At 50.4% G+C, this 56,914-nt stretch carries 65 protein-coding genes and 1 riboswitch (2 of these 66 cut by a window edge); of the genes, 61 read left to right on the top strand and 4 right to left on the bottom strand.

Translation table 11 applies throughout. The annotated features are described in order from the left end of the window. Both spoIIM and fur read left to right on the top strand, forming a co-directional pair. Positions 1-328, top strand: partial view of a stage II sporulation protein M gene (gene spoIIM / locus AC0YN4_RS07250; RefSeq protein WP_475779337.1) — the 3' portion only. Its footprint begins 317 nt before the window's first position; 328 of the gene's 645 nt are visible here — the last part of the coding sequence; the start codon falls outside the window, past its left edge; the stop codon is at positions 326-328. A 99-nt stretch (positions 329-427) separates the two neighbouring features. Then, positions 428-892, top strand: coding sequence for a ferric iron uptake transcriptional regulator (fur, locus tag AC0YN4_RS07245; RefSeq protein ID WP_090976842.1), 465 nt, complete (start codon positions 428-430; stop codon positions 890-892). A 98-nt stretch (positions 893-990) separates the two neighbouring features. Here the strand turns inward: fur and AC0YN4_RS07240 are convergent, their stop codons facing one another. Further along, positions 991-2,289: a S8 family peptidase gene (locus tag AC0YN4_RS07240; RefSeq protein WP_475835452.1), complete on the bottom strand. Its 1,299-nt coding sequence runs from the start codon at positions 2,287-2,289 to the stop codon at positions 991-993. 208 nt (positions 2,290-2,497) lie between these two features. Between AC0YN4_RS07240 and ald the strand changes: the two genes are divergently transcribed. The 34 genes from ald (at position 2,498) to AC0YN4_RS07070 (ending at position 35,031) form a co-directional block, all read left to right on the top strand. Then, the gene (gene ald, locus AC0YN4_RS07235; protein ID WP_475780078.1) at positions 2,498-3,640 is read left to right on the top strand and encodes an alanine dehydrogenase; all 1,143 of its coding nucleotides are present in this window, start codon (positions 2,498-2,500) and stop codon (positions 3,638-3,640) included. Positions 3,641-3,759: 119 nt separating this feature from the next. Continuing rightward, positions 3,760-3,993 (top strand): DUF4227 family protein, encoded by a 234-nt coding sequence (locus AC0YN4_RS07230; protein WP_090976838.1) that lies wholly within the window; start codon positions 3,760-3,762, stop codon positions 3,991-3,993. Between the two features lie 100 nt (positions 3,994-4,093). Beyond that, positions 4,094-5,002: a site-specific tyrosine recombinase XerD gene (xerD, locus tag AC0YN4_RS07225; RefSeq protein ID WP_475835584.1), complete on the top strand. Its 909-nt coding sequence runs from the start codon at positions 4,094-4,096 to the stop codon at positions 5,000-5,002. Positions 5,003-5,009: 7 nt separating this feature from the next. Beyond that, entirely contained in the window at positions 5,010-6,185 is a 1,176-nt protein-coding gene (locus tag AC0YN4_RS07220; protein WP_475835451.1) for a phosphopentomutase, read from the top strand. Between the two features lie 48 nt (positions 6,186-6,233). After that, positions 6,234-7,058, top strand: coding sequence for a purine-nucleoside phosphorylase (locus tag AC0YN4_RS07215; protein ID WP_475779341.1), 825 nt, complete (start codon positions 6,234-6,236; stop codon positions 7,056-7,058). A gap of 112 nt (positions 7,059-7,170) precedes the next feature. Beyond that, entirely contained in the window at positions 7,171-7,344 is a 174-nt protein-coding gene (locus tag AC0YN4_RS07210) for an aspartyl-phosphate phosphatase Spo0E family protein (RefSeq protein ID WP_090976832.1), read from the top strand. A gap of 48 nt (positions 7,345-7,392) precedes the next feature. After that, positions 7,393-8,721 carry a pyrimidine-nucleoside phosphorylase gene (locus tag AC0YN4_RS07205; RefSeq protein WP_475835450.1) on the top strand — a complete coding sequence of 443 codons (1,329 nt, stop codon included), beginning with the start codon at positions 7,393-7,395 and terminating at the stop codon, positions 8,719-8,721. A gap of 196 nt (positions 8,722-8,917) precedes the next feature. After that, positions 8,918-10,108, top strand: a complete 1,191-nt coding sequence (locus AC0YN4_RS07200; protein ID WP_475835449.1) for a D-alanyl-D-alanine carboxypeptidase family protein — start codon at positions 8,918-8,920, stop codon at positions 10,106-10,108. A gap of 209 nt (positions 10,109-10,317) precedes the next feature. Beyond that, on the top strand, positions 10,318-10,671 hold the full coding sequence (spoIIAA, locus tag AC0YN4_RS07195; protein ID WP_090976827.1) for an anti-sigma F factor antagonist: 354 nt from the start codon (positions 10,318-10,320) through the stop codon (positions 10,669-10,671). After that, positions 10,668-11,114 (top strand): anti-sigma F factor, encoded by a 447-nt coding sequence (spoIIAB, locus tag AC0YN4_RS07190; protein ID WP_475779344.1) that lies wholly within the window; start codon positions 10,668-10,670, stop codon positions 11,112-11,114. The genes spoIIAA and spoIIAB overlap by 4 nt, the downstream gene beginning before the upstream one ends. Before the next feature lie 20 nt (positions 11,115-11,134). Continuing rightward, complete coding sequence (gene sigF / locus AC0YN4_RS07185) at positions 11,135-11,890, top strand: RNA polymerase sporulation sigma factor SigF (RefSeq protein ID WP_475779345.1); 756 nt, start codon at positions 11,135-11,137, stop codon at positions 11,888-11,890. A 128-nt stretch (positions 11,891-12,018) separates the two neighbouring features. Further along, positions 12,019-12,693: a stage V sporulation protein AA gene (locus AC0YN4_RS07180; protein ID WP_475779346.1), complete on the top strand. Its 675-nt coding sequence runs from the start codon at positions 12,019-12,021 to the stop codon at positions 12,691-12,693. Beyond that, entirely contained in the window at positions 12,686-13,129 is a 444-nt protein-coding gene (locus AC0YN4_RS07175; RefSeq protein WP_475779347.1) for a stage V sporulation protein AB, read from the top strand. Before AC0YN4_RS07180 ends, AC0YN4_RS07175 begins: the two co-directional genes overlap by 8 nt. Positions 13,130-13,159: 30 nt before the next feature. After that, positions 13,160-14,884 (top strand): spore germination protein, encoded by a 1,725-nt coding sequence (locus AC0YN4_RS07170; RefSeq protein WP_475779348.1) that lies wholly within the window; start codon positions 13,160-13,162, stop codon positions 14,882-14,884. Between the two features lie 132 nt (positions 14,885-15,016). Continuing rightward, positions 15,017-16,348: a diaminopimelate decarboxylase gene (gene lysA, locus AC0YN4_RS07165; protein WP_090976816.1), complete on the top strand. Its 1,332-nt coding sequence runs from the start codon at positions 15,017-15,019 to the stop codon at positions 16,346-16,348. 26 nt (positions 16,349-16,374) lie between these two features. Beyond that, positions 16,375-16,806: a peptidylprolyl isomerase gene (locus AC0YN4_RS07160; RefSeq protein ID WP_475779349.1), complete on the top strand. Its 432-nt coding sequence runs from the start codon at positions 16,375-16,377 to the stop codon at positions 16,804-16,806. A 307-nt stretch (positions 16,807-17,113) separates the two neighbouring features. Then, positions 17,114-17,316, top strand: a riboswitch (FMN riboswitch). Between the two features lie 151 nt (positions 17,317-17,467). After that, on the top strand, positions 17,468-18,577 hold the full coding sequence (gene ribD, locus AC0YN4_RS07155) for a bifunctional diaminohydroxyphosphoribosylaminopyrimidine deaminase/5-amino-6-(5-phosphoribosylamino)uracil reductase RibD (RefSeq protein ID WP_475835448.1): 1,110 nt from the start codon (positions 17,468-17,470) through the stop codon (positions 18,575-18,577). 28 nt (positions 18,578-18,605) lie between these two features. Beyond that, entirely contained in the window at positions 18,606-19,292 is a 687-nt protein-coding gene (gene ribE / locus AC0YN4_RS07150) for a riboflavin synthase (protein WP_475779351.1), read from the top strand. A gap of 38 nt (positions 19,293-19,330) precedes the next feature. After that, on the top strand, positions 19,331-20,554 hold the full coding sequence (locus tag AC0YN4_RS07145; RefSeq protein WP_475779352.1) for a bifunctional 3,4-dihydroxy-2-butanone-4-phosphate synthase/GTP cyclohydrolase II: 1,224 nt from the start codon (positions 19,331-19,333) through the stop codon (positions 20,552-20,554). 57 nt (positions 20,555-20,611) lie between these two features. Further along, positions 20,612-21,082 (top strand): 6,7-dimethyl-8-ribityllumazine synthase, encoded by a 471-nt coding sequence (gene ribH, locus AC0YN4_RS07140; protein ID WP_090976805.1) that lies wholly within the window; start codon positions 20,612-20,614, stop codon positions 21,080-21,082. 41 nt (positions 21,083-21,123) lie between these two features. Beyond that, positions 21,124-21,909, top strand: a complete 786-nt coding sequence (locus tag AC0YN4_RS07135; RefSeq protein WP_475779353.1) for a segregation and condensation protein A — start codon at positions 21,124-21,126, stop codon at positions 21,907-21,909. Then, positions 21,878-22,492: an SMC-Scp complex subunit ScpB gene (gene scpB, locus AC0YN4_RS07130; RefSeq protein ID WP_475779354.1), complete on the top strand. Its 615-nt coding sequence runs from the start codon at positions 21,878-21,880 to the stop codon at positions 22,490-22,492. Before AC0YN4_RS07135 ends, scpB begins: the two co-directional genes overlap by 32 nt. Positions 22,493-22,561: 69 nt before the next feature. Next, entirely contained in the window at positions 22,562-23,257 is a 696-nt protein-coding gene (locus tag AC0YN4_RS07125; RefSeq protein ID WP_475779355.1) for a DUF2953 domain-containing protein, read from the top strand. A gap of 82 nt (positions 23,258-23,339) precedes the next feature. Beyond that, complete coding sequence (ytfJ, locus tag AC0YN4_RS07120; RefSeq protein WP_475779356.1) at positions 23,340-23,792, top strand: GerW family sporulation protein; 453 nt, start codon at positions 23,340-23,342, stop codon at positions 23,790-23,792. A gap of 131 nt (positions 23,793-23,923) precedes the next feature. After that, complete coding sequence (locus AC0YN4_RS07115; RefSeq protein ID WP_475835447.1) at positions 23,924-25,132, top strand: D-alanyl-D-alanine carboxypeptidase family protein; 1,209 nt, start codon at positions 23,924-23,926, stop codon at positions 25,130-25,132. Continuing rightward, the gene (locus AC0YN4_RS07110; RefSeq protein WP_090976795.1) at positions 25,126-25,803 is read left to right on the top strand and encodes a nucleoside recognition domain-containing protein; all 678 of its coding nucleotides are present in this window, start codon (positions 25,126-25,128) and stop codon (positions 25,801-25,803) included. Before AC0YN4_RS07115 ends, AC0YN4_RS07110 begins: the two co-directional genes overlap by 7 nt. A 37-nt stretch (positions 25,804-25,840) precedes the next feature. Next, positions 25,841-26,329 carry a spore maturation protein gene (locus AC0YN4_RS07105; protein WP_177186497.1) on the top strand — a complete coding sequence of 163 codons (489 nt, stop codon included), beginning with the start codon at positions 25,841-25,843 and terminating at the stop codon, positions 26,327-26,329. Positions 26,330-26,450: 121 nt separating this feature from the next. Continuing rightward, the gene (locus tag AC0YN4_RS07100; RefSeq protein ID WP_090976791.1) at positions 26,451-27,191 is read left to right on the top strand and encodes a pseudouridine synthase; all 741 of its coding nucleotides are present in this window, start codon (positions 26,451-26,453) and stop codon (positions 27,189-27,191) included. An 85-nt stretch (positions 27,192-27,276) separates the two neighbouring features. Further along, on the top strand, positions 27,277-27,819 hold the full coding sequence (locus AC0YN4_RS07095; protein ID WP_475835446.1) for a redoxin domain-containing protein: 543 nt from the start codon (positions 27,277-27,279) through the stop codon (positions 27,817-27,819). Between the two features lie 19 nt (positions 27,820-27,838). Continuing rightward, complete coding sequence (gene resB, locus AC0YN4_RS07090) at positions 27,839-29,503, top strand: cytochrome c biogenesis protein ResB (protein ID WP_475835445.1); 1,665 nt, start codon at positions 27,839-27,841, stop codon at positions 29,501-29,503. Further along, positions 29,500-30,759: a cytochrome c biogenesis protein CcsA gene (gene ccsA / locus AC0YN4_RS07085; protein ID WP_475835444.1), complete on the top strand. Its 1,260-nt coding sequence runs from the start codon at positions 29,500-29,502 to the stop codon at positions 30,757-30,759. Before resB ends, ccsA begins: the two co-directional genes overlap by 4 nt. 35 nt (positions 30,760-30,794) lie before the next feature. Further along, positions 30,795-31,511, top strand: a complete 717-nt coding sequence (locus AC0YN4_RS07080) for a response regulator transcription factor (RefSeq protein ID WP_090976783.1) — start codon at positions 30,795-30,797, stop codon at positions 31,509-31,511. After that, positions 31,512-32,924, top strand: coding sequence for an ATP-binding protein (locus tag AC0YN4_RS07075; RefSeq protein WP_475779360.1), 1,413 nt, complete (start codon positions 31,512-31,514; stop codon positions 32,922-32,924). 181 nt (positions 32,925-33,105) lie between these two features. Next, entirely contained in the window at positions 33,106-35,031 is a 1,926-nt protein-coding gene (locus tag AC0YN4_RS07070; RefSeq protein ID WP_475835443.1) for a glycoside hydrolase family protein, read from the top strand. A 122-nt stretch (positions 35,032-35,153) separates the two neighbouring features. Here the strand turns inward: AC0YN4_RS07070 and serA are convergent, their stop codons facing one another. Beyond that, positions 35,154-36,746 (bottom strand): phosphoglycerate dehydrogenase, encoded by a 1,593-nt coding sequence (gene serA / locus AC0YN4_RS07065; protein ID WP_475779362.1) that lies wholly within the window; start codon positions 36,744-36,746, stop codon positions 35,154-35,156. Positions 36,747-37,007: 261 nt separating this feature from the next. Here serA and AC0YN4_RS07060 point away from each other — a divergent pair, with 261 nt between their 5' ends. Then, a complete protein-coding gene (locus AC0YN4_RS07060; RefSeq protein WP_475779363.1) occupies positions 37,008-37,334 on the top strand; it encodes a rhodanese-like domain-containing protein in 327 nt (108 codons plus the stop codon). A 5-nt stretch (positions 37,335-37,339) separates the two neighbouring features. Here the strand turns inward: AC0YN4_RS07060 and AC0YN4_RS07055 are convergent, their stop codons facing one another. Further along, positions 37,340-38,296 (bottom strand): hypothetical protein, encoded by a 957-nt coding sequence (locus tag AC0YN4_RS07055; RefSeq protein WP_475835442.1) that lies wholly within the window; start codon positions 38,294-38,296, stop codon positions 37,340-37,342. Positions 38,297-38,429: 133 nt separating this feature from the next. Between AC0YN4_RS07055 and AC0YN4_RS07050 the strand changes: the two genes are divergently transcribed. The 3 genes from AC0YN4_RS07050 to AC0YN4_RS07040 are packed head-to-tail and all read left to right on the top strand — an operon-like array spanning position 38,430 to position 40,185. Further along, positions 38,430-39,023, top strand: a complete 594-nt coding sequence (locus AC0YN4_RS07050) for a lysostaphin resistance A-like protein (RefSeq protein ID WP_475779365.1) — start codon at positions 38,430-38,432, stop codon at positions 39,021-39,023. Continuing rightward, the gene (locus AC0YN4_RS07045; RefSeq protein ID WP_475779366.1) at positions 39,020-39,256 is read left to right on the top strand and encodes a hypothetical protein; all 237 of its coding nucleotides are present in this window, start codon (positions 39,020-39,022) and stop codon (positions 39,254-39,256) included. The genes AC0YN4_RS07050 and AC0YN4_RS07045 overlap by 4 nt, the downstream gene beginning before the upstream one ends. 44 nt (positions 39,257-39,300) lie before the next feature. Further along, the gene (locus tag AC0YN4_RS07040; RefSeq protein ID WP_475779367.1) at positions 39,301-40,185 is read left to right on the top strand and encodes a metallophosphoesterase; all 885 of its coding nucleotides are present in this window, start codon (positions 39,301-39,303) and stop codon (positions 40,183-40,185) included. On the opposite strand, the gene AC0YN4_RS07035 is transcribed toward AC0YN4_RS07040, so the two are convergent. Continuing rightward, positions 40,127-41,125 carry a polysaccharide deacetylase family protein gene (locus AC0YN4_RS07035; RefSeq protein WP_475779368.1) on the bottom strand — a complete coding sequence of 333 codons (999 nt, stop codon included), beginning with the start codon at positions 41,123-41,125 and terminating at the stop codon, positions 40,127-40,129. The genes AC0YN4_RS07040 and AC0YN4_RS07035 overlap by 59 nt on opposite strands. A gap of 179 nt (positions 41,126-41,304) precedes the next feature. On the opposite strand from AC0YN4_RS07035, the gene AC0YN4_RS07030 reads away from it, so the two are divergent. From AC0YN4_RS07030 to AC0YN4_RS06930, 21 genes are all read left to right on the top strand, one after another. After that, positions 41,305-41,625 (top strand): hypothetical protein, encoded by a 321-nt coding sequence (locus tag AC0YN4_RS07030; protein ID WP_475779369.1) that lies wholly within the window; start codon positions 41,305-41,307, stop codon positions 41,623-41,625. 359 nt (positions 41,626-41,984) lie between these two features. Further along, positions 41,985-42,590 carry a genetic competence negative regulator gene (locus AC0YN4_RS07025; RefSeq protein ID WP_475779370.1) on the top strand — a complete coding sequence of 202 codons (606 nt, stop codon included), beginning with the start codon at positions 41,985-41,987 and terminating at the stop codon, positions 42,588-42,590. Positions 42,591-42,749: 159 nt separating this feature from the next. Continuing rightward, positions 42,750-43,991 carry a Glu/Leu/Phe/Val family dehydrogenase gene (locus AC0YN4_RS07020; protein ID WP_090977162.1) on the top strand — a complete coding sequence of 414 codons (1,242 nt, stop codon included), beginning with the start codon at positions 42,750-42,752 and terminating at the stop codon, positions 43,989-43,991. 71 nt (positions 43,992-44,062) lie between these two features. Then, positions 44,063-44,761 carry a glutamic-type intramembrane protease PrsW gene (gene prsW / locus AC0YN4_RS07015; RefSeq protein ID WP_475779371.1) on the top strand — a complete coding sequence of 233 codons (699 nt, stop codon included), beginning with the start codon at positions 44,063-44,065 and terminating at the stop codon, positions 44,759-44,761. 50 nt (positions 44,762-44,811) lie between these two features. Beyond that, positions 44,812-44,970, top strand: a complete 159-nt coding sequence (locus tag AC0YN4_RS07010) for a hypothetical protein (RefSeq protein WP_475779372.1) — start codon at positions 44,812-44,814, stop codon at positions 44,968-44,970. Between the two features lie 101 nt (positions 44,971-45,071). Next, on the top strand, positions 45,072-46,406 hold the full coding sequence (gene ypeB / locus AC0YN4_RS07005; RefSeq protein WP_475835441.1) for a germination protein YpeB: 1,335 nt from the start codon (positions 45,072-45,074) through the stop codon (positions 46,404-46,406). 107 nt (positions 46,407-46,513) lie between these two features. Then, on the top strand, positions 46,514-47,167 hold the full coding sequence (locus AC0YN4_RS07000; protein WP_475779374.1) for a flagellar brake protein: 654 nt from the start codon (positions 46,514-46,516) through the stop codon (positions 47,165-47,167). Positions 47,168-47,207: 40 nt separating this feature from the next. Further along, positions 47,208-47,441, top strand: coding sequence for a hypothetical protein (locus AC0YN4_RS06995; RefSeq protein WP_475835440.1), 234 nt, complete (start codon positions 47,208-47,210; stop codon positions 47,439-47,441). Positions 47,442-47,580: 139 nt separating this feature from the next. Next, on the top strand, positions 47,581-48,276 hold the full coding sequence (cmk, locus tag AC0YN4_RS06990; protein ID WP_475780080.1) for a (d)CMP kinase: 696 nt from the start codon (positions 47,581-47,583) through the stop codon (positions 48,274-48,276). 3 nt (positions 48,277-48,279) lie between these two features. Continuing rightward, positions 48,280-48,858, top strand: a complete 579-nt coding sequence (locus AC0YN4_RS06985; RefSeq protein WP_475779376.1) for a lysophospholipid acyltransferase family protein — start codon at positions 48,280-48,282, stop codon at positions 48,856-48,858. 105 nt (positions 48,859-48,963) lie between these two features. Further along, the gene (gene rpsA / locus AC0YN4_RS06980; RefSeq protein WP_475779377.1) at positions 48,964-50,211 is read left to right on the top strand and encodes a 30S ribosomal protein S1; all 1,248 of its coding nucleotides are present in this window, start codon (positions 48,964-48,966) and stop codon (positions 50,209-50,211) included. A 243-nt stretch (positions 50,212-50,454) separates the two neighbouring features. Further along, positions 50,455-51,084 carry a YphA family membrane protein gene (locus AC0YN4_RS06975; protein ID WP_475779378.1) on the top strand — a complete coding sequence of 210 codons (630 nt, stop codon included), beginning with the start codon at positions 50,455-50,457 and terminating at the stop codon, positions 51,082-51,084. Positions 51,085-51,086: 2 nt separating this feature from the next. After that, positions 51,087-52,025 carry a YIEGIA family protein gene (locus tag AC0YN4_RS06970; RefSeq protein WP_475835439.1) on the top strand — a complete coding sequence of 313 codons (939 nt, stop codon included), beginning with the start codon at positions 51,087-51,089 and terminating at the stop codon, positions 52,023-52,025. After that, positions 52,018-52,203, top strand: a complete 186-nt coding sequence (locus AC0YN4_RS06965; RefSeq protein ID WP_475779380.1) for a capping complex subunit for YIEGIA — start codon at positions 52,018-52,020, stop codon at positions 52,201-52,203. The genes AC0YN4_RS06970 and AC0YN4_RS06965 overlap by 8 nt, the downstream gene beginning before the upstream one ends. 139 nt (positions 52,204-52,342) lie before the next feature. Then, positions 52,343-53,665, top strand: a complete 1,323-nt coding sequence (der, locus tag AC0YN4_RS06960) for a ribosome biogenesis GTPase Der (protein ID WP_475779381.1) — start codon at positions 52,343-52,345, stop codon at positions 53,663-53,665. A gap of 79 nt (positions 53,666-53,744) precedes the next feature. Further along, positions 53,745-54,344, top strand: a complete 600-nt coding sequence (gene plsY, locus AC0YN4_RS06955; protein WP_475780081.1) for a glycerol-3-phosphate 1-O-acyltransferase PlsY — start codon at positions 53,745-53,747, stop codon at positions 54,342-54,344. Between the two features lie 12 nt (positions 54,345-54,356). Further along, a complete protein-coding gene (locus AC0YN4_RS06950; protein ID WP_475779382.1) occupies positions 54,357-55,379 on the top strand; it encodes an NAD(P)H-dependent glycerol-3-phosphate dehydrogenase in 1,023 nt (340 codons plus the stop codon). 118 nt (positions 55,380-55,497) lie between these two features. Then, complete coding sequence (locus AC0YN4_RS06945) at positions 55,498-55,779, top strand: stage VI sporulation protein F (RefSeq protein ID WP_090976747.1); 282 nt, start codon at positions 55,498-55,500, stop codon at positions 55,777-55,779. A gap of 178 nt (positions 55,780-55,957) precedes the next feature. Further along, positions 55,958-56,137 (top strand): DUF2768 family protein, encoded by a 180-nt coding sequence (locus tag AC0YN4_RS06940; protein ID WP_091219030.1) that lies wholly within the window; start codon positions 55,958-55,960, stop codon positions 56,135-56,137. A 52-nt stretch (positions 56,138-56,189) separates the two neighbouring features. Continuing rightward, positions 56,190-56,486: a 2Fe-2S iron-sulfur cluster-binding protein gene (locus tag AC0YN4_RS06935; RefSeq protein WP_475779383.1), complete on the top strand. Its 297-nt coding sequence runs from the start codon at positions 56,190-56,192 to the stop codon at positions 56,484-56,486. Further along, positions 56,486-56,914 carry the 5' portion of a hypothetical protein gene (locus AC0YN4_RS06930; protein WP_475779384.1) on the top strand. It continues 168 nt past the right edge of the window, so 429 of the gene's 597 nt are visible here — the first part of the coding sequence; its start codon is at positions 56,486-56,488; the stop codon falls past the right edge of the window. The genes AC0YN4_RS06935 and AC0YN4_RS06930 overlap by 1 nt, the downstream gene beginning before the upstream one ends.

Below are 56,914 nucleotides of genomic sequence, written 5' to 3'. Positions count from 1 at the left end.
GGTTGGTTTTGCGATAGGAACGCTGGTGAGGCAGTTTGCGTGGAAAGGTCTGATCTTCTCGCTGGCATCCGTTGCACCGCCAAACTTACTGGCAGTTCCCGCGTTTCTCATCCTTAGTGTGTCAGCAATTTCCTTCGGACTCTATGTGGTTAAGAACCGCCTCTTAGGTCGTTTCGGAACGTTAAGCCAACCCTTGGTTACTTTTACTTCGAGCGCTGCCATGATGCTGCTAATCATTCTTGGAGCGGCGGCGGTAGAGTGTTACGTCACTCCGATGCTGCTGAAATGGGCCGCTCCGCTAATCGTCGGCGTTAGCGGTGGATTGTAATGATTCTAAAAAAAATTGACTTTGTTCGTTATGTGCACCTATAATAAAAGCAAACCGATTCCGTGATGATGGCACAAGTCAGGTATGAGGGGGGAAGCCATGGAATCCCGGATTGATAAGATTAAGCAACAGCTGCAGTCGCAGGGGTACAAGCTGACCCCACAGCGAGAAGCTACAGTTCGTGTGCTTCTGGAGAACGAAGAGGATCATCTTAGCGCGGAAGACGTGTTTATGCTCGTTAAGGACATCGCGCCTGAGATAGGATTAGCAACCGTATATCGGACATTGGAGCTGCTGAGCGAGCTGCATGTTGTGGAGAAGATGAATTTTGGGGATGGCGTTGCTCGTTACGATTTGCGGGCAGACAACAACAAACATCATCATCATCACCTTATCTGCGTGCAATGCGGCACCATGAGTGAAATATTGGAAGATTGGCTGGGGCCGCTCGAAGAGCGACTTGAGCGGGAATATGGGTTTACGGTTCTGGACCATCGCCTTGATTTTCAAGGAATATGCGTCAATTGCAAAGCGAAGAACGATGCACTAAAGGTCGAAAACTAAACACTCCCTTCTGCAGTGTTCTCAGCACTCATGCTGAGCAACACTGTCAAAGGGAGTTTTTTGTGCGCGTTTCTATGATTACTTGGTATCCGGACCTATCAGGACCTCTTCCTTCTGGATTTATGACCGGAACTGGATTTGCGCGATGCCGCTTCAGTCGATTGATCGGTGGAGGAATAAGCAGATGCCCCTCCGAGCTGCATAATCCCGTACCCTTGCGCTTTATAGGAGTAGTTGGAGATACGTTTAGCTGAAGCGCGCAGCCGCTTCGTAATCGTCGAAGGTCCTATAGAAGGATCAAGTGATTTCAGGAGCGCAACGCCGCCTGCCACGTGAGGACTGGACATGCTCGTGCCGGATAACACTTGATAGCCGCCGCCCAGCGATGTTGATTTAATATAGCTGCCCGGTGCGGTGACATCGATGCCGTAACCGCGGCTGCTATAATTTGCGACCTTCCCATTGCGGGTAGAAGCGGCAACCGCGAGTGCCGTTGAATACCGGGCAGGCTGATCAATTCGGCCTGTGCTTGTTCCGCTGTTTCCCGCCGAGGCAACGACAATAATGCCGTTTTGTCTCGCCCGCTGTACGGCTTCCTTCAGCGCGCTGCTCGTTTCGCCTTCCAGTCCGAGGCTCATATTGATGATGGGAATCTTCTTGGAGATGCACCAGTCGATCCCTTTGATAATGTCGGACACATAGCCGGCGCCGCTCGCATCCAGTGCTTTGACGGCGTACAGCCTAGCACGTGGTGCTACGCCCTGAATGATGCCATTCGCACCGACTGCCGCCGCGATGCCTGCTACATGCGTACCATGGCCGTTGTCGTCTTTGTAGGATGACCCGCCCATCGTATTGACGCCGCCGTAAATGCGGAGATCGGAATGTTTGGCAATGCCTGTATCGATAATGGCGATTCCTGCGCCTTTGCCTTTCGTGGATGTCCAGACCTTATTCGCTTCAATTTGCGAGAGATTCCAGCCTACATTGCTTGAGGATGTATCCGAGTGCAGCTTTCCTTTGCCTGCGCCGTGCGTTCGCGAGTTTTTTCTCGTTCTCTTGGAGAGAGAAGCTATTGCGCTGATGCGGACCTTCGAGTTCTTCAATCTGGGCTTCGACTCGAAACCATGTGCATGGAGCTTGAAATCGGGCTCGACGTAGCTGACATTCGGATGCTCGGCAAGCGATTGCAGCTGCTGGGTACGGCGGCTGTCGACGTGACAGCAGATGACGCGGTTGCGACGAATGCTCTTAACCGGTCGTATGCCGTATTTGGCAAGTTCCTTGAGACATTGCGTGTACTGCGATTGTGATTTAAATCCGATTAACTTACGCGTAGTATGGCCTGATGATCTGCCTTTTGAGCAGCTGAGCAGCAGCCGTTCAACATTTGGCAAAAGATGCTCCTCCTTTAACGATAGACTCAACTTCCAATCGGTGCAGGAACCAATACTCCAGTGTATGGAGACATTCGTACAAGGGCATGGGTAGATGCTGATACGATGGTACATATTTTCCGTTCCGCGAGAGAAAGTATCAGGGAGGACTGTCAACCCGTCCTCTGCCTGCATATGAAGAATCAAGGAGACGGAGAGGGAGATGCATATGATTATCGGCGTGCCGAAAGAAATCAAAGCAAGCGAGTATCGAGTTGCGCTTACCCCTGCAGGAGCGGGAATGCTGAAGGCTGCCGGACATGAGGTCGTGGTCGAAAGCGGTGCCGGTGAAGGGAGCAGCTTTACAGATGAAGCCTATGTGGCTGAAGGCGCCGCCATCTTGCCGACAGCGAAGGAAGTATGGGCAAAGGCCGGAATGATTATGAAGGTGAAGGAGCCTCTGCCGGAGGAATTTGGTTATTTCCGCGAAGGACTGCTGCTGTTTACGTATCTTCATTTAGCTGCCGCACCTGAACTGACGAAAGCGCTCATCGAGAAGGATGTCTCCGGGGTTGCCTATGAAACGATTCAGATGCCTAACGGCAGCTTGCCGCTGCTCACACCAATGAGCGAGGTAGCAGGCAGGATGGCGGTTCAGGTAGGCTCTCAATTCCTGGAAGCCTTCTACGGCGGCCGCGGAATATTGCTAGGCGGCGTACCCGGTGTTCCGCCTGCGGAAGTTATCATCCTTGGCGGCGGTATTGTCGGTACGAATGCTGCTCGTATTGCCCTTGGGATGGGTGCCAGCGTCGTTATTCTGGAGCGCAGCGCGGATCGGATGCGATATATTGATGAGGTGTTTGAAGGTCGCATTCGTACCTTAATGTCGAACCCCTACAATATTGCCAGCGCTGTGAAGAAGGCAGATCTCTTGATCGGAGCTGTACTCATTCCGGGTGCCAGAGCGCCGCATTTGGTCACCGAAGAAATGGTCAAGACGATGAAGAAAGGTGCCGTCATCGTGGATGTTGCCGTGGACCAAGGCGGAACGATTGCGACAATCGACCGCGTAACGACGCATAAGAATCCTGTTTATGAGAAACATGGCGTTCTCCATTATGCGGTTGCGAATATGCCGGGAGCCGTTCCAAGGACCTCTACGCTTGCGCTGACGAACGTCACAATGCCCTATGCGCTGGAGCTTGCCGGCAAGGGGCTGGAGGAAGCTGTGCGAGCGAATGAGCCGCTCCGCAAAGGCGTGAACACGTACAAAGGCCGCGTTACTCATCCACAAGTAGCCGAGGCTGTGAATATGCCGTACATCAGCATGAGTCAATTGCTCGAAAGCGTGCCTTTCGATAAACTAAGCTAGCTAAGTGCCTATGCATGATTCATCGTCCCGGCTCATAAGGTGTTGTAAAGGACAACCATTTGCCCGTCTTTAGAGGGAAAGGCTGCCCATTCTTCGCTTTAAGAAAAGGGGTTTTCGTGATGGTGGTGTCGGTTCGCAGGTGGCTGAGACGGATAATTTTTATGCTGCTGCTCTGTTTCCTCACAATTACGATGTATGGCGGCTGCAGGTTTATCGCCGTTTGGATAACACCTGAGGATCCATATCGCGTGCCGCAGGGCCAGGCGTTGAAGGTGTTTAACGAAGAACCGTTTCAGGTGGATGCAAGCAGCATTTATGACAAGCTTCGGTTATTTTACTGGTATGGTGAATAGGATGCGGGTGATTTGGCTTCCTTTGGCAGGAGATTAAGCGGCTTTGTGGAATATAGCAGGGATACCTGCTGAAGCTGTTTATCCGGGAAAGGAACGACCCATGAGAGTGCATCTGCGAACATTTATTCAGTATTTACAGGAAGGGCGGAGGCTGTCTGCCAATACAATGTCATCCTATGAACGGGATTTGTCCTTATTTCTGGATTATGCGGAGAGTCAGGGCATCTCGGTTGTGGACGGCATACAGAAACACCACCTCTCTCTCTACATGCTTCAGCTGAAGCAGCAGGGACGGGCGGTTGCGACTGTTTCCAGACATATGGTCTCGATACGTGCTTTTTTTCACTATTTAATTATGCAGCGTCATATGCAAAGCGATCCGTCGATTCATTTGGAAATGCCGAAGCAAGAGAAACGGCTGCCCAAAATCGTCACGATCACGGATGTGGAGAGGCTGCTCGCCGCGCCGGATCCCGAAACAAATGCCGGTATTCGCGATCTTGCCATGCTGGAGGTTCTCTATGCAACGGGGATCCGCGTATCTGAACTTATCTCTTTAGATGATGAGCATATTAACCTGTCCATGGGCTTCATTCGTTGTATCGGTTCCACCACCAAGGAGCGGATCATTCCGCTTGGCAGCGTGGCGACTGAAGCGCTGACCCATTATCTGGAACAAGTGCTTGTGAAGCTGCGCAAGAATGATGAAACCGCTTTGTTTGTCAATCAACAAGGGGCCAGAATGACCCGGCAAGGCTTCTGGAAAATCCTGAAGAAATACGCTGCAGAAGCGGGCATCGAAGGCGAAATGACGCCGCATACGCTGCGGCATTCCTTCGCCGCTCATCTGCTGGAGAACGGCGCAGATTTACGTGCTGTGCAAGAAATGCTCGGCCATGCCGATATTTCCACAACCCAGGTGTATGTGCAGGTGACCAAGCCGCGCATTAAAGAGGTGTACAACCTGGCGCATCCGCGGGCTAGAAGTAAACAAACGAATTCGGAGTGATCAGGCTATGAAGTTTGACCGTATTACAGTTATCGTGCTCGACAGTGTCGGAATCGGCGAGCTTCCGGATGCACCGGCATTCGGAGATGTAGGCTCCCATACGCTGGGTCACATTTTGCAAGAGGTGCCGGCGCTTCAGATGCCCCATCTTCGCAGCTGGGGACTGGATCGAATCGCTCCCCTTGGCAGCTGGAAGACGGAAGCACATCCATTAGCCTACTATGGCAAAATGGCTGAGGTTTCCGTGGGCAAAGATACGATGACCGGCCACTGGGAAATCGCAGGCTTGAAGGTGACCGTGCCATTCCGGACGTTCCCGGACGGTTTCCCAAGCGGGCTGCTGAGTGAGTTTGAGGCTCGGACAGGCCGTGGCGTGCTTGGCAACAAATCGGCCAGCGGCACGGACATTATGGATGAGCTGGGCGAAGAGCAGTTGAACACTGGCAAATGGATCGTCTATACGAGCGCGGACAGCGTCTTCCAAATTGCAGCGAACGAAGACATTATTCCACTGGAGGAGCTGTACCGAGCCTGCGAAATCGCACGTGAACTCACGCTGGACGAGCGATATGCCGTTGGTCGTGTTATTGCAAGGCCTTTCGTGGGCAAGCCGGGATCCTTCAAACGAACAACGAATCGGCATGATTACGCGGTGAAGCCGCCGGCGCCTACCGTACTGAATGCGCTGAAGGATGGCGGATTCGATGTCATAGCCGTTGGCAAGATCGATGATATATTCGTCAGCGAAGGCATTACGGAGGCCCTTCATACGAAGAGCAACGAGGATGGCGTCAATAAGACGATCGCCGCGCTCGATAAGCCGTTTAAAGGAATGCTCTTCACGAATCTGGTCGATTTCGATTCACTATATGGCCATCGTCGCGACCCGCAAGGATACGCCGGTGCGCTTGAAGCGTTCGACCGCAGCGTGCCGGAGCTGACGAAGCGGCTTGGGGAGCGGGATTTGCTCATCGTGACCGCAGATCATGGCAATGATCCGACCTATTCCGGTACCGACCATACGAGAGAGTATGTCCCCTTGCTGGTATACGGTCCGGCATTGAAGACGCCGGGGTCGCTTGGCATTCGTTCTACCTTCGCTGACATCGCAGCCACCATTGCCGACAATTTCGGTGTGACGCGTCCTGATCATGGTGTGTCATTTTTGAATGAGTTAAACTAGATTACGCAACACCTGCAAGCCGACAACAACTATAGGAGGTTCATCAACGTGAACACACTCAATGCATCCCATATTCAAGAAGCGGCAGCATACATTAATGCCAAAATTTCCATCAAACCCGAGGTTGGCCTTATCATGGGTTCAGGTCTTGGTATCCTTGGCGATTACATCGAAGATGCTGTCGTCATTCCTTATCATGAAATCCCGCATTTTCCGATCTCGACAGTAGAAGGTCATGCAGGCGAGCTGATGATCGGGAAGCTTTGCAGTCGTCCGGTTGTCCTCATGCGTGGACGTTTCCACCTGTATGAAGGCTATGGTCCTGATCTGACAGCTTTCCCCGTTCGCGTAATGAAAGCAATCGGCGCTTCGAAGCTCGTTGTTACCAATGCCGCAGGCGGCGTTAACACGAACTACAATCCGGGCGATCTTATGCTCATCAGCGATCACATTAACTTCCAAGGACACAACCCGCTAGTCGGACCTAATGACAAGGAGCTTGGCGTTCGTTTCCCGGATATGTCCCAGCCTTACAGCAAACGTTTGCGCGAGCTGGCCAGAGACGTGGCGTTAGATCAAGGGTTCTCTCTGCAAGAGGGCGTGTACATTGCAGTGCTTGGACCCTCTTACGAGACGCCTGCAGAAATTCGCATGATGCGTATATTAGGAGCAGATGCTGTCGGCATGTCGACGGTATCCGAGGTTATTGCGGCAAGTCATTCCGGCATTGAAGTGCTCGGCATCTCCTGTATCAGCAATATGGCTTCAGGTATTTTGGACCAGCCGCTGTCGCATAATGAAGTCATGGAAACGACGGAACGTGTAAAATCCAGGTTCCTCGGCCTAGTAAACGGCATTATTCCACTGATGTAGGCTGTAACAAAAATGTAACAATGGCCTCGACTGATTATGACATTCTTTGTCCGCTTGTCGTCGTATAATGTCCGTGACAGATAGTACACAATAAAGCGGGGAATCGATTTCCATGGACAATCACAGTTATCAACGATTGGAACGACTGCGAGGACAATTGGTGGCGGCTGCAATGCGGAAGGAAACGTTTCTTCACCGTGATGTGATTCAGCTAAGCCAAACGCTTGACCAATTGATCGTCAAAGTGCAGGCAGAGAAATGTAAATCGTCGAGTGCCCAAAGATGAACCTAAGCAAGTGACGTACATGGTTAATACATAAGGAGGCTCATCCGCTTGCGAGCAGTCGATATCATTCAAAAAAAACGAAATGGCGGAGTGCTGTCTAGGGACGAGCTGTCATTTCTTATAAAAGGCTATAGCCAAGGCGACATCCCGGATTATCAGCTATCCGCCTGGGCTATGGCTGTTTTTTTTCGCGGTATGAACGCGGAAGAAACGGCTAACTTGACGATGGCCATGGCTGAATCGGGCGATCAAGTCGATCTGTCTCCGATTCGCGGCATTAAAGTAGACAAACATAGCACAGGCGGTGTTGGTGATAAAACAAGTCTGATTATCGGTCCTCTCGTTGCTTCATGCGGCGTTCCGGTGGCAAAGATGTCAGGTCGCGGACTTGGGCACACAGGCGGTACGATTGACAAAATGGAAGCGATGGCAGGGTTCCGTACGGAGCTGACGAGCGAGGAATTTATCGCGCAAATGAACGATATCGGTCTTGCGATTGTCGGGCAGAGCGGGAATATGACGCCTGCTGACAAGAAGCTCTATGCGCTGCGCGACGTAACGGCAACAGTCGAGTCCATACCGCTTATTGCGAGCTCGGTTATGAGCAAGAAGATCGCAGCCGGTGCAGACGCAATCGTGCTCGATGTGAAAACCGGCAGCGGCGCCTTCATGAAGACGCTGGAGGATTCCGAAGAATTAGCCAAAGCGATGGTAGCGATCGGAACAGAGGTCGGCAGAAAGACGGCGGCATTGATCAGCGATATGGATCAGCCGCTTGGTTATGCGATCGGAAATGCGCTTGAAGTACAGGAAGCCATTGATACGCTGCACGGCAGAGGGCCAGAGGATTTGACTGCCCTATGTTTGGCGCTCAGCTCGCATATGGTTGTGCTTGGCGGACAAGCGAGCAATTTGGCGGAGGCGGAGTCGATGCTGCGCGATCGCCTGTCTTCCGGTGCAGCGCTGGAGAAGTTTAAGGTCTTCGTAGCCGCACAGGGCGGTAATCCGCAGGTGGCTGAAGATCGGTCATTACTGCCGCAGGCGCCGCTCGTGATTGAAGTGCCGGCTGAGCAGGATGGTTATGTGAAGGCGATTCAAGCAGAAGAGCTTGGACTTGCTGCGATGCTGCTTGGTGCAGGTCGCGCTACGAAAGAATCGGTCATCGATTATGCAGTTGGCGTTGTGATGCAGCGCAAAGTCGGCGACAAGGTGAAGCAAGGCGATGCGCTTGCATTGCTTCACGTACGTGAGGATAACGCGTCTGTCCGCGAGGTCGTCAAACGTGTACAGCAAGCGTATTCGTTCAGTAGTGAGCAGGTAGCACCATCGCCGCTTCTGCTGTCCGTTGTGACAGAGCAGGGCGTGCAGCGGTTGTAATTAGGAGCAAGTCGGAAGTCTAAAGCGGCTATTCGGGGTTTTATCCCGAGCAGCCGCTTTTTTTGCGTAGATCATTTTGATTTTCACTCTATGAAATGGAATATTTTGCTGTTCACTCGTCCACACTAGGAAGGAGATATTAGCCGATTTGCGGCCATAGCTATGCCGCGGGCATCATTCAGGAGGAGAACAACCTATGATTAGCAAATGGAAGAAATTGTTCGCCATCAGTTTAACGGCGATATTCGTTCTATCGGCACCTGCCGCAGCCTTAGCCAAAGAAGGAGCAGCGCCGAATGCGGCACCTGCCGCCGCAGCGGATCTGGCACCGTCTGCCCGCTCCGCCATTCTTATGGACGCAGACAGCGGGACGATTATTTATGAGAAGAACAGCCATGCTGCTTTGCCGCCAGCCAGCATCACGAAGGTCATGACGATGCTGCTCATCATGGAGTCGCTGGACGAAGGCCGTATCAAGCTGACTGACAAAGTTTCCACGAGTGATTATGCCGCTTCTATGGGAGGCTCGCAAATTTTCCTGGAGCCGGGCGAGCAAATGAGTGTCGATGAGATGCTGAAGGGCATCGCGCTTGCATCAGGCAATGATGCTTCTGTGGCCATGGCTGAGAAAATCGCCGGCACGGAAGCCGCTTTTGTTGACATGATGAATAAGCGCGCCGGTGAGCTGGGACTGAAGAATACCCATTTTAACAATTGTAACGGGCTTCCTGCCACTGACCATTACTCATCGGCCCATGATATTGCGGTGATGTCGAGAGAGCTGCTGAAGCATTCCGAGATTACGAAATATACAGGGTTGTATCAGGATTACTTGCGTAAATCCAGCGAGAAACCGTTCTGGCTGGTCAACACCAATAAGCTCGTCCGTTTCTATACAGGAGCGGATGGCCTCAAAACCGGGTTTACCAGCGAAGCGAAATTCTGCTTAACTGCTACTGCCCGTCGTGACAATCTGCGTGTAATCGCAGTCGTTATGGGAGAGCCGAATACGAAAACGCGCAATGCGGAAGTTTCCCAAATGTTCGACTTCTCGTTCGCGCAATATATGAACCATACGATCTTCCAGAAAGGCGACGCGATGGGAGTTGTACCTGTCGAGAAAGGCGTAATGCCGGAATTGAAACTGACGGCGAAACATTCCTATAGCGTGCTCCTGAAGAAAGGCAGCTCGGTGAAGGATATCCGTTACCAGCTGCAGCTTAATCCGCTCAAGGCGCCTGTGACCATCAACGACCCTATTGGGAAGCTGATCGTATTCCAAGGCGACCAGGTGCTGACAGAGTTCGCTGTGGATTCTCCTGCTACAGTGGAGCGGGCCGGCTGGTGGACGTTGTTTAAACGGTCTTGCGGCAGTTTATTTAAATGATTTTGTCGTATGCAGACTGTGCCCCAGCGCGGTATTTGTCTGCTTCTAGCGCTCTGCTTCTAGTTTTGTCGGGGGGCAGGAAATGAAAGCTGAAGCGTAGAATTGCTTGTTCAACACTAACTTATCCATCGACGCTTGTCTCACAGTGGCAGGTGGATAGCTTGTGCTCCGCAATAGCAGGGCAATAATCGTTAGGAGTGAACAACAGTATGAGCCTTCAGATTGAATTGGAGCATTATCGAAATGTACTGATCGTTAGACTGCGGGGCGAGCTTGATCACCATACCGCGGATGTTGTCCGGTTCAAAATGGAAGAAGCGATTCTGCATGGCAACAGCGCTCATATCATTCTCAGCCTGAAGGATCTGCAGTTCATGGACAGCTCAGGACTTGGCGTTATTCTCGGCCGGTATAAGCAGCTCAAGGCCAGAGGCGGCAAGATGGTCGTTTGCGACGTGAATCAGAGCGTCTATCGACTGTTCGAGCTGTCGGGATTGTTCAAAATATTGCCGATTCACGAGAACGAGCGGCTCGCGCTCACAAGTTTGGAGGTCGTTTCATGAACGGAAGAAATGAGATGACACTGTCGTTCTCCGCACGTTCGGAGAATGAAGCGTTCGCGCGTGTTGCGGTTGCGGCTTTCGTATCTCAACTGGACCCGACAATGGAAGAACTGAATGATCTGAAGACGGCTATCTCCGAAGCGGTAACCAATGCGATTATTCACGGCTATGACGGCGATCCAAACGGTGTCGTTACGATCGAAGGCTTCATTGACGGAGATGTCGTTAAGCTTACCGTCCATGACAAGGGCCGAGGCATTGAGGATCTGGACCTTGCGCGCCAGCCTCTATATACCTCCAAACCGGAAATGGAGCGCTCCGGAATGGGCTTTACGATCATGGAGAACTTCATGGATGGCTTCGATGTGTACAGCGAGCCGGGCAACGGAACGTCGATCGCGATGACAAAGCGCATTGAATCGAAAAAAGCGCTTTTTAATTAGGCGCATAGGGGTTGGACCGCATGGATGTCGATATGAAACAAACGGCGCAGCCTTATTTGGATGACTCCGAGGTCAAGCGGCTTATTGCGCTTAGTCAATCGGGAGACACGCTCGCGCGCGATACGCTCGTGCAATGCAACATCCGGCTCGTATGGTCCGTAGTTCAGCGTTTTATGGGGCGTGGCTATGAACCGGAAGATTTGTTCCAGATCGGCTGCATCGGCTTGCTCAAATCGGTCGATAAGTTCGATCTCTCCTATGAGGTGAAATTTTCTACCTATGCGGTGCCGATGATTATCGGCGAAATTCAGCGCTTCCTTCGGGATGACGGCACATTAAAGGTTAGCCGCTCGTTGAAAGAGACGGCCAATAAGGTGCGCAAGACCAAGGATGAGCTGTCTAAGGTGCTGGGTCGTCTTCCCACGATTAAGGAAGTGGCGGAACGGCTCGGGATCACGCCGGAGGATGTCGTCTTCGCACAGGAAGCGAATAAGCCGCCAACGTCTATTCACGAGACGGTATTCGAGAACGACGGTGATCCCATTACGCTGATGGATCAGATTGCTGACGAATCCCAAGAGCGATGGTTCGATAAGCTGGCGCTGAACGAAGCGATCGGCGGTTTGTCGGAGCGGGAGCGGCTCATCGTATTTCTCAGATACTATCGAGACCAAACCCAGTCGGAGGTCGCCGCGAGGCTCGGTATCTCGCAGGTGCAGGTATCCCGGCTGGAGAAAAAAATATTGCAGTTGATTCGCAATCAAATTGCGCAATGAACGCTGCTGACTAAAGTCAAATTGTCCAATAGGGCAATTTGGCTTTTTTTGCTGTGTTTGTTCCGATTATCCTGCCCCTCCTTTAATCATACTAACAAGGAAATTCGGACTGGAAAGGGGGTGCCGGCATGAACGCTGACATGCAGCCCAACTTGTATTTGCGCCTACGCAAGCGGATTGGCATACGTCCGGGCGAGCACGTGACGCTGGGTCATGCCGCCCGCTTATTCTCAAGCGATGCTGAGCTGGAAGGCAGGCTTACGTCGCTCGTTCTTCACCGTCATTCAAGGAAGGACGGCAACCGCGTCGTCATTGATCTGCTCCAAATCGTCAAGCTGATCCGAGAAGCAGAACCAGGAACTCTGGTTGATTCGTATGGGGATCCGCAGGTGCTGGTCATCGTCGCAGACGCGCCGAGAAAGCCTCGTTATGTCATTCTCATCGTCACTTGGCTGCTGCTGTTCTTTGGCTCCGGTTTGGCGATTATGAATTTTCATACGGACGTCAGTATGAAGGAAGTCCATTCCCGCATCACGGAGATGGTAACAGGTACGAAATCGGAGCATCCGCTGTGGTTCCAAGTGCCTTACTCCTTTGGGATTGGCATCGGGATGATGGTGTTCTTCAATCATCTGTTTCGCAAACGATTCAATGAAGAGCCTAATCCGCTCGAGGTTGAGCTCTATATGTATGAGGAGAATGTTAACGCATACGTCATAGCCGATGAAATGCGCAAGAAAAGCGAATCCGGTGAGGGCAGCTCTGCTTCAAAGCAGCCGGGAGCGGGGATTGACGATGGCTAGTGCAGCAGCGAATCTATTTGTCGCTATACTCGGTTTTGCTGGAGGACTTGGGGTAGGAAGTGCGCTTGTCGCATTGCTGATTGTTCTGGATGTGATCCCTAGGCTTGCTCAGTTGGCTTATGCGTACCGGAAATCCATTTGGTTCGAAACAGCTGTCGTTTGCGGCGCCGTATTCTGGTCGCTTGCCGACTTCCTCGATTGGCGGATGATGCTGCCGAGGTCAGGGACATTGGTTGTTATTGGCAGTTTTGACGGCATATTTGTTGGGATGCTCGGTGCCGCACTGACAGAAGTTATGAATGTGATTCCGATTTTGGCCAAACGAATGAGATTAAGCCGCTACATGGTTAGTTTGGTCATGGCCATGTTGCTTGGCAAAGTAACCGGATCCTTATTTGATTGGCTCGTATTTCAATGGATCGACGATGCATCGTAATACCGATTGGAAGGGAAGGAAGGGTTTGATATGAGTGGACGCGATACTGGCGACAATGAAGAGCAAACAGGCTCTGGATTTAAGAAGCCCGTTCATGTTTTCTGGTATGACAACGAGGGTAAGTTGAAAGATAATGACGGGGAGAAGGAGGCGAGCGCGGATTCCCGTGCCGATACTGATCAGCATGAGGATGATAGTGGCATCCAGTTCTCGGAGCCTCCGTTTGCGGAAGAAGATCAACCGATTATCAGCCATTACAAACGGCCGAAGTCACAGACCGAGACACCTAAAGTCCCGATCCCTCTGAAGATGGATGATTTCTTGCAGCAGCTGGAGGATGAGGTTGGCTTCAAAATGAGTTTCGATATTGTGGTTCGCGAAATGACCTTTGCAAACAAGAGGACCGCATTCTTCTTCATCAATGGCTTTGCGAAGGATACGGTGCTGACTGAAATTATTAAACGGTTGACCTACTTGGAATCGGAGGATCTCTCCACGGATGTCCTTCATGATTTCCTCGATCTCTATGTGTCGGCCGTACAAGTAGCGCAGGAGAATGACTGGGAATTGATGTTGAACAATGTACTCGCAGGCGGAACTGCGATGTACATCGAAGGTCAATCCACCGTACTGCTCATTGATGCCAAAGCCTTTCCGGCTCGGAATCCCGAGGAGCCATCGCTAGAGCGCGTCGTTCGCGGTGCACGGGACGGGTTCGTCGAGACGATGCTCGTAAACGTGACGCTTGTCCGCCGGCGGCTGCGGGATAAGAAGCTGCGCTATGAGATTATGCGAGTCGGGGAACGGACGCAGACGGATGTTTGCATCGCGTACATCGACGATATCGTTGATAAAGAGATGCTTAGCGCCATCAAGAAGAAAATCCAACAAATCAAGCTCGACGGCTTGCCGCTTGCAGACAAGCAGCTTGAGGAAGCCACGGTGAAGCGGGGCTGGAACCCGTTCCCGCTCGTACGATATTCGGAGCGCCCGGATACGGTAGCTGTCCATCTGATGGAAGGGCATATCGCGTTATTCGTGGATACGACGCCGAGTGTCATGATTTTGCCGACGACGTTCTTTGATCTGACGCAGCATGCGGAAGAAAATCGGCAAACGCCGTTTATCGGCACCTATTTGCGCTGGGTCCGTTTCTTCGGCATTGCAGCCTCTTTGTTCCTGCTTCCCTTGTGGTTTCTGTTCACGCTCAAGCCGGAGCTGAAGCCGCCGGCGCTGGATTTCATCGGGGCGCAGAAGCCTGGAAAACTGCCGATGGTCGCGCAATTCCTGCTTGCAGAGGTCGGGGTCGATCTGATGCGGATGGCATCCATCCATACGCCGACTCCGCTTGCTACTGCGATGTCGTTGATCGCGGCTATCTTGATCGGCGATATCGCGGTCAAGACGGGATTGTTCGTCAACGAGGTCGTGTTGTATATGGCGATTGCCTCGATCGGAATGTTCGCGACGCCAAGCTATGAGCTGGGCCTTGCCAACCGAATCATCAGGCTGCTTCTTATCGTCGCAGTGGCGATTTTCAAGGTGCCTGGATTTATGGTCGCTACGACGGTCACCTTCATTATGCTGGTCCTGAGCCGCTCCTTTAACAGACCCTATATGTGGCCGCTTATCCCGTTTGACCCGAAAGGTTTGCTGAGCATTCTTATCCGCGTGCCGGTGCTGTCGAACCGGACAAGGCCGAATTTGCTGAAGCCGCAGCAGCGGGATCGGATGCCTACAGGCAAGCATCGCTGAGCGCTTTTGCAAAAAATGCAAATGAAATGTGGATTTATCCATTTCGGCCATTGACCGAATACGCTATACTGATGTTAAATGGTGCAAACATAATCATTGGGAATTTCATGGGAGAAAACGGAGGAGAACTATATGTACTTACACGGTACTAGCAAAATCAATGCACAAGGCCACCTGGAAATCGGCGGCTGCGATACGGCTGATTTGGCCGCGCAATTCGGAACACCCCTATATATTGTCGACGAGGCGCTCGTTCGTCAGAGAGCACGTGAGTATGTGGAGTCTTTCCGCGCTTCAGGTCTTAAATTCCAAGTAGCTTACGCCAGTAAAGCATTCAGCGTAATGGCTATGTGCACGATCGCTGAGCAAGAAGGTCTGTCGCTGGACGTTGTTTCCGACGGCGAGCTGTACACAGCGATTAAAGCTGGCTTCCCGGCTGCACGCATCCACTTCCACGGCAACAACAAAACGCCTGAAGAGATCAACATGGCGCTTGATGCGAACATTGGCTGCTTCGTAGTCGATAACTTTAACGAATTGTACCTGCTTAACGCTCTGGCAGGCGACAAAGGCAAGAAAGTTAACGTATTGCTCCGTATCACGCCAGGTGTAGAAGCACATACGCATGAATATATCACGACAGGCCAAACCGATTCCAAATTCGGCTTCGACCTTGGCAATGGCACAGCTTACACAGCGATTCAAGAAGCGGCTGCACAGCCTAACCTTGAGCTGCTCGGCGTTCACTCCCACATCGGCTCGCAAATTTTCGAAGTTGAAGGTTTTGCAATGGCGGTTGATAAAGTTGCCGGCTTCGCAGTGAAAGTACGTGAAGAGCTGAGCATTACGTTCCGCGTAATCAACCTTGGCGGCGGCTTCGGCATCCGTTATGTAGAAGGCGATACTCCGCTTCCGGTTTCGCAATACGTGAAAGCTATTACCGATTCCATCAAAACCAACTTCTCGGCAGCCGGCTACCCGTTTCCTGAGATTTGGGTTGAGCCCGGTCGCAGTATGGTTGGCGATGCAGGTACGACGCTGTATACGGTTGGGACAAGCAAAGATATTCCTGGCGTACGCAAGTATATTGCCGTTGACGGCGGTATGACTGACAACCCTCGCCCAGCGCTGTATGAGTCCAGATACGAAGCGGTTCTAGCCAACCGTGCTAACGATCCGCTTGAAGAAACCGTTACGGTTGCGGGCAAATGCTGCGAGAGCGGCGACAAATTGATCATCGATTTGGAGCTTCCTAAAGCCAATAGTGGCGACTTACTTGCTGTATTCTGCACAGGCGCGTACAATTATGCTATGGCGAGTAACTATAATCGCATTCGCCGCCCAGCTGTCGTCTTTGTAAAAGACGGTGCAGCTGACGTAGCTGTCAAACGGGAATCGCTTGACGATATTATCGGCAATGACGTCATTCCTGCGCGTATGCAGCAAACGTCGGCAGCTAAATAATAGGGTTTTGAGGAGGCAGCAATACAATGGCTAAACAAGCAAAGATCACAATGGAAAACGGTGCAGAGGTTCATATCGACTTGTTCGAGAAGGACGCACCGAGAACGGTAGCAAACTTTGAGAAGCTGACTAACGAAGGTTTCTACAACGGTTTGAACTTCCACCGCGTAATTCCGGGCTTCGTCGCTCAAGGCGGATGCCCGAGCGGGACAGGCACAGGCGGTCCCGGCTACCAAATCGATTGCGAAATCAATCCGAACAAACATGAGCGCGGATCGCTAGCAATGGCGCATGCCGGCCGTAACACCGGCGGCAGCCAGTTCTACATCGCTTACCAGCCGCAGCCGCACCTTGACGGCGGACATACCGTATTCGGTAAAGTGTCCAAAGGCATGGAGCATGTCGATGCTTTCAAAGGCCGCGACAAAATGAGCAAGGTTGAAATCGTAGAAGTGTAAGAAATAAAGGGGCTGTCCGATTGTCATCAGTAGATGACTGGGGCTGCCCCTTTTTTGTGTGTTTGTCTAGTAGAGGTGGTGACAACACAGAGAGGTGATCGCTGCGATTCTCGATCTCAGAGGCAAGGCGTATCCGGCAAAGTCCGGTTGAGCAACTTCAAAAGCGGAATAGCGAGCTATAATCGAGCTTCCAGGCAGATAGGATAACCGAAGCAAATGGGAGCGTTAGGCTCCTGCAAGAAGCGTGTAACGGAAACAAGTTGCATTTTCCATTGTGAAGTGGTAACATTTCAACAAAGTATTTGCGTTTTTCCTTCGGGGTCGGGTGAAAGTCCCAACCGGCGGTGATCAAAGGGCTGTGCTGCTCGTTTAACGAATGGCAGCCATAGCTTTGTCAGTCCGTGACCCGGGTCACATTGTTCCAGACGCCTAGTGGCATGGACCATGTGAAACGGTGGACCTGGTGTAAATCCGGGACCGACAGTAAAGTCTGGATGGGAGAAGGAGACAGTACGCGAATTCCATTTTTTCATTTCTCGCCAACTTTGTTCTTTTTTTCACAATGTTGCTGAGTTTGTTTGAATGTGTCTTCGAATACGTCCCTTTATGGTTTTTCACACCCATCACCCCGTTGGCCAACTGCCAAGGGGTGATTTTTGTTATGTCAATCGCAGTATTGAACGACGAAATGTATATGCGGCTCGCACTGGATATGGCGTCAAAGGCACAAGGGCAAACGGACATCAATCCGGTTGTCGGCTGTGTGGTCGTGAAGGAAGGCCGCATCGTGGGGCTTGGCGCGCATCTACGGCGAGGCGAAGGTCATGCAGAAGTACATGCACTGGGCATGGCCGGTGATCAAGCAGAAGGTGCGACTGTGTATGTAACACTGGAGCCGTGCAGTCATCATGGCCGAACACCGCCATGCTGTGACCGATTAATCGCCGCCAAGGCTGCAAGAGTAGTCGTAGCCTGCACGGATCCGAATCCACAGGTTGCCGGCCGCGGAATCGCGAAGCTGCAGCAGGCGGGCATTGAAGTCGAGGTTGGCATTCTCGGTGAAGAATCAACGCGCATGAACGAAATGTTTAATAAATTCATCGTCACTCGGCTCCCTTTCGTCACCATGAAATCAGCGATGACCCTGGATGGGAAGCTGGCAGCGAAGACCGGCGACAGCAGATACGTCAGCGGTGCGGCGGCCAGAGAGTTGACGCACACGCTGCGGCATCGGCACATGGGTATCATGGTGGGAGTCGATACCGCGCTGGCTGATGACCCTGAACTTACAACACGACTAACGGTACCTGCCGTGCATCCTGCTCGCATCATCGTAGATTCAACGCTTCGGCTGCCGCTTGGAGCCAGAGTGATTCAAGACCGCTCTTCACGTGTCATCGTTCTTACGACTGAAGGCGCAGATTCGGCTAAAGAAGCTGCATTCGCAGAAGCCGGCGTTCAAGTGATCCGCTGCGGAAGCGGGAGCCGAGTAGATCTGAAGCTCGCCATGCATAAGCTCGGTGAACTGGAAATTGGCTCGATTCTGCTCGAAGGCGGCGGCAAGCTGAACGGGGCTATGCTGGAGCACGGGTTGATCGATAAGCTGCTGCTCTTTATTGCGCCGAAGCTAATCGGAGGATCCGCCGCACCCGGTGTCTTCCAGTTCGAAGGCTTCGACAAGATGTCAGAGGCCATCAGCTTGGAGGAGATGGCCATGGAAAGAGTCGGAGACGATGTTCTGATCAGCGGCTATCTGCGCAATCAAAATTGAAGAGTGAAAGGGAGAGGGGGAGAAATCGTTGTTTACCGGACTTATTGAAGAAATCGGCACGCTGAAGAAGACGCATAAGCAAGGTGAAGCGATGGTCCTGACGATCGAAGCACCCCGTATTCTGAAGGATGCCGCCATCGGCGACAGTATTTCTGTCAATGGCGTATGTCTAACGGTAACGGAGCTCAGCTCCACGATCTTCACAGCAGATGTCATGCCACAGACGTTCCGGCACACGAATCTGAAGGATATCCGCCCCGGCGAACGCGTGAATCTGGAGAGGGCTATGCAGGCAGGCGGTCGTTTCGGCGGTCATATTGTACAGGGTCATATTGATGGTACAGGTGAAGTGCTCAGTCGAGAGAATAATGTCAACGCGGTTGTGTTTACAATCAGGCCGCATGATTCCGGGCTTATGCGCTATGTCGTTCCTCAAGGTTCCATAACGCTTGATGGTATCAGCTTGACGGTCGTAAATGCCAGCTCCAACAGCTTCTCGGTTTCCATCATTCCACACACGCTTCGCGAGACTGCTCTGCAATTGAAGCAAGCCGGCGGTGTGATAAACGTGGAGTGCGACGTGCTGGGCAAGTATGTTGACCACCTGCTCCATTTTAAAGGCGATCGCCATGCGGACGGTTCAGGAGACAGCAGAGCCGCGGAACCGAAGAGCAGCATAACGGCAGCTTTTCTGGCAGAGAACGGTTTTATGTAAATAGAGACAGACAGCCTTGATAAGGAGAGTGAGAAAATATGAGTACCGCAGCATTTGATACAATCGAAGAAGCCATCTATGATTTGATATTAGGAAAAGCGATCATTGTCACGGATGACGAAGACCGAGAGAATGAAGGCGATTTAATTGCACTTGCCAGTAAAGCAACGCCCGAAATCATTAACTTCATGATCACGGAAGCGCGTGGACTCGTATGTGTACCGATTACGGCAGAACGTGCCGAGGAGCTGGATCTTCCGCCGATGGTGCAGCGCAACACGGACTATCACGGAACAGCTTTCACGGTGTCGGTTGACCATGCTTCAACGACAACAGGCATTTCCGCCTATGAGCGTTCGCAAACCATTCAAGCTCTGATGGACGGTTCCGGCGCGAAAGCAGATGATTTCAGACGACCGGGTCACATCTTTCCTCTGATTGGCAAGAAAGGCGGCGTCTTGCGCCGTGCCGGTCATACGGAAGCGGCGATCGATTTGGCTCGCATGTGCGGGTCCAAGCCTGCAGCGGTCATCTGCGAAATCATAAAAGAAGACGGCTCCATGGCTCGCCTGCCGGATCTCATCGAATTCAAAGCGAAACATAATTTGAAGCTGATTTCCATTCAGTCGCTGATTCACTATCGCAATGAGAAAGAAAAACTGGTTGAGCGAGTCGTCGATGTGAAGATGCCAACGGATTACGGTGTGTTCCGCGCAGTTGCCTACACCAACGAAGTAGACAACAAGGAGCATGTCGCTCTCGTTAAAGGCGAAATCGATCCGACACAGCCTACCCTTGTGCGCGTCCATTCCGAATGTTTAACCGGGGACGTGTTTCATTCCCATCGCTGCGACTGTGGACCTCAGCTTGCAGCGGCGCTGAATCAAATTAATGAAGCCGGCAATGGCGTACTGCTCTATATGCGTCAAGAAGGCCGCGGTATTGGCTTAATTAACAAATTGAAAGCCTATCAGCTGCAGGAGCAGGGATTAGATACCGTCGACGCGAATATTAAACTGGGCTTTGCCCCGGATTTGCGCGATTACGGCATCGGTGCTCAGATTCTGAAGGATCTCGGCATCCGCAAGATGCGACTTCTGACAAACAATCCGCGCAAGATTCGCGGTTTGGAAGGTTACGGTATCGAAGTAGTCGAGCGTGTTCCGATTCAAATGGACGCGAACGAAGACAACAACAGCTATTTGCACACCAAACAGTCAAAACTAGGCCATCTGCTGAAATTTGACGATTTGCCTCAATAAATCGCAACAAACCAAACTAACCTTGCTAACAAGGAAAACCGAGAGGATGAATGATCAATGCCGCAAGTTTTTGAAGGACATTTAATTTCTGAAGGATTACGATATGGTGTAGTAGTAGGACGTTTTAACGAGTTTATTTCCAGCAAGCTGCTTGGAGGAGCACTCGATGCATTCAAACGTCACGGCGCTGCAGACAGTGAAGTGGATGTAGCTTGGGTACCGGGCGCATTTGAAATTCCTTTGATCGCACAGAAGATGGCTGAAAGCGGCAAATACGACGCGGTTATCACGCTTGGCGCCGTTATTCGGGGGTCAACGCCTCACTTCGACTACGTGTGCAACGAGGCTGCTAAAGGCGTTTCCGCTATCGCTCTGAAAACAGGCGTTCCAACGATCTTCGGCGTTTTGACAGTAGATTCGATTGAGCAAGCCATTGAACGCGCAGGAACGAAAGCCGGCAATAAAGGCTGGGAAGCCGCGGTTACAGCCATCGAAATGGCGAACCTGACCAAAGTACTTCAAGGCTAAGAGCGACTAAGAAGAGAACATTGTAGGAGTTGGCTTTCACCATGGCGGTGACGTATAAGCTGGAATCGTTCGAAGGACCGCTCGATCTTCTGCTTCATCTCATCGATAAAGCAGAAATCGACATTCACGAGGTGTCCATCAGCGAAATTACGGATCAATATATGGACTACTTGAATGCGATGCAAGAGCTGGAGCTGGAGGTCACGAGCGAATTTCTCGTCATGGCGGCCACACTGCTTTCCATCAAAAGCAAACAGCTGCTGCCGAAGCCGCCGGTCATCGATCACGACGACTTTAACGACGAATGGCCCGATGACGGGCTTGATCCTCGCGATGAGCTTATCGCGAAGCTGGTGGAGTACCGGAAGTATAAGCAAATCGCCGAGCAGCTCCGCGAACAGGAATTCGAGCGGAGTCTTGTCTATACGAAGGAGCCGGAGGATTTGACGCCTTTCATGAAGGCCATTCCGGAAAACCCGGTTAAAGGACTGAATATCGGCGATCTGATCGCAGCCTTTCAGAAGGCGCTGCGCAAAGCGTCAAGACGTAATGTCATTGCGACCATTCAGCGTGACGAAATTTCGGTCAAAGACCGAATACGCGATATTATCGAGGTGCTTCGCGAATTCGAGACGGTCCGCTTCTCCAAGCTGATCCGCGACGATATGAGCCGGCACGAGGTAGTCGTTACCTTCCTGGCGCTGCTTGAGCTGATGAAAATGAAGCATATTCGTTGTTATCAGCACAGCCTGTTTGATGATATCGTCGTGCATTGGAGAGGAGAAGCAGTCGAAGGTGGATTTCTCGAAACTGAAGTCGATTATTGAGGGTCTGCTGTTCATGGCCGGGGATGAAGGGCTGACGACAAAGCAGCTATCCGAAATTCTAGAGCTGGATGCAGCTGTGACGGCAGACATTGTGAAAGATCTAACGAAGGATTTGAAAAGCAAGAAGCGCGGCATTCAGGTTTCCTTCGTTGCCGGTGCTTACCGGCTTACGACCAACCCTGCACATGCAGCTTACTTCGAGCGAATGGCCCACTCGCCGACTCGTTCTAGCTTATCGCAGGCGGCGCTTGAGACGTTATCGATCGTTGCCTACCGACAGCCGATAACACGTGTCGATATCGAGGAAATTCGAGGCGTGAAGAGTGATCGGGCGATTGCATCGCTGGTGAACAAAGATTTAATCGAAGAGATCGGCCGTGCCGAACAAATCGGAAGACCGATTCTGTATGGCACGACGAAGTCGTTCCTCGATTACTTCGGGCTCGCAGGCCTTGATGCGTTGCCGGAGCCATCGGCAGTCATCGACGATTCCTTGGACGAGCAGACGCAAGCGCTGTTCGAGAGGCTGGAAGGCCGTCAAATGACGCTTGAAGAAATGCCTGCACCAATAGAAGAAAGCTAGAAACAAGAATGAGATTTGTCCGCTAGGTCATACTATATCCGACCAATTAAGGGAAACGGGGGAAACGCCATGTTAGGCTACCCGCTCGGATGGATGATCGGGACAGGTCTCTTTTTTTTGCTCTTGATCATTGCGTTATCGTCTCCCGTTGTGATTCGCGGCCATATTAAACGGATCGGTAACGACGATGATGCGGAATTGCGCATTCGAGCACTATTCGGTTTGATTCATTATCATTGGCAGCTGCCTATTGTGAAGTTCAAAGGAATGAGCGTCGAATTAAAACAGGAAATGACGGCTGAGAATACAGGCGGGGTTGATCTGGATGCCAAAATGAAAAACGTGGATCCGAATTCGATTATGAAATCCATCGACAAGGCGCATTTGCTGCTCAAGCATACGGATGACATGCTCGGATGGGTTCGCATTACGCTGGGACATGTAAGACTGACGGAATGGCAATGGCGAACCGCAGTTGGCACAGGTGATGCGATGTGGACAGCTATGCTGACCGGCATGGTCTGGTCGGTGAAAACAACGACGATTGGCGTTCTGTCACAGCTTGTTCGATTAACTGCGGATCCAAGCCTTGTGGTTGAGCCGGTATACCAGAAGGCTCATTTCTCAACGGAAGGCCAATTCACGGCAAAGGTGCCGTTCGGTTATGCAATCTTTGCCATTGTGAGGTTATTCGCTCGGATTAAGAAAGCAAATGGTCTTTCTGGCGGCTTACACGGCTTACAGCGTATTCTGCTCCGCGGTTGATTACATAATGCTCCTGAAGAGGGGGAACGATATGAACGGAAAGGTGCAGCTACCGACTTTGAACCAAGGAGGACTTTTTGAGATGACAGACCATCCGATTCAAGGCTTAATGCAAACCGCAATGGAAAATATCAAGGAAATGGTCGATGTAAATACGATTGTCGGTGATCCGGTCCAAACACCTGACGGCAGCGTCATCATGCCGATTTCGAAAGTGGGCTTCGGCTTTGTCGCGGGGGGCAGTGATATCCGCTTCGACGAGCATAAGCAAGGGGACTCGCATAACGCAGCCGTTCAACTGCCATTTGGCGGCGGCAGCGGCGGCGGGGTATCCATAACGCCAATCGCTTTCCTTGTCGTAGGCACGCAGGGGGTACGCATTGTACCGCTGGATAATCAAACTCATTTGATGGAACGGGTCATTGATTCCGCGCCGCAAGTGTTCGAGAAAATCCAGAGTATGTTCAAGAAAAACACGGCAAGCAGTGAAAGCGGGCTGGAATCCGTTCTCATCGAAAGTATGGATGGCCACTAATTGCATATGGAACCGTCCCTGCGGGGCGGTTTCTTTTTTTTCAGGACGGGCTCGGTAGTATATCTCATGGACCTGTTCATATACTGGTACAAGACCATGTTCTTGCCCGCCAGTTTCGAAGGAGGAAGTGTATGAGGTCGAGATTCACCCGAAAATGGTACAAACTTATTCTGTTGTCAACGGCAACTTGCCTCTTTCTAACCGGATTAACAACAGCCGCGGCTGCTCCGAAGGAGCGCGTATCGACCCATGCCAAAGGCGCAGCGCTTATCGATGTGGAGTCAGGTCGCATTCTCTACAGTTATAACGGGGACAAGCCCATGCTCATTGCCAGCTTAACGAAGATCATGACGGCGATTGTAGCCATAGAGCACGGCAAGCTCACCGACAAAGTGAAGACGAGTATACGAGCTGCAGGCAAAGAAGGGTCGTCCATCTATTTGCAGCGCGGCGAGGAAATGAGCTTGCAAAATATGCTTTACGGCTTGATGCTAAGGTCCGGCAATGATGCAGCAACAGCGATTGCGGAACATGTCGGCGGTACGGAGGAAGGTTTCGTCCATATGATGAATGAGAAGGCACAGATGCTGGGCCTCTCTAATTCCCAGTTCATGAACCCCAGCGGTCTGGACGCCGAGGGACACTATTCATCTGCGAACGATCTGGCGAAGCTGACTGCCTACTCCATGAAGAACCCGGTTTTCAAAGAAATCGTGAAGACGAAGGAGAAGAAGGCTCCTAATCCGAATGACAGCTGGGACTACCAATGGCGGAACAAAAATAAAATGCTCACGATGTACGAAGGAGCGGACGGCGTCAAAACGGGCTATACGAAGAAGTCGCTTCGAACCTTGGTCAGCTCGGCTACACGGAATGGCCAGCAGCTTGTTGCGGTTACCTTAAATGACGGGGATGATTGGCAGGATCACCGTAAGCTGCTCGACTTCGGCTTCGCCAATTTCCGCTTAACCGAAGTGACACACAAAGGCCAGTCGATAAACGGATATCCGCTTGCCGTCGGACGAACGCTGCTTTATCCGTTTGCTGAAGGCGAGCAGCAGCAGCTGCGTTCGAAGCTGACGCTGATCGATGCCAATTCTACAGCATACAAGCTTGGTGAGCGCGGGAAGCTGGAGTGGTTTATCGGTGAGGAGAGGATTGGCTCGACGCCGGTATTTGATCCGCAGAGTCAGCGTATTACAATGCCGGAGAAACCGGCTTGGGTGATCGGTGATCAATCGGAGTCTGCTTATGGCGGCTTATCATCAGCTTCCTTCCGAAGGGCACTGACGGTCACGCTGTCTACTTTGTTTGGAGGGAAGGAGGCCGGGGGATGGTAAATTTCATTTGGCTTTTCTTTATCGCGGTCAGCTTCGTTGCAGCAATCGTGAATGGTCGAATGGAAGCCTTGACCGAGGCCGCATTTGAAGGAGCGAAGAGCGGAGTCACCGTCAGTTTCGGGCTCATCAGCGTAATGGTGTTCTGGCTGGGGCTTATGCGCATCGGCGAGGATGCGGGTCTGCTCCGCAAAATCGCCGCCTTGCTGCAGCCGGTTGTCCGATTCTTATTCCCAGACGTGCCGAAGGGTCATCCGGCCCTCGGTTACATAATGAGCAACATGAGTGCAAACATACTCGGGCTCGGCAACGCGGCTACGCCTATGGGGATTAAAGCGATGCAGGAGCTGCAGAAGCTCAATCCGGACAAGGAGACCGCTTCAGCGGCCATGTGCACGTTGCTTGCGCTCAATACTTCCAGCATTACGCTTGTCCCTACAACGTTAATTGCAATTCGCATGACTTACAGCTCGGCGCATCCTGCGGAGATTGTCGGAACAACACTAGCGGCCACCTTGGTTGCGACAGCAGCGGCTATTGCTGCCGATCGCTGGTATCGCAAACGATATCGCAATAAGCCGCCGCGATTTACCAGCCGCGATGGAACGGCAGCTCCTCGAAGCGTGGAGTCGCTCACGGCAGACGGCCAAGGAAAGGGTGAGGCCGTTGTATGAATGGATAACGGCCGTCTCAGCTTGGATCATCCCGTTCATGATCGTGTTTATTCCGCTCTATGCTGCATTTAAGCGCGTACCCGTGTATGAAACATTTATCGAAGGAGCCAAGGACGGCTTCGGCACGGCGATTAACATTATTCCGCATTTGGTCGGGATGATGGTAGCGATCAGTATGTTTCGAGCATCCGGAGCTATGGATATGATGGCTTCGCTCATACGGCCATTGTTCGATGGCTTAGGTATTCCAAGCGAAGTATTGCCGCTCGGACTGCTGCGGCCGCTTACCGGAGCGGGGTCACTTGCATTCACTACTGAGCTTATTAAGACGTATGGGCCGGATTCCATGATCGGACGGATCTCATCTACGATCCAAGGCAGTACGGATACGACACTGTACGTACTCACGGTTTATTTTGGAGCGGTTGGAATCAGGCGCAGTAAGTATGCACTTAAAGTAGGGTTATTTTCAGATTTCGTCGGTTTTTTCGCTGCTATCATCATTTGTTTATTCGTGTTTGGGTAAGTTAACCGGATAATGCCCGCAAGCGTACTGCACTATAGTGCATTCGCTCTTGCGGGCATATTTGTTGTGCACTTTCTTTCCACCTGTCATTTAGGGTATGATGGTGGGTGAGGTGAAATCATTGGAACGTTTACAGAAGATTTTGGCGCAGGCGGGCGTTGCATCACGCCGCAAATGCGAGGAGCTCATATTGTCCGGTCAAGTACAGGTCAATGAGGAGACAGTGACTACACTGGGGGTCAAAGCTGACCCGGCCGTTGATATCATTACGGTGAAGGGCCGCAGAATCCAGAGTGAGAGCAAGCTTTACTTGATGCTTCATAAGCCCAAAGGTGTCATTACAAGTGCGAGTGACCCGCAGGGACGTAAGATTGTGGCGGATTATCTGCCCGGCATTACAGAGCGCGTCTATCCTGTAGGCCGGCTTGATTATGATACGGAAGGTTTGCTGCTGCTTACGAATGACGGCGAGTTTGCGAACTTATTGACGCATCCGAGCCATCACGTACCGAAGACTTATTGGGCCACTGTTAAAGGGGTACCGCACGGCACGGCGCTGGAGCGGCTGCAGCAGGGCATTCTGCTTGAGGACGGAATGACAGCACCTGCTGAGGTAGAGTATCACGATGTAAATACGGAGAAGAATCAGGCGACGATTACGATTACGATCTACGAGGGACGCAACAGGCAGGTTCGTCGGATGTTCGATGCCATTAATCATCCGGTACTGCTGCTTCGCCGCGTACGATTCGGCGAATTGGGGCTACACGGATTGGCACGTGGAAAGTTCCGCCATTTAACGCCCAAAGAGGTTCAAGAGCTGCGCGCAGCGGCTGTCAAGACACATAAAATTCAAAAATAACGAGCGACGGCAACCTCAATTGCCGTCGAATTTTCGTTATAATGATAGTATGGAATTCAAGAAAATTGCAGCATAAGAACGGGCGGTGACTAACACTTATATGAAATCGAACCGCAGACTCATTCAAATTGTTATTTTTCTGGGCGTATTGCTCCTCGGGGGCTATGCAATCGGCAATGCTCTGTTTAGTTCTCATGACGGGCTGCCGCGGAAAGGCTCGGAGCCGCCGGATTTCGCCCTGATTGGTATGGACGGCCAAACACACAGGCTCGCAGACTACAAAGGCAAGGCACTTGTCATCAACTTCTGGGGTACATACTGTCCGGGCTGCGTAACGGAGACGCCGGATTTGGTCGCCCAATACGCGAAGCATAAAGATAAGCCCTTTGAAGTCGTCGGGATTAATCTTGGCGAGGACAAATTGACCGTTTCTAATTTTGTGAAGCAGTTTGATGTCGGCTATTCCATACTGCTTAACGAGAATAACGACGTACAGCGAAAGTACGGTTTGAAGTCGTATCCCACTACCTTCTTTGTGAAGCCGGATGGAACGATTCAAGACATCTTTGTCGGACCGATGGCGGAAGCGGACATGGACAAGCGGATCGAGAAATTGCTTCAGTCCTAGTCGAAGGAGGTTTTTTTGCATGTTGACTTTTGAAAATACGAAATGTGAATGCGGTCACCAGAATCCGGTTGGAACCGTGCTTTGCGAGCATTGCGGCAACCCGCTGGACGGGGAAGAAGCAGAGAGCGATGCGCCGCTCGAGATGCGCTACGACGGCATTGCAAGGCGCTCGCAGAAGACGAATCCGTCACCGATTGATCGCGTTTGGAACTTTTTCTCTTCGGTTAAAATTGCAGTTCGTTTGATCGTGATTACATTGATTGCCGCTATGGTCGGCACGATTTTCACACAAGAGAATGCCTTTATCTCATTTGATCCTACAACGTATTACGAAGAGCGTTACGGCTGGATCGGCAAATGGTATTATAAGCTCGGCTTGTCCAATACGTATGAGTCGTGGTGGTTTATCGGCCTGCTGGTTATGATCGGAACTTCGCTCGTTATTTGCAGTCTTGATCGTGTGCTGCCGCTCTATCGGGCACTGAACAAACAACAAATCCGAAAGCATAACACGTTCTTGACCAGACAGAAGACCGTATTTACGAGTGATATTGAAGGATCAGCAGAGAATTGGACCGCTGCGATGGCTAAGGAGCTAAAGCGCAAGCATTATAAGGTCCATCATGAAGGCGACGCCCTGCTGGCGGAGAAATACCGGTTCAGCCGCTGGGGACCCTATATTAATCATATTGGCTTGATTACGTTCCTGCTCGCGGTATTGCTTCGGACGCTTCCCGGTTGGGCGATGGACAATTACGTAACGGTGACGGAAGGGGAAACGGTTCAAATCCCTGAAACGAATTATTACGTGAAGAACGAGAAGTTTACGATCAACTACTATACGGATGCAGAGCTTCCGGAATCGTTGAAAGGGACGGCCCGGGCTAAACTCTACGAGACGAAGGCCGTGCTGTATGAGTGCGAGGCGGATTGCGATGATCCTTCCAAGCAGCCGCAGTTGAAGGAAGTGAAGCGTCACAATATTATCGTGAACGATCCGCTTTCCTACAAAGGCATCAAGGCATATCAGTTCGGCTTCGACGATACACCGAAGCTGAAGGCCGTTCATCCGGTTCTGATCGATCATAAGACGGGCCAGACCTATGGGCCTTTCGATCTCGTCATGCGGAATCCGGAATTAACCTACAAGCTTGGACAGTACACGCTTGAGCTCCGTCAGACGTACATGGATTTTGCGCTGAACTCGGAAGGCAAGCCGACGACGAAATCCAAGGAGCCGAACGCGCCGGCATTTGTGTTCGTGATGAAAGGTCCGGATTTGGCGGCGGATGGCGAGCCGTACATGTACTTCCCGAAACAAACCGACAAAGCGCGATTCAGCCAGGATCTCATCAATGGGGAAATGGGCAAAAGGTTTGAGCTGAAGGTTCCGACTATGGGAGGTGTTGAGTTCGCAGGTGTGATGACCTCGCTTAATATTCGCTCAGATCGGGCGATGCCTTATATCTGGGTAGGGGCCGGCATATCGATGTTTGGACTGTTGCTGGGTTCTTATTGGCATCACCGCAGAATTTGGCTTCGCATAGAGGGCGGCCGCGTCACGTTAGGCGCACATACGAACAAGAATAATTACGGCATGCGTGCCGAGGTCGCTTCCGCATTGCGCGGGCTAGGCGTCGTCGTAGAGCCGAAGTCGCTCGATAACGGGAGGAACAAATCGTGAGTTTGCTTGATTTTAGCAGCGACGCGTTTATCGTCGCATTTTTTCTGTACTGCTTCGGATTTATGTTTTATGGCGTTGCCGCCCTCGGGCGCAAATGGAGCAACCGCAGTCCGGAAGAGCATATTCGCCGCTGGGGCCTTGTCGCATACGCGGTTTCGATACTTGGATTTGCTTCACACGTAACCTTCTTTATTACACGCTGGATCGGCGGGGGCCACATCCCGACCAGTAACATGTATGAATTTATGACTTTTCTGGCGATGGCCATTATGTTTGCGTTCATCATCGTCAACGCGATCTACCGCAAACCGCTGCTTGGTTTGTTCACCTTACCATTAACGGTTATTATTGTTGCATATGCAGCGGTATTTCCTCAAGAGGTTCAACCGCTCATCCCGGCACTGCAGTCGATTTGGCTTAAAGTTCACGTTACGACAGCGGCAACAGGCGAAGCTTTCTTCGCAGTTGGTTTTGCAGCTGGATTGATGTACTTGCTTCGTACGGTTGACTTCAAGAAAACGAGTCCACAAGCAAGACGCGAACAACGCTGGGTCGAATTTACGCTATTTGTCATCGTCATCATCATTGCGTTTATCGGCTCGGTTTTCTCTTTCCGTGGCGCTGGCTATGAAGCGACGTTCAAGAAAGAGAATGTTGTCATTGATGACAAAGGAATTGAGAGCACGACGACGGAAACCGTTGAATACTCCCTTCCGCCAATCTTCAAGCCATATAACAGCCAAGATGTATCGATTGATGCCTTCCTTGGTGTGAAGAAACCGCTGATGGAGACTCCGTCCTGGATGAAAGGCGTCAATGCGGCTCGTAAGCTGAACACGATTACGTGGTCAATCATTAACGGGGCCATTCTATACGGTATCCTGCGACTTGTCTTGCGCAAGCGGATCGGGGCCGCGATTCATCCTCTGATGGATGATATCGACGAAGATGATATTGATGAAATCAGCTATCGCGCCATTGCTATTGGTTATCCGATCTTTATGCTGGGCGCACTAATATTCGCAATGATCTGGGCCTACATTGCCTGGTCGCGTTTCTGGGGCTGGGATCCTAAAGAAGTATGGGCGCTTATTACTTGGCTGTACTACACGGCTTACCTACATTTGCGTCTATCGCGCGGGTGGCATGGTTCCAAATCGGCATGGCTTGCGGTTATCGGCTTTGTCATTGTGTTGTTTACGCTGATTGGGGTTAACTTGGTCCTTGTCGGCTTGCACTCCTACGCAGGCGTTTAATGAAGATAAGCAAGATTTGAAAGGAGACAACGGACATGTCTGAAGAACTTCACCGCATTCTTGTAGTTGATGACGAAGAACGAATTCGCAGGCTGCTCAAAATGTATCTGGAAAAGGAAGGCTATCTCATTGAGGAGGCCGAGGACGGCGAAACCGCACTTCGCCTTGCAACAGCAGGCGAATTTGACCTGATTCTGCTGGATGTCATGCTGCCGGGAATTGATGGCGTAGAAGTCTGTTCCAGACTGCGTCAGGTAAAGGCGACGCCGGTTATTATGTTGACGGCTAAAGGCGAGGAAATGAACCGCGTTCAAGGCTTTGAAGTAGGCGCTGACGACTATGTTGTGAAACCATTCAGCCCTCGCGAAGTCATTTATCGCGTGAAAGCCATCCTGCGCCGTTCGTCGGCTACCGCGTTCTTAACGAAGGAAGCGTTGACGAGCAATAATATCGTGTTCCCGCATCTCATTATCGAGCATGATGCGCATCGTGTCATGGCTGGCGGGCAAGAGGTCAGTTTGACGCCGAAGGAATATGAGCTGCTTCATTACTTGGCGATTTCGCCGGATAAAGTGTTTTCCCGGGAAGAATTGTTGAAAGACGTCTGGAACTATGAGTTTTTCGGAGATCTTCGTACCGTGGATACCCATGTCAAACGACTTCGCGAGAAGCTGAACAAAGTTTCTCCGGAAGCTGCGATGATGATCACGACGGTTTGGGGCGTAGGCTATAAGCTTGAGGTGCCGAAGTAAGTGATGATCTGGCGAAGTGTTGTCGGGAAGCTATGGATTACAATTATCGCGCTTGTGGCTGTCGTATTGCTTATACTGGGGATGTTCCTGCTCCAATATATCGACATTGCCTTCAAGAACTCGCATGATGTCAAGGTGCTGTTTGTTTACACGGCCATCATCGGGTTTCTGTTATCGACGTTTTTTGCGTTCTTCCTCTCTACCAAAATCACGCAGCCGCTGCTTCAACTGAAGAAAGCGGCTGATCTGATCTCCCAAGGCGAGTACCGTACACGAGTACCCATTCGTTCGACGGACGAGATCGGCGACCTGGCCAACACGTTCAATAATATGGCCTCTGAGCTGGATACGTTGATTCATGACTTGAATCATGAGAAGGATCACCTAGCGAGCGTCCATCGGAGTATGGCTGATGCGGTCGTTACCTTCGATGCGGAAGGTCAAATCATACTGGCTAATCCACATGGACAGAAGTTGATTGACAAGTGGAATGAGCTGGAATGGACGGAAGATTATATTGGCTCCCATACGCAGGTACCGGAGCCGATGTTTGATCTGTACCGCAAAGTGCTTCGGGAAGGTCGGGACTTATCCGATAAAGTCCATGTGCAAAGCGGTGTATGGTCGGTTGTGATGGCTCCGCTCAAATCGAATCATACCGTTCGCGGTGCGGTTGCGGTAATGCGGGATGTAACGGAGGAGACGAAGCTGGAGAAGCTTCGCCGGGACTTCGTTGCTAACGTCTCTCATGAGATCAGGACGCCATTATCGATGCTGCAAGGCTACAGCGAAGCGTTGCTGGATGATATTGCAGCTTCACCGGAAGAGCGCAAGGAGCTTGCGCAGGTGATTTATGAGGAGTCGCTTCGCATGGGTCGCCTCGTGAAGGATTTGCTGGATTTGGCCAGAATGGAAGCCGGTCATATTGAGATGAAGCTGGTCGAGACGGATCTGACCGGACTTCTGAAGCGAGTACATCGCAAGTTCTTGGTGCGTGCGAAGGAGCAAGACATACACCTTCATATCGAGCTTCCGACAGAGCCGCTCGTCATCGCGCAGGCAGACGAGGATCGCATGGAGCAAGTGCTGACGAACCTGCTGGACAATGCGATTCGCCATACGTCGATGCAGGCGTCAATCACGCTTAGCGCCTGCAATGTGATCGTGGATCAGAAGGCTTATGTCGAGATTAAAGTGACAGATGAGGGCGAGGGAATCCCGCAAGGTGACCTTCCGTATATTTTCGAGCGATTCTATAAAGCGGATAAAGCTCGTACACGCGGGGCATCAGGCGGAACTGGCCTCGGACTTGCTATCGTGAAGAACATTATCGAATCCCATCGCGGTCAAATTAAGGCGGAAAGTGTTATGGGGGCAGGCACTGCGTTTACCATCTTACTTCCGGTTCTATAAACTTTTCAGAAGCTGCTCCTCACGTGGGGCAGCTTTTTTAGGTGTGTTTCTGCTGTTCAACGATTCCCCAAGAAAAAGTTTCAAGAAAGAGCTTGGTTGCTATAGAAGGCTATATTGACTGGTCAAATTATACTAATTTAAACTGAGCTTGCATTCACTTCCACTTCAAAGGAGGATGTTTATGACAGCCAATCAGGTGAAGAAATGGGTTCTGCTATTCTTATCCACTGTCTTGATGACCGGCATGTTTGCAGCAACGGCGACAGCAGGTGCCAACCCATGGGCAGGGGGCGATATCGTATCGCTCAGTGTGACGAATGACGCCAGCGGTACAGCGAACAAGTATATCTACAAACGAATATCGAACAAAGCCTATACGTTTGTTTCCGGTGATTACATCGAATACGATGTAAAGATATCGAGTGGCATCGATGGCGCCGGAGGTATCGAAATTATTAACGCCGATGGGACATACTTCCGGGATACCGGATCATCCGTCTGGAAAGATCAGAACAATATTAGCGGTCATCCGAATGCCAATATCTCCGCATTTTCCACTAACAAATGGTATCACCGCAAGCTGGCGGTCCCAGCCTCCATGATCGGCAAAACCTCATCCAAATGGGATATCGTCGGAGAGAATGATAGTGCTTCCCAGTCTTATTCCGCTCAGTACGACAACCTTAAAGTAACAAACGGAAGCACGACCACGAAGAGCGTCGTATTCGTGAATGGCTCTGATTATAACTCGGCTGCAACGGATATCGGACCTGCTGCCGTATCCACCGGTAACGTGACAACCTCGAATATCGCATCCAATATGTCGCATTTGATGGATAATCAAGCTTTTATAAAGCTGGATAAAATCAATCCGTTTATCGGTAGTTCGTTTTCGATGCATTTTATTTCTACCCTCAAAGTGAATGGCGAAATATGGGCGTACTACATCAAATGGGATGCGTTCGGCAAAGGCGGTGTCGGCTTAGCGAAGTCAACCGATGGGGTCAATTTCACGGATAACGGCTTTGTCTTGACGGCAGGGTCGCCTGGACAATGGGATGATTCGTTTGCTACGTTTCCCGGCGTATGGTACGACAGCGGCACCTTCTATCTCGTCTATGAAGGAACGGGTACGGGATCACCGGGACAAATCGGCTTGGCAACTTCCACGGACGGCGTTAGCTTCACTAAACAAGGCCAGATATTGACGCATAATTCTACGGGCTGGGAAAGCGTCAATATTGGAACTCCGTCGCTCTATAAAGAAGGCAGCACATGGTATTTATTTTATCATGGATATGACGGCTCAGATTGCCGCATCGGCGTTGCCACGGGAACGAGCCTGACATCACTGACCAAATATTCCGGAAATCCGGTAATCGATACCGTACCTGGCACTTGGGAGGCCGGAACAGCGGGTCATCGAGATATCGTCAAAGTAGGAAGCACCTATTATATGACCTATGAAGGCAGTGAGGATCCCCCGTATAACACGGCCAAATGGTCTTCAGGGGTTGCGAGCTCGACTGATTTGGTCCACTGGAGCAAGTTTAGTCAAAACCATATATTGCCTCAGACCGACAATACGTTCGGCAATGATGGACCGAGCTTCTTGTCGGTAGACGGAGAGAACTTCATCTATTATCGGACCAATCCTACAAGCAGGGCGCTCATTGCCAATGAAAATGACGGTGGCTTCGATTTGAAATGGGGGATGGCGGATGCAGGAATCGGTCATGTTATTGGACGCACAGACAGTGACGGCTGGTCTGCTTCAACCAGCTTAGACGGTCCGGATTACATGCAATACGGTCCGTATACGACCAATACACCGGTAGGAGATAACATCGCCACATGGAAAATGATGGTCGATAGCAACAGCGGTACAAATGACGTCATCCGGCTCGAGGTTGTGGATGCAGACGATTCAGGTGCCGTGCTCGCAACGCGTGTTCTGCAGCGCAATGATTGGAAGCAAACCAATCGCTATGAATATTTCTCGGTACCGTTTCATTGGGCTGCAGGAAGAAGCGGACATCGCATCGAGCTTCGTGCACATTGGTATGATTCGACTTATGTGAGGATGCAGCTGGTCGGGATTAGTTAAGCGCCGGAAAGTCGGTTCTTGTTGAAGGAAGTAGAGAAATCTTGTTGGTCGTGAAACATTTTCATGTCAGATGCGTGCACAAAAAAGCTCCGACCCTCGAAAAGGGTCGGAGCTTATTGTAATTAATAGAGATTAATTTCTTTCGCTTTGTTCAGATCCGGCAGATTGACCAGCGCGGCGATAACGTCCTTGGACACGCCTTTGTCTACAGTCAATACCATGATTGCAGAACCGCCAACAAGCTCACGACCAACCTGCATCGTTGCGATGTTCACGTTGTTGTTTCCAAGCAGCATACCGACATTACCGATGATACCCGGTTTGTCGTTATGCGAGATCAAGATGATGTTGCCTTCCGGAGCAACGTCAACAGGGAAACGATCGATTTGTACAATTCGTGGTCCATAACCTGTCAACATTGTACCCGTTACCAGGCGAGTAGCAGTTTTGGAGCGAAGTGTTACGGTAATGGAGTTCGTGAAGTCACGTGCTTCGTGAGACTTCTGTACCACGATGTTCACATGGCGTTCTTTAGCAAGATGCATGGAATTCACGACATTCACTTGATCCGAACCGAGGTGGTGAGAAAGCACACCGCGTACAACATAACGTGTCAACGGCTGCGTATCAACCTCAGCCAGCTCACCTGCATAGCTGACTGTGATTTCTTCTACGGCACCTTCAGTCAGTTGAGCAATAAAGCTGCCCAGTTTCTCGCCAAGGCCGAAGTACGGTTGTAGCTTGCTCAGTACATTCGCCGGAATCGGAGGCATGTTGACCGCGTTCATAAACGGTTTATCGCGAAGGATGTTCAATACTTGTTCCGATACATCAATGGCCACGTTTTCTTGAGCTTCAACAGTAGATGCACCAAGATGCGGGGTTACGATGATTTTGGGATGCTTCAGGAACGGATGATCGGCTGCCGGCGGTTCAACCTCGAATACGTCGAATGCTGCACCTGCTACAATTCCTTGATCGATTGCTTCTACAAGCGCTTGCTCATCGATGATACCGCCGCGTGCACAGTTCACGATGCGCATGCCTTTCTTCATCACTTCGAATTGCGCACGAGAGATCATGTGACGCGTTTCCGGTGTAAGCGGCGTATGCACGGTCATAAAGTCTGCATTACGTACGATGTCATCTACGCTGGAGAGACGAATGCCAAGCTTCTCAGCGCGCTCTTCCGTGAGGAATGGGTCATAACCCCAAATTTCCATGTCAAACGCTTTCGCGCGTTTTGCCACTTCGCTGCCGATACGGCCCATACCGAGTACGCCGAGCACTTTGCCGCGTAGTTCGACGCCAAGGAACGACTTGCGATCCCACTCGCCGCCTACAGTCTTGAGGTAGGCTTGTGGAATGAAACGAGCAACAGACATCATCATGGCAAACGTATGCTCACAAGTTGTGATTGTGTTGCCGTCTGGTGCGTTAATAACGATAATTCCGCGTTGTGTAGCTGCTTCCAAGTCGATGTTGTCCACTCCGACGCCGGCGCGACCGATAACCTTAAGCGATTTACCTGCATCCATAATGCGCGGTGTAACGCGCGTCTGGCTGCGTACGAGAAGTGCATCGTATTCGCCGATAATGGCTACGAGCTCGTCCTCGCTTAATCCAGGCTTCTTGTCGACAACGACATCCTCTGCATCCATAAGTTTCTGAATGCCTAGATCGCTGATTGGATCTGAGACCAATACTTTAAACATGGTGGTTGCCTCCTGAGCGTTTGTATGATGGATGTATAGTAGAAGTGAAAGACCCTCGTAAGATGCCGCACAGCGCAGCAGCTTAGGCGAGGGTCTGTCACACGATCACACGTCAAGCTATTGTTGTACCGGATGGACCAACAGAACCAGGCTACATTAATGTTTACTATTTTAATGCAAGTAGAACTCAAATTGCAATGATTAAAACTTGCCCAAATGTGAAATTTTCGTTATGATCGACCGTAAAAAGGGGGCATTCTTGTGGAACAATGGGACAATATTGAACCAGAGCCGTTTATGGCGCTTGTGCGCGAGGGAAAGCTCTCGCCTGATCAAATCATTGATGTCAGAGAAATGGACGAATGGAATTATTATCATTTAGATAACAGTACGCTGATGCCGCTCTCAACCTTCCGGGAAGACTCGGAAGCTGTGCATAAGGATCGAATGGTATATGTCATTTGCGCACACGGTGTAAGAAGCGCTGCGGTTTGCCGCTATTTAAGTGAAAGAGGATACGGCAACCTCACCAATGTTATTGGCGGAATGGCTGCGGTATCCTCGTTGGATGGTTTTCAATACGATTAAAGTCCTTATTCACTCTCCGGGAAGAAGAACGGCAGCTGTGGAAGCAGCTCTTTGGCATACAGGACGGCTTTGCTGTCACTGAAATCGCCTGATCGTACAGCTTCCGTGCTGATAAGGAGATCGACGATGGAATCGACCGTTTTCATCTTCATGCTGCCGGATTGTCCGGAAACGATAAATTGATCGACGCGAGATGCCAGATCCTGCGGATAGAACGGCGCCAGTGTTTTGCGGGCATTCAACATATCCGCCATCAGCTTATTCTTAATGGTCAGCGGCAGCGTCTTCCATTGCTGGATGCTCAGCACAGAGGTGCTGTCGTAATGGTCCGGAATGTTCGGGTTGACCGACGCGCTCCATTTCAGCATCGCAGTGTAGTAACTTTGCTGACCTGCCATAGCGAATTTCACACCTTGCGTGTAGTAGGCATCCTTCATTAAGGCTTTCAAGAGTTCGGTATTGTTCATGTCCTTGGCTGATCCCGCTCCGCGCTGCGCGGCTTCACTGAACATTCGCAAGCTCTTAAGCAGCTGGAGTTGAGCGGATTCGAGAAGCGGTGAGCTCTTCGGTACAGATGCATGTTCGGCCTCTCCATACTTCTGCTCAGCAATGTTCGATAGTTCTTTCAGCGAAGAGCTGGTATCCGTTAGCTGCTGAGAGGAAAGTTTATGAATGGTTTCGAACCATTCGGATTGAAATTCACGATATGGCAGAAATACAGTATGATAGAATGAAACCAGATCCTGCTGTTGATAGGCACCTGCACTTGCGTTCTTGCTGCTGCTAAGATGTTTAGCATTTTCAATTATTTTTGCTTCGGTTTTGTCTGAACCTATCTTCACGCCATAGAAAAAGGCTGCCACGGCGAAAACGAGCATGAATAGGAAGCCTAAGCTAAATAGCATTTCAGTACGAGTCAGTCGTTTCTCCATGATAATCTCCTTCATCCGATATTTCGCCAAAATGCTAGTAAATACAAGGCTTTCACTTTAATTGTTTGTCGAATTCTGGGGTTGATTAGATCGTTCTCCTAGTATAGGGGAAAACCTTTGAAAAGGAAATATGCACCTTTCATAGTGTATTAGGGAGCTGGATATGAAAAAATTCGACATTCGCAAAATGAAGATTAAACCGGTGAGCATCGATCAGATTGATGACCGGATGCTTCTTATAAATCTATATGCCACGCAAGCGATTACCTTAGTTATCGGTTTCATCTGGTTATTTTTTCAGCATCGTAATCCATTTTTATTATTTGTTTTGCCGGAAGGCCTTTCATTTCTGTATTTTGGAGCCGGATTGGCAGCTGCGGTCCTTGCAATTGATTTGCTTTCGGCCCGATTTGTACCCGATGAAGCCAATGATGACGGCGGCGTCAATGATCGCATTTTTAAAAACCGTGCGATATGGCATGTGGTGGTGTTGTCCTTAATCGTTTCCATCTGTGAGGAGACGCTTTTCCGTGGTGCTATTCAACATCAATTCGGACCTTATTGGACAAGCATTATTTTTGCAACCATTCATGTTCGGTATTTGAAGCATTGGATTCCGACAGGGCTTGTATTTGCTATCAGCTATGCGTTAGGCTGGATCTATATTCAAACCGACACACTATGGGCGCCTATAGTAGCACACTTTCTGATTGATATGATTATGGGCTTCGTAATCCGTTTCCGGAGGGAAGAATGAGCAGAGTTCAGAAATTTGGCAGCAGGAAATCGATTTCCTCGATTGCGGCAAAGAAACAGGCGGAACAGGCTGCTTCCGAAGCGGCTGCAGGCATTGAAGTACCTTTTCCTTCCAGAAGGAAATCACATCCTTCTAATAAGCAGCAGATGGCAGGATGGTTTTACAAAATTATTATTTTTCTATTCGTACTCTTATTAGTAGGACTTCTTCTTTGGGGAAAGCAGTTTGAGTAGTCGATAGAGCGACTAAATCCTAGGAGAGGGGTGCTTCGTTTCTCATGATGATTTGGATTTCGTCGGCGGCGGCGGTGATCGTGCTGATTGCAGCTGTATTAATAAGGACATCGTATCAATACACATTGGACCGGCAGATTGTAATTTTGGATAGGCTGCCCTCGTCATTTGACGGTACAACCTTGCTGCTTATCACAGATATTCATAGAAGAAGTCTCTCGGATGAAGTGATTGATGGGCTTGTCGCGGCCGGTGGAGCTGATTTGGTGCTGATTGGCGGTGATCTGAGGGAGCGGAGAGTACCGCTTGCCAGGTCTCGAAGCAACATCAAGAAGCTTGCGCGGATTGCACCGGTCTATATGGTTTACGGTAACCATGATTACGACGAGGATATGAGGCCGCTTGAGGTCATGCTGACGGAAGAGCGGGTACGCCTTCTCGTCAATGAAGCTGTTGTATTGGAGCAAAGGGACGGCAGCCTCATTCGCCTGGCAGGCGTAGATGATCCGCGCTTGGAGCGTGATCGACTGGATTTGGCGTTAAGCGATCCGGAAGCGGCCGTCGGCAGCCAGCAGCTGTTTACGATCGTTCTGGCGCATGATCCGATCCTTGTGGATCGGATGAATGCACAGCAGAGACAGGAAGTGGACTTGGTCCTCTCCGGCCATACACACGGCGGTCAAATCGCTCTTCCATTTATTGGACCGGTTTTGCGCGGAACTGAGGATTCGGGTTACTGGCGCGGCTGGTTCGACTTCTCTGCACAACAAACAACCGGAGCCAGCAGAGGACCCCGGTTGTTTGTAAGTTGTGGATATGGTACTTCCAGATTGCCGATTCGATTGCTGGCACCTGCCCAATATCACCTTATTACTTTGCGGTCTGCGGCTGTTCCTCCAGACCTAAGTCAATCGTCGCAGGATCAATGAAGCCGTAACCTTTGCTCTCAAGTTTAGTAAGCAGCGTGTCGAGTGCTTCTGTTGTCCAAGGAAGCTCATGCATCAGGATATTCACGCCCGGATGGAGCTGCTCAAGCACATTGGCGATCACTTTGTCCGGTTTATCCTTTGTGCTGCTATCCCAGTCGAGCGAGCCGTTTGACCAAGTCATATAGAGCATGCCATGATCGCGAACAAGACCCCTTACATAATCGTTACCGTTACCAAAAGGCGGGCGGAAGAACTGCGGCTCGGTGCCGACGACTTCCTTCACGATTTGCTGAACGTCCTCGATCTGCTTCTTCACCGAAGCTTGTGATTCTTTCTTCAAGTCGATGTGATCCCAAGAATGATTGCCGATCGTTTGCCCGCGATCGGCTATTTTTTTGAGCAATTCCGGGTGCTTCTTCACCCGATAACCATTCACGAAGAAGATCGCTTTCGCTTTATGCTTATCGAGCGTGTCGAGCAGGGAGCTGACCATTTTGTCTTCCTTCGGGCCGTCATCGAAGGTCAGCAGCACCACTTTATTGCTCGTGGTCGCCTTATCAATAGGTACGAAGCTGTATACTTTATTCATTTTATAAAGCTTCTTGACCGGTTGTGGATCCGTCGTGGCATTAGAATCCGGCTCAGGTGCAGTCGTATTCTCCGAAGGCGTTGTCGAATTCGTACTATCGTCATCTGCGGGCTGATTGCTCTGCCCCTGATTATCACCGGCTGTATTTCCATTGTTTGTTGCGGGATTCGTGGTATTGTTTGCCGGGTCTGGCGCAGGGTCCTTCACTGTCGCGGGCCCATTGTTCGCTGCATTGCCTGTTGAATCTGAAGGGGTGGTGTTAGGCTGGTTTCCGTTGCTGCTGCATCCGGATGTAACCAGCAGGGCCATCATAATGACGATGGAGATGAGGTGAGGTTTACGAATCGGCATGCTGTCGCCCTCCTGTGGCCTTGAAGTTGAATTCGCCAAAAAACAATGCACTTATTGTATCATATTTCGAAATGGAACCGAACTTTACTACTTCCTTAATTTGTGCTGGAATGACCTTAACTCGCCCTAGGCAAACTAAACGCGAGTCGTAAGCAGCATTCAGCATAGGAGGATTGCCAATGAAATTGTCCGGTTTTCTGATTGGAGGACTTGCCGGTATGGCAGCGGCGGCTTATATAGCGAAGAAGAAGCCTGGCATGTTCGCCTGGGCGAGCAGCGCAGCAGGCACTGCCGTTAACGGAATGACGAAGAGGGCGATGGGTGCGGTCATCAGTCGTAAATTTAGCGGAGACATGGTGCAGCATGCCGCCCCAAAGCATTCAGACGCTTCCGCAAAAGGGTCCGGCAACGCTTGGGGACAGATTGAGCTGCTGCTTAACAGTGACCCCGGTGTGAAAGAGCAGGTTGACCAGATAAAAGCAGAAGCGAAACCTCACTGATGAAGACATAAGAAGAAGCGTTTGTCACTGCCCTTTGAAGGTGCGGTACGTTTCTTCACTTCAACCTTGTAGAAATTTATAGACAAATTGTTATAAATTCGATAAGGACAAAAAGAATCGTTTTGCCGTTCAATTGCGTATAAACAATTGGCGGCGGGACGATTCTTTTTTTTTGCGTCTGTAGTGCATTCCACCCACAGACATGCTAACATAGCAACATAAACACATTTTAATCACTCAAATAACTGCTGCTTCATACGCTATGTATAACAGATACTATCCGCGTTCATTGTGCTTTCGAAGACGGTTTTTGCTCCGAGAATACGAAGCAGATACTACTCGAGAAGGAGGATCCTATCATGAAAATCGAACGGCTCAATCAAGACAAAATACGAATATTCCTGACGTTCGACGACTTGCTGGAACGGGGGATCCAGAAGGAAGACATGTGGCGCGAAATTCCAAAGGTGCACGAGCTGTTCAGTGAAATGATGGACCAAGCTTACAGCGAGCTCGGCTTTGACGCCAGCGGACCGCTCGCCGTCGAAGTGTTTGCACTTCCTGCCCAAGGGATGGTCGTCATCGTTACACGAGGTAAAGTGAACGGGAAGTCCGAGGATCATATTCAAGAAGAAGACAATGAGGAAGACGTTTACGAGATGGAAGTCACGCTCGAGCAAAGTGACATTGTGCTATACGCGTTCAGAGACATCGAGGATGTCATTTCAGTTTGTAAGCAGCTTAAGAGCGCTGAACTGATTGAGGATGGACGTCTTTATGCCTACAACGGCAAATATATGCTGGCCTTTGAGCCAGTCGGCATCGAGCTTCCGCGCTACCACGCAATTATTGCGCTGTTGGCAGAGTACGGAGAGGCGACTTCCATTACGACTGCCATTCTCGAAGAGTACGGCAAAGTAATCGTCCCAGCCAAAGCCGTCATGGAAATTTGCACTCATTTTTAAAGCGATCCCGATTAGAGAAGCATCAGCTTACGGCATATTCCGTAGGTCTGGTGCTTTTTGTTTGTTGCAGCTTGTGCCCAAAAGTAAGTTCACCGCATAGCCGATTCGGTTACCGCTCATATTACAAAGGAAAAGGTGGTGAACATTCCTTTGAATGGAATGGAGAGCAGCAACGTACTGACATCAACACAAACCGTGATTGAAGAAGCGCTCAGGAAGCTTGGCTACGGTGATGATATGATTGCTTTATTGAAGGAGCCGATGAGGCTCCTGACCGTTCGCATACCGGTTCGGATGGATGATGGCAAGACAAAGGTGTTCGTCGGCTACAGGGCACAGCATAACGATGCAGTAGGGCCGACGAAGGGTGGAGTCCGGTTTCATCCGGATGTCAATGAAATCGAAGTGAAGGCGTTATCCATTTGGATGAGCATTAAATGCGGCATCGCCGATTTGCCTTATGGCGGCGGCAAGGGCGGTATTATTTGTGATCCGAGAAAGATGTCTTTTCGTGAGCTGGAGCGTCTAAGCCGAGGGTATGTTCGGGCGATCAGCCAAATTGTCGGACCGAACAAAGATATTCCTGCGCCGGATGTGATGACCAATTCGCAAATCATGGCGTGGATGATGGATGAATACAGCCGGATCCGTGAATTTGACTCGCCCGGTTTTATCACCGGGAAGCCGCTTGTTCTGGGAGGTTCGCTTGGCCGTGAGAGTGCAACAGCCAGAGGCGTAGCGATCATGATTGACGAAGCGATGGCGAAGAAAGGCATTGCGCTTAAGGGAGCGCGTGTCGTCATCCAAGGGTTCGGCAATGCAGGCAGCTACCTGGCGAAATTCATGTTTGAAGCCGGTGCGAAGGTTGTGGGTATTTCCGATGTCAACGCTGCGTTGTATAATGATCAAGGACTCGACATTGAAGATTTAATGGACCGCCGTGATTCATTCGGTACGGTCACGAATTTGTTCAAGAATACCATCAGCAACGAGGAGCTGCTGGCAATCGATTGTGATGTTCTGGTGCCTGCCGCAATCGAGAACCAAATAACGGCAAGCAACGCGAACCAAATTCGTGCTAAAATCATTGTAGAGGCCGCTAACGGTCCTACGACGCTGGAAGCAACGCAGATGATAACGGATCGCGGCATTCTGCTCGTGCCAGATGTCCTGGCCAGCGCCGGCGGCGTTATTGTGTCGTACTTCGAATGGGTACAGAACAATCAGGGTTATTACTGGTCTGAGGCCGAAGTTGATTCTAAGCTGCGCGACATGATGATCCGCGGCTTTAATAGTGTCTATGAATTGCATAAGCTTAAGAAAGTGGATATGAGGCTCGCTGCTTATATGGTGGGCGTCCGCAAAATGGCAGAGGCCGTCCGCCTGAGGGGGTGGGTGTAGCCGATTGCCGATCAAACGAGCTTTGCCTGCAACTGCGGGGAAAGCCCGTCTCTCGGAAGGTGACTTCAACGATGCTGCTCTTTTCCATACTGACAGCGGCGGTTGCTCCGGGCATCTCGCTGCTGACTTACTTTTATTTAAAGGACCGATATGACGCGGAGCCGATTCACATGGTCGTCCGTGTATTCTTGCTCGGTGTATTAATCGTACTGCCGATCATGGTGATCCAGCGAGGCTTGCTGCTATGGCTTGGGGATGGTCCCATTCTGTTCTCGTTTACAGTATCTGCAGGCGTTGAAGAGCTGCTGAAATGGTTTGTTCTGTATCATATCATTTTTAACCATACCGAATTCGACGAGCCTTACGATGGGATCGTCTACGCAGTTGCGATTTCGCTTGGCTTTGCAACAGTGGAGAACGTGCTCTACGCTGTTTTCCAGCCTGCGTCGGTTGGTTCCTTGCTCATTCGCGCATTGCTGCCGGTATCCGGGCATGCCCTGTTTGGCGTAACGATGGGCTACTACGTGGGCAAAGCCAAATTTGCTCCCATGGCGAACAAGAAGCGAAATTTTCTCATGCTGGCCGCTGCGGTACCGCTCGCGGAGCATGGTGTTTATGATTACATCATGGGCTCAGGCAGTACCTACTGGGTATGGTTTATCGTACCGTTAATGGGATACCTGTGGATTAAAGGCGTACGGAAGATGAATCGTGCCAATGCCGGATCGCCGTTTCGAATGCTTGGACATGAGGAAGAGATTAAGCTTTAGCATTTCCGTCTATAATAGGAAAAAAGCTGCATCTTACTCAGGAGGATACGATGATTTCGGCTCGTGTAAAGGTAACCATCCGCTGCAATCTATGCGGTGAGAAATTCGTCCTGCGTGGACGCAGGGAGAAAGACAAGATCGATACCGGGTTCAAACAATGTCTATGCAACAATCTCAACGATTTCGACGTCGAAGAGCTGGCATTGTAGGAACAGCCATGTAAGCAAAATCATACCAATAACATGCATAAAGCTCCTTTCCGCAAACCAAACTAACACCAGGTTTTGCATACGAAAGGAGCTTTTGCTATATGTACCGTCGTTTAAGCGCAGTGCTGTTTCCGGTGATGACACTGTTTTTTATCGGCTCTATCTATTGGGGCTATCAAGAGCATCAAGAGAAAAACTCGATCCTGATTAAGGCGGAGAATCAGTACCAGCGTGCCTTCCACGATCTGACTTACCATGTAGAGCAGCTCCATCGTGAACTCGGAAACACGCTTGCCGTGAACAGCGCGTCGCAGGGCTTTCATCGCAAAGGTCTCGTCAACGTATGGCGGCTGACCAGCGAAGCGCAGAACGAAATTAACCAGCTGCCGCTCACGCTGCTCCCATTCAATAAGACGGAAGAGTTTTTATCCAAAATTGCGAATTTCTCGTACAAAACCTCTGTTCGTGACTTAACGAAGCAGCCGCTCAGCCCGGATGAATATAAGACATTGAAAACATTATATTCCGATTCGGAATATATTTCGAAATCCCTCTACGGGGTGCAGGATAAAGTCATCGCGAACAATTTGCGCTGGATGGACGTTGAAATTGCGATCGCTTCGGAGAAGTCGTCGCTCGATAATACCATCATTGACGGCTTCAAAACCGTCGACAAGAAAGTCGGCGAATACCCGGAAATCAACTGGGGTCCTTCGGTTGCAAGTATGTATCAGAAACGTTCGATTAAGATGCTCGGTGGAAAAATGGCTACACCGGAAGACGTCAAGAAGCTGGCAGCGAAGTTCCTGAAGCTGGACAATCCCAATGACATCAAGGTGGTAGAGAACGGGAAGGGAACGGAATACTCTTCTTATTCAGCCACCTATAAAGGGAATAAATCAGACAATCCGATCGAGCTGGATTACTCGCAGAAAGGCGCTCAATTGATTTGGTTTGAGAATCCGCGCGATATCGGGAAGCCGATCGTAAGCGTTAGCGACGCGAGGAAGAAGGCAGACGAGTTCTTATCTCGCCACGGCTATCCGAAGATGAAAGCTATTACGTATGACCGCGATGACTCGATGGCTGTCTTTACTTTCGTAGCCAATCAGAATGGGGTATTGATTTACCCGGATAAGCTGACCGTTAAGATTGCGCTTGATAACGGGGATGCGGTTGCTTTGCAAGCATCGGACTTTGTTTATGAGCATCACAAACGGAAGCTGCCTAAACCGAAGCTGATGAGTGCTGATGCGAGAGCTGCGCTGAATCCGGATTTCAAAGTACAGAAGGAACAGATGGCGCTCATCGATAATGACATGGGCGAAGAAGTGCTCTGTTACGAGTACGTTGGCAAAATCAACGGCGGCGTTTATAAAATTTATATCAATGCGGAAAGCGGCATTGAGGAATCCATCGAGCAATTACCTGAATAAACAAGCGAAGGCGTGCATGGAATGCACGTCTTTTCCTGCTATCCCGCCTCTCCCCAAATTTCGACATGCTGTGGTATAATCGAACCATTAGGGGAGGGGAAGCTAGTATGCTGCCAAAAGTTAATCAGTTTCTATATTTGCATGTAGCTTCGTCCGATGAAGAAGAGGCCGCAATCGAATATAAATCCAGAATCGCGGACAGTGATAACGATGAATTGCTGATTGATATTCCGCTTGTTGAAGGCACCGGCAAATATAAAAGGCTGTTTCTCGGGGACGAGCTCTCTGCGCATTTCGTTTCCGAAGACGGCGTGAAGAATTATTTCAATACTCATGTACTTGGTTTTGTAGAAGACGGCGTGAAATTGATTCGAATTCGCAAGCCTGAACCGGAATCTATAACCAAAGTGCAGCGCCGCAATTTCCTGCGTGTTGCCGCAGAGCTTGAAATTGCCATTCAGCTGTCGGCTAATATTAGATTTATCGGAATGACAGATGATGTCGGCGGCGGCGGGATTTCGTTCCTGGTCGATGGCAAATGGCCGATGAAGCAGGGGACGAATTTGGAATGCTGGCTGCTGCTTGCGTATCGAAACGGCTCGGTCGATCATTCTCATTTCAAAGCGGAGATCGTCCGCGTGAAGCCGCTTGAGTCAGGACGCAATCAAGTCATGGCGAAGTTCTCGAGTATTCTCGACAGCGAACGACAACGGATCATTCGCTATTGTTTTGAACGTCAGTTGGATTTCCGTAAAAGATAGCAAAGCTTTTCACCCAGTTCCAGCGCTTGGTGCATAAGGAATGACAACGTGGAAAAACTACCCTTATCCGAGCAATGCAGGAATATGGGGGGTATCCATGGCGAAGAAATCACAAAGGGACTATTTGTCCATCTCGGACGATGTTACGAGAGCGCTGATCATTATCTTTCTGCTGCTGGTTGCTGCAGTCTTGATTAGCCAGCTCGCGCTGCAAATTCCGGCAGTCAGGCTATGGGTAACGGGCGTGGATCGACTTGAAGGAACGCCCTTCTAGTAGGTCTTTCGTTCTTTGCACTTCATGGGCTGCTGTGGTATAATTCTCACTATCGCAGGCAGAGCCTGCTTTTTTAATGGCGATAAGAGCAACATAGCAGCCGCTTAGCACTTTCAAGGAGGGTTTACACCGCTTGGACATGGATGGGGGAAACAACGGCGGCCGCATTAACGTAGCAATCGACGGCCCTGCAGGAGCCGGCAAAAGCACCGTCGCTCGAAGAGTCGCTGCACAGTTAGGATACATATACATTGATACAGGAGCGATGTATCGAGCGGTCGCACTCGCTGCGAACCGTGCGGGAGTTTTGCCAAGTGATGCGGACAGGCTGGCGGAGCTCGTGAAGACAGTGGACATTACACTGGAACCGGGACCCGAAGGTCAGATTGTGCGGCTCGGCGGTGAGAACATCACAACCGACATACGTTCAAGAGAAGTAACGCTTAAGGTTTCGGAGATCGCTTCGCATGAAGCCGTTCGGTTGCGTCTCGTTGAGATGCAGCGGAAACTGGCAGCAGCGAAAGGTGTCGTTATGGATGGCCGCGATATCGGTACGCATGTACTGCCAGGGGCCGAAGTAAAGGTATTTCTGGTTGCTAGCGTTCAAGTTCGCGCGCTGCGCCGATACCAGGAACTATCTGAGAGTGAGCTTGTGCCGCTTGAGCAATTGGAGCAAGAAATTGCAGATCGCGACCGAAGCGACGAAAGCAGAGAGTTCTCTCCGCTTGTTCGTGCGAAGGATGCAGAAGTTCTCGACAGCACAGAACTGACGATTGACCAAGTCGTCGCACATATTCTAGACTTATGCCGAACCAAAACGGCGGAGGCGAAGTAAACTATGGTATATAACATTTGCCGAAGCTTGCTGCGAATCATCTATGCCGTGCTTTTCCGGTTCGAAGCTACCGGATTAGAGAACATTCCGGCCACAGGGCCAGTCGTGCTTTGCTGTAATCATATCAGCTTGCTTGATCCTACGACGGTAGGCACGAAGGTGAACCGTAAAGTTCATTACATGGCAAAGGCGGAATTGTTCGAGGTACCTTTGCTCGGACCTTTTATTCGGACGCTAGGCGCATTCCCGGTGAAACGGGGAGGAGTCAGCAAGGATGCTATTCGCAATGCCATCAACTTGCTGAAAGAAGGCAATGTGATGGGGATTTTTCCGGAGGGTACTCGCAATGCAGGCGATAACAGCGCAGGCAAGAAGGGTGCTGCCATGATTGCGCTTCGAAGTGGAGCCGTAGTCATTCCGGTCGCTATTATCGGGAAGTACCAATTATTCCGTAAGATGCGCATCAAATATGGCAAGCCCATTGATATGACGGCCTTTATTCAGGATTCATCTTCCGATGTGCTCGAACAAGTAACGGAAACCATTATGGCGAATATTCGTTTGATGGCGAAGCAAGGGTAATTATTATTTTTTTTCATGTTTTAGACGGTGGGCCTGCGAGAGTGTTTCATTCTGAGGCTGCACGTTTAAATAAAGTTGGGGTATGATCCGAGGAGGTAATTTTAAATGTCAGAAGAAACAAAAGTGCAAGAAACCGCAGCAGCGGAAGTAAGTCAAGATGCGATGGACAATTTCGTGTCCTTGAAAAAAGGGGACACTGTGAATGGTACGATCGTCAAAATTGAAGATAACCAAGTGTTCGTAAGCCTTGGATATAAATATGACGGCGTTATTCCCCTTCGTGAGCTATCATCGGTTCAACTTGAAAGTGCGCAAAACGCAGTTCAAGTCGGCCAAGAAGTACAATTGAAAGTCGTTAGCATCGACGATGAGAAAGAAAAGCTTGTTCTCTCCAAGAAAGTAATTGACGGAGAGAAAGCATGGGATGGTCTTCAAACTCGCTTTGATTCCGGCGAAGTCTTTGAAGTTACGGTTGCAGACGTTGTTAAAGGCGGCCTAGTGGCTGACGTTGGCGTTCGCGGCTTCATTCCTGCTTCCATGGTTGAGCGTCATTTCGTTGAAGATTTCAGCGATTACAAAGGACGTACGCTTCGCGTGAAAGTGAAAGAAATCGATCGCGAGAACAACAAAGTAATTCTGTCGGCGAAAGAAGTTCTGGACGCTGATTTTGAGCAAAACAAACAAGCAGTTATCGGCAACCTGCAAATCGGCCAAGAGCTTGATGGTACTGTTCAACGTTTGACTCCGTTTGGCGCATTCGTTGACATCGGCGGCATCGATGGCTTGGTTCACGTATCCGAGCTTTCCTGGCAGCATGTAGCTCATCCGAAGGATGTTGTTACAGAAGGTCAATCCGTACGTGTTAAAGTACTTAAAGTGGATCCTGCCGCTGGCAAAATCAGCCTGAGCATCAAAGCTGCTCAACCAGGTCCATGGGAATCGACAAACGGTCAATTCAACGTAGGTGACATCGTAACAGGTACGGTTCGCCGCATCGTAAGCTTCGGTGTATTCGTTGAAATCGCACCGGGTGTTGAAGGTCTTGTACACATTTCGCAGCTTGCGCACCGTCACGTAGCAACTCCTAATGAAGTTGTGAAAGAAGGCCAAGAAGTGAAAGCGAAAATTCTTGACTTCAACCCGGCTGAGAAACGCGTTTCCCTCAGCATCAAAGAAACAGAAGAAGCTCCGGAGCAAGCGCCTGATCAGAAGAGAGAGCGCAGCGACCGCGGGGAGCGTGCACCTCGCGCACCTAAAGTCGAGCTTAACAATCCAAACGTCAGCCTAAGCAACGAAAGCATGAGCTTCACGCTTGCTGAACGTTTCGGCGACAAGCTGAGCAAATTGAAATAATCGTAATTACGATTTATAAGAGCCTGTTACTTTGCACAACTGTGCAGAGTAACAGGCTTTTTTCAATTTCTAAGAATATATCGTTTCCCATCTATAAATGAGCTTAGAAATCTCCGTAATGAAACGCGCTACGCTGTCAAAGGACGGCGTCAGCCGTTTCACCTTGTTTGCCTTATTCAGGTCGGGCTGGATTAGGTTCACTCTCCTAAGCACATAATATAGGCCATAGAGAGGTGAAGCACTGTGAATGATGGGTTTATTGCGTTCTGGCTGCTGTCGATGGCTTTCATTCTCTACGCGACAGGCTGGAAGGAGCAAGTTGCGGAAGGGATGTCATCCCGGATGCTTGGATTATTTATTTTGGTGGCTTTATTGCTGCATGTCGCTGAACTCACTGTAGGGGAAAGCGTACTTATTACCGGCAGCGCGGCTCTCGCGATAGCTGTGGCTTTCATTCAATTAGCCATGATCCGTCATATTGGAAGCATGCTGTTCGTTGTCTTCTCGGCGCTGCTTACCGGATTTATGTGGATGTGGGTGCGCTATATTTATGGCATGGATCCTGTGTTCATCGCCCTGAATCCGGCATGGGATGGTCCGCTGCTTGCGGGATTATTTGCCGGTCTGCTGGCAGATCGCTTCCGCAGTCAATTCGTTATTGCCGTGTTTGCAGCCGTCTTCTCCCAGCTCGATCTGCTGATCAGTCCACTCGTCATCACGAAGCTGATGATGATCGGCTCCCCGGCGTGGTGGGATGGCTTAGTCATAGCACTTACTGCAGCACGAGTAACCGGCAACGTGAAGAACTGGTTAAAACAGAAAGCCGTCCGTTTTGTTGAAGGTCGAACAGGCGAGCGAGGGGGGAACGTATAGTCATGTGGGAGCAACTTTGGACACAGTTGAAAGCAGGACAGCCGCATCATGTGCTGTATGGTATTATGCTGGGCGTCGTGTTTGGCGTAACCGCCAGATTAATCATGCTTCGGACGGACTATCGGCAATACCCGACCTATCCCCATGGCAGAATCATTCACATTTCGCTTGGCGTCATAGCCGCAGCACTAGGCGCAGTTGCAGTACCGGCGCTGTATAAGAAGGATTTCACGGCTATTACATTTCTGACATTGGCCGCGCAGCAATTTCGTGATGTCCGCAAGATGGAACGGGAGACATTGGACAAAATAGACAGCATGGAGCTAGTCCCTCGCGGTTCGACTTATATCGAAGGTATAGCGATGGTTTTTGAGGGCCGCAATTACCTCGTGATTCTATCCGCCTTATTGACCAGTCTTGCTTCATTGGCACTGGGGCTGCCTTTTGGCTTAGGAATGGGTCTGCTATCGCTGCTGCTTGTGTATCGGCTGAAATCCGGCAAAGCCGTATCCCATATTGCCAAAGCAGAAATTGCAGATGTCAAAGTAGATGGCCCTGATCTGTTTGTCGGCGACATCTACATCATGAATGTGGGATTAACGTCGAATCAGCAGCTGATTGCCGAACGGGGACTGGGCATTATTCTGACGCCGTACAATCCGAATGGGAAAGCAACATTAAGTAATTTAGGACAAAGACAAGCCATCTTGTTCGATTTATCAACCATTCTTGGTGTGTACCGCGATGACGGCGAGCCTGCGCTCGTTCCCATGGCGAAGCTCGATATGAAAGACGGAAGGCTGGCGATATTCCTTATTCCTCAAGAGAAGGATGCAACGAAGGCGAAGATTATTGTGGAGAAGGTCCCTATTCTGGAATCAGCGGTGCGTATGCCGACAGAAGCGAGTGTGAACAAGGGGAAGGGAGAACAGCATGGCTAAAATTGTGGCAATCGTGACGATGAAACATGAGCAGGTAGGAGGAGGTGCCCCGATCTTCGTGGAACCTGACATCGCTAAACGAGAATCGACCGCTTTTCTGCTCGAAAAGATATTGGATGCGAGCGTGCATGATTTGAAGAACGGGTGTTTCATATTGGTAGATCATCGCCATGAATGAAATGTTAGCCAATCCCGTTGTTTTTTGCTATGATGGTAGGCGTGAGTATTTGAGTATGCCCCTCTACTACTTGTTCTTAACATGAAGTGTTACTATTATTGTCGGCGTGAAGCCGGTTCATTATTGAGGAGTGAAAGATGTGTCTAAACCCATTATTGCCATAGTAGGTCGGCCTAATGTGGGGAAGTCTACGATATTTAACCGCATTATTGGCGATCGGTTAGCCATTGTAGAAGACAAACCTGGTGTAACTCGTGACCGTTTGTACGGGACGGGAGAATGGAATGGTCGTGCTTTCAGTATCGTAGATACTGGCGGTATCGAAATTGACGGTGAAGATGAAATCATGAAGTCCGTCCGCATGCAAGCGGAACTGGCTGTTGAAGAAGCTGACGTCATCATTTTCATGGTAGATGCAAAAACCGGGTTGACCCATGCCGACGACGAGGTTGCACAAATGCTGCTTCGTTCACGCAAACCGATTGTGGTTGCGGTTAATAAAGTCGATAACTTAAATCGGCGCGATGATATTTACGAATTCTATAACCTTGGCTTCGGAGATCCGATTGCGATCTCGGGCTCGCACGGAATGGGAATCGGCGATCTGCTGGATGCTGCGGTTGAGAAGCTTCCTGAAATTGTAGAAGAGCATTATGATGATGACGTTATTCGGGTTGCATTAATTGGACGGCCGAATGTGGGCAAGTCCTCACTAGTGAATGCACTTCTGGGTGAAGAACGCGTCATTGTAAGCAATGTTGCGGGAACAACTCGTGACGCAATCGATACACCGTTTGAGCGCGACGGGCAGAAGTACGTGCTCATCGACACAGCGGGGATGCGTAAACGGGGCAAGGTATACGAGTCGACGGAGAAGTACAGCGTGATGCGTGCGCTTAAAGCGATTGAACGCGCAGACGTGGTGCTCGTACTGATCAATGGTGAGGAAGGGATCATTGAGCAGGACAAACATATCGCGGGCTACGCGCATGAAGCGGGTAAAGCTTCGATCTTTGTCGTGAATAAATGGGATGCTGTCGAGAAAGACGATAAGACGATGCAGCATTTCGAGAAAGATATCCGTGATCATTTCCTGTTTATGACGTATGCTCCGGTTATCTTCTTGTCCGCGTTGACCAAACAACGGCTGCATAAACTGCTGCCTGTTGTCGGTCATGTTTCGGAGCAGCATGCGCTGCGTATTCAAACTCACTTGCTAAACGATGTGGTGTCTGATGCGATTGCGATTAATCCGCCGCCAACCGATAAAGGCAGACGTCTTCGCATTAACTATGTGACACAGGTTGCGGTTAAACCGCCGACCATCGTACTGTTCGCGAACGATCCGGACATGATGCACTTCTCGTATGAGCGTTACCTTGAGAACAAGATCAGGGCAGCTTTCCAGTTCGAAGGCACGCCTGTACGTATTTTCACCAGAAAGAAATCCGACGAAGATTAAGATTACATGCTGCTGCTCGATTCTGGTGTCTCTGTTTATCGGGGCACCAGTTTCCTTATCTGAAGAAAGAGGCGAAATTATCGTGTTCACCATACTTGCGGTACTCATCAGTTATTTGCTAGGCTCGCTTTCATTTAGTATTTTGATTGCCAAATGGGTAAAAGGCATTGATATCCGCAATTTCGGCAGCGGGAATGCCGGCGCAACCAATACGCTGCGTGTGCTCGGTAAAGGGCCGGGAATCAGTGTGTTTCTGCTTGATATCGCCAAAGGAGTCGTTGCGGTACTGCTCGGCATCTATATGGCGGGAGGCGACTGGGGACCTGTACTATGCGGTTTAGCGGCGATTGCCGGACATAACTGGCCGGTATGGTTCGGATTCAAAGGCGGCAAAGGCATTGCGACAACTGTCGGAGTAATGGTAACGCTTGCGATTATTCCTGCCTTGATCGCAGGTGCTGTAGCCATCATTTCAATTGCGATTACGCGCTTCGTTTCGCTTGGATCGCTTATTTTTGCTGTGCTGATGCCAATCTTCGTATGGAATTTTGGCGATAAGCCATTCTCCTATGTATGGGCTAGTCTGATCGTCTGTGTGCTGGCTTTCGTTCGTCATCGAACGAACATTGTGAAGCTGCTGCAGGGGAAAGAGAATAAGCTTGGAGCCAGAAAAGGGTAAGGAGGCGAGTTCATGACGAACCGAAAAGCGGCGGTGCTCGTAGGCGGCAGCTGGGGTACAGCACTTGCGGCGGTATTAGCTGACAATAATTACGAGGTTGCCTTGTGGGCACGCAGTGAAACGCAAGTCGAAGAAATTAATACGCTACATACCAATAGCCGGTTCTTGAAGGATGCTATATTGCCGCAAAACATCACAGCTACAACCGATATTGAAACAGCTGTTACAGGTGCTGAAATTGTATTGTTCGTTGCACCTTCCTCGGCGATGCGCGATGTCGCGAAGCTGGCTGCGCCTTATATCGCAGAGGGTGCCATATGCATCCATGCGACGAAGGGGTTTGAGTCGGTTACTTACAAACGTATGACTACTGTGCTTCTCGAGGAATTGCGCATCACAGCAGATCGGCTGGTTGTATTGTCAGGACCAAGCCATGCTGAAGAGGTTGTCCGCAAATTGCCGACAACGGTCGTCGTTGCATCCGCAAATGTGGAAGCGGCAGAACAAGCGCAGGATGCACTCATTACACCTTATTTCCGCGTGTATACGAATAGGGATGTAATCGGGGTCGAGGTAGCCGGAGCCATCAAGAACATTATCGCACTTGGAGCGGGACTCACCGACGGACTTGGCTTCGGTGACAATGCCAAGGCAGCGCTGCTTACACGCGGGTTAGCCGAAATTAGCCGGCTCGGCAACGCAATGGGGGCGAATCCGCTTACTTTTGCCGGACTTGCAGGCGTAGGCGATCTGGTCGTTACATGTACGAGCAAGCATAGCCGTAACTGGCGCGCAGGCGCTATGCTGGCAGAAGGCCTTTCGGTAGACGAAGTGTTAAGCCGTATGGGCATGGTCGTCGAAGGTGTACGCACTACGAGTGCTGCTCGTGAGTTAGCACATGAGTATGGAGTGGAAATGCCAATTACGGAGCAGCTCTTCGCGGTATTGTTCCAGAATAAGCCGCCGCGCAGCGCCGTTGAATCCCTGATGGGCAGAGGTCGCACACACGAGACAGAGGACTTAGCGGGCGTTTAGTATGGAAGTTGATTAGCCTACACAAATCCCGTCCTTCCTTCATATGATGCTAGCAGCAGCCTTCGGGGTTGCTCGGTAGCGAGTTTTTACGATGTAAAAACTTGGAGGAGGGAAACTTTTGAGCGGTAAGAAAGATATCTCTAAAGACGTTCTGAGCGCTGTCAATAAAAAGACGGGCAAGCCGATTACCGAGAATGCGGTCAAAAAGCTAGCCAGCGGTGTTACTCAAGATACGATGCAAAGCGAAGAAGAGCTGCGTAAGCTGATCCAATCCGTCTCCGCCATGGCGAAGGTGCCCGTATCGGAAAAAACGATCAATGACATCGTTGGAGCCGTCAAGAAGAGCGGCATGAATGTCAATAGCATGGAAATGCTGATGAAGCTGATGCTCAAGAAGTAATCATGAGGACTTAAGCAAAAAGCGCCCGGCATTGTAAGCTTAACGCCGGTTTTAGCTTTCGCTGAAGTCCTTTTCTTTTTGCACCAAATTCCGTTAATCGCGGCAATAGTAGCTGTTCAAACACGACAAGTGGTATAATAGAACGAATAATTGGTGCACAAGGTGGTTTGAGATCAAAATGGATCCAATGATGAAGATGTGGGTTTCATTCGTAGGTATCGGATTAATGGCAATAGCGGCGGTATTGATATCGCTGGCAAGATTCAAGACCAAAGGCGTGCTTCGGATGCTGTTATCCATGACAGCCTTTTTATTTCTGGTTATCGGCGGTTTTCTCGGACTGATCTCCATTTCATAACAGCTGCCTACTAGACGAACTCGGATATGGAGTGGAAAAGGAGTAACGAACGATGCTGGAATTGAAGGGACGCTCTAGAAGTACGACGGTCTATCCTTTACAGGGGATGTCGCTGCTGGATATGGCCATGAAGCATGATATCGACTGGGCTTTCTCTTGTTCGCGGGGGACCTGTGCAAGATGCCGCTGCCTTATTGAAGAAGGCGCAGACTTTCTTGAGGAAGTCACGGATGCAGAATGGGACCGACTTGAGCCAAGTGAGCTGGAGGAAGGCTATCGCCTCGGCTGCCAAGCGATCATCAAGAAGAATGCAGGCACGATTAAAGCCGTGAACCGGCCGTACTTCTGATGGAAAGACGCAATCTCATGAAGGCCGCTGAGCCGTTCTACCGTGCGCTTGAAGTCATAGCAAAGGAAGCCGCTTCTACGGGAGCTATGTGGCTGATCGGCGGCAGTGCAGGGCTGCTGCTGCGAGGGCTGGAGTTAAGTGATCCGCCCCGGGACCTGGATTTATATGCAGATGATGCAGCTGCGGCTGCACTTCATATGGCGCTGCTTCCATACGCTGTAGATGGGCAGCATGAAAGTGTGAGTCCGATTTACCGATCGGTGCTCAGCCATTACCTGATTGAGGGTATTCAGGTTGAATTAGTCGGCGGATTTGTTGTATCTGCCGGAGAGGATCGTTATGCAGTAGAGGTCGAGGAAGTTCTTGCTCCACTGCAAACGATCATTACAATTGGCGCCTATCAGCTGGGAATCGTCCCGCTCGCGCAT

This window comes from Paenibacillus sp. J22R3 (assembly GCF_056269305.1).
This window is presented reverse-complemented; position numbering and strand designations above follow the sequence as displayed.

Excerpts from the sequence above, each read along its gene's own strand:
- fur (WP_090976842.1), top strand. The coding sequence starts at position 428 with ATGGAATCCCGGATTGATAAGATTAAGCAACAGCTGCAGTCGCAGGGG.
- ald (WP_475780078.1), top strand. The coding sequence starts at position 2,498 with ATGATTATCGGCGTGCCGAAAGAAATCAAAGCAAGCGAGTATCGAGTT.
- AC0YN4_RS07230 (WP_090976838.1), top strand. The coding sequence starts at position 3,760 with ATGGTGGTGTCGGTTCGCAGGTGGCTGAGACGGATAATTTTTATGCTG.
- xerD (WP_475835584.1), top strand. The coding sequence starts at position 4,094 with ATGAGAGTGCATCTGCGAACATTTATTCAGTATTTACAGGAAGGGCGG.
- AC0YN4_RS07220 (WP_475835451.1), top strand. The coding sequence starts at position 5,010 with ATGAAGTTTGACCGTATTACAGTTATCGTGCTCGACAGTGTCGGAATC.
- AC0YN4_RS07210 (WP_090976832.1), top strand. The coding sequence starts at position 7,171 with ATGGACAATCACAGTTATCAACGATTGGAACGACTGCGAGGACAATTG.
- AC0YN4_RS07200 (WP_475835449.1), top strand. The coding sequence starts at position 8,918 with ATGATTAGCAAATGGAAGAAATTGTTCGCCATCAGTTTAACGGCGATA.
- spoIIAA (WP_090976827.1), top strand. The coding sequence starts at position 10,318 with ATGAGCCTTCAGATTGAATTGGAGCATTATCGAAATGTACTGATCGTT.
- spoIIAB (WP_475779344.1), top strand. The coding sequence starts at position 10,668 with ATGAACGGAAGAAATGAGATGACACTGTCGTTCTCCGCACGTTCGGAG.
- sigF (WP_475779345.1), top strand. The coding sequence starts at position 11,135 with ATGGATGTCGATATGAAACAAACGGCGCAGCCTTATTTGGATGACTCC.
- AC0YN4_RS07180 (WP_475779346.1), top strand. The coding sequence starts at position 12,019 with ATGAACGCTGACATGCAGCCCAACTTGTATTTGCGCCTACGCAAGCGG.
- AC0YN4_RS07175 (WP_475779347.1), top strand. The coding sequence starts at position 12,686 with ATGGCTAGTGCAGCAGCGAATCTATTTGTCGCTATACTCGGTTTTGCT.
- AC0YN4_RS07170 (WP_475779348.1), top strand. The coding sequence starts at position 13,160 with ATGAGTGGACGCGATACTGGCGACAATGAAGAGCAAACAGGCTCTGGA.
- lysA (WP_090976816.1), top strand. The coding sequence starts at position 15,017 with ATGTACTTACACGGTACTAGCAAAATCAATGCACAAGGCCACCTGGAA.
- AC0YN4_RS07160 (WP_475779349.1), top strand. The coding sequence starts at position 16,375 with ATGGCTAAACAAGCAAAGATCACAATGGAAAACGGTGCAGAGGTTCAT.
- ribD (WP_475835448.1), top strand. The coding sequence starts at position 17,468 with ATGTCAATCGCAGTATTGAACGACGAAATGTATATGCGGCTCGCACTG.
- AC0YN4_RS07145 (WP_475779352.1), top strand. The coding sequence starts at position 19,331 with ATGAGTACCGCAGCATTTGATACAATCGAAGAAGCCATCTATGATTTG.
- ribH (WP_090976805.1), top strand. The coding sequence starts at position 20,612 with ATGCCGCAAGTTTTTGAAGGACATTTAATTTCTGAAGGATTACGATAT.
- AC0YN4_RS07135 (WP_475779353.1), top strand. The coding sequence starts at position 21,124 with ATGGCGGTGACGTATAAGCTGGAATCGTTCGAAGGACCGCTCGATCTT.
- AC0YN4_RS07125 (WP_475779355.1), top strand. The coding sequence starts at position 22,562 with ATGTTAGGCTACCCGCTCGGATGGATGATCGGGACAGGTCTCTTTTTT.
- ytfJ (WP_475779356.1), top strand. The coding sequence starts at position 23,340 with ATGACAGACCATCCGATTCAAGGCTTAATGCAAACCGCAATGGAAAAT.
- AC0YN4_RS07115 (WP_475835447.1), top strand. The coding sequence starts at position 23,924 with ATGAGGTCGAGATTCACCCGAAAATGGTACAAACTTATTCTGTTGTCA.
- AC0YN4_RS07110 (WP_090976795.1), top strand. The coding sequence starts at position 25,126 with ATGGTAAATTTCATTTGGCTTTTCTTTATCGCGGTCAGCTTCGTTGCA.
- AC0YN4_RS07105 (WP_177186497.1), top strand. The coding sequence starts at position 25,841 with ATGATCGTGTTTATTCCGCTCTATGCTGCATTTAAGCGCGTACCCGTG.
- resB (WP_475835445.1), top strand. The coding sequence starts at position 27,839 with ATGTTGACTTTTGAAAATACGAAATGTGAATGCGGTCACCAGAATCCG.
- AC0YN4_RS07080 (WP_090976783.1), top strand. The coding sequence starts at position 30,795 with ATGTCTGAAGAACTTCACCGCATTCTTGTAGTTGATGACGAAGAACGA.
- AC0YN4_RS07070 (WP_475835443.1), top strand. The coding sequence starts at position 33,106 with ATGACAGCCAATCAGGTGAAGAAATGGGTTCTGCTATTCTTATCCACT.
- serA (WP_475779362.1), bottom strand. The coding sequence starts at position 36,746 with ATGTTTAAAGTATTGGTCTCAGATCCAATCAGCGATCTAGGCATTCAG.
- AC0YN4_RS07050 (WP_475779365.1), top strand. The coding sequence starts at position 38,430 with ATGAAAAAATTCGACATTCGCAAAATGAAGATTAAACCGGTGAGCATC.
- AC0YN4_RS07045 (WP_475779366.1), top strand. The coding sequence starts at position 39,020 with ATGAGCAGAGTTCAGAAATTTGGCAGCAGGAAATCGATTTCCTCGATT.
- AC0YN4_RS07040 (WP_475779367.1), top strand. The coding sequence starts at position 39,301 with ATGATGATTTGGATTTCGTCGGCGGCGGCGGTGATCGTGCTGATTGCA.
- AC0YN4_RS07035 (WP_475779368.1), bottom strand. The coding sequence starts at position 41,125 with ATGCCGATTCGTAAACCTCACCTCATCTCCATCGTCATTATGATGGCC.
- AC0YN4_RS07030 (WP_475779369.1), top strand. The coding sequence starts at position 41,305 with ATGAAATTGTCCGGTTTTCTGATTGGAGGACTTGCCGGTATGGCAGCG.
- AC0YN4_RS07025 (WP_475779370.1), top strand. The coding sequence starts at position 41,985 with ATGAAAATCGAACGGCTCAATCAAGACAAAATACGAATATTCCTGACG.
- AC0YN4_RS07020 (WP_090977162.1), top strand. The coding sequence starts at position 42,750 with ATGGAGAGCAGCAACGTACTGACATCAACACAAACCGTGATTGAAGAA.
- prsW (WP_475779371.1), top strand. The coding sequence starts at position 44,063 with ATGCTGCTCTTTTCCATACTGACAGCGGCGGTTGCTCCGGGCATCTCG.
- AC0YN4_RS07010 (WP_475779372.1), top strand. The coding sequence starts at position 44,812 with ATGATTTCGGCTCGTGTAAAGGTAACCATCCGCTGCAATCTATGCGGT.
- ypeB (WP_475835441.1), top strand. The coding sequence starts at position 45,072 with ATGTACCGTCGTTTAAGCGCAGTGCTGTTTCCGGTGATGACACTGTTT.
- AC0YN4_RS07000 (WP_475779374.1), top strand. The coding sequence starts at position 46,514 with ATGCTGCCAAAAGTTAATCAGTTTCTATATTTGCATGTAGCTTCGTCC.
- AC0YN4_RS06995 (WP_475835440.1), top strand. The coding sequence starts at position 47,208 with ATGACAACGTGGAAAAACTACCCTTATCCGAGCAATGCAGGAATATGG.
- cmk (WP_475780080.1), top strand. The coding sequence starts at position 47,581 with ATGGATGGGGGAAACAACGGCGGCCGCATTAACGTAGCAATCGACGGC.
- AC0YN4_RS06985 (WP_475779376.1), top strand. The coding sequence starts at position 48,280 with ATGGTATATAACATTTGCCGAAGCTTGCTGCGAATCATCTATGCCGTG.
- rpsA (WP_475779377.1), top strand. The coding sequence starts at position 48,964 with ATGTCAGAAGAAACAAAAGTGCAAGAAACCGCAGCAGCGGAAGTAAGT.
- AC0YN4_RS06970 (WP_475835439.1), top strand. The coding sequence starts at position 51,087 with ATGTGGGAGCAACTTTGGACACAGTTGAAAGCAGGACAGCCGCATCAT.
- AC0YN4_RS06965 (WP_475779380.1), top strand. The coding sequence starts at position 52,018 with ATGGCTAAAATTGTGGCAATCGTGACGATGAAACATGAGCAGGTAGGA.
- AC0YN4_RS06950 (WP_475779382.1), top strand. The coding sequence starts at position 54,357 with ATGACGAACCGAAAAGCGGCGGTGCTCGTAGGCGGCAGCTGGGGTACA.
- AC0YN4_RS06940 (WP_091219030.1), top strand. The coding sequence starts at position 55,958 with ATGGATCCAATGATGAAGATGTGGGTTTCATTCGTAGGTATCGGATTA.
- AC0YN4_RS06935 (WP_475779383.1), top strand. The coding sequence starts at position 56,190 with ATGCTGGAATTGAAGGGACGCTCTAGAAGTACGACGGTCTATCCTTTA.